General features: G+C 70.3%; 44 protein-coding genes, 1 tRNA gene, 2 pseudogenes and 1 riboswitch (2 of these 48 running past the window's edge). Of the genes and pseudogenes, 33 read left to right on the top strand and 14 right to left on the bottom strand.

Features of this window, described 5'->3' with window-relative positions:
* The 3 genes from ACIRR8_RS25075 to ACIRR8_RS25065 all read left to right on the top strand — a co-directional run.
* On the top strand, nucleotides 1-9569 hold the 3' portion of the coding sequence (locus ACIRR8_RS25075; RefSeq protein WP_404068814.1) for a LamG-like jellyroll fold domain-containing protein. Its footprint begins 994 nt before the window's first position; only the last 9569 of its 10563 coding nucleotides appear in the window; its start codon lies off the left edge, out of view; it ends in the stop codon at nucleotides 9567-9569.
* Between the two features lie 10 nt (nucleotides 9570-9579).
* On the top strand, nucleotides 9580-10212 hold the full coding sequence (locus ACIRR8_RS25070; protein WP_404068811.1) for a hypothetical protein: 633 nt from the start codon (nucleotides 9580-9582) through the stop codon (nucleotides 10210-10212).
* Between the two features lie 1199 nt (nucleotides 10213-11411).
* Nucleotides 11412-11636: a hypothetical protein gene (locus ACIRR8_RS25065; RefSeq protein ID WP_404068809.1), complete on the top strand. Its 225-nt coding sequence runs from the start codon at nucleotides 11412-11414 to the stop codon at nucleotides 11634-11636.
* Nucleotides 11637-12359: 723 nt separating this feature from the next.
* Here the strand turns inward: ACIRR8_RS25065 and ACIRR8_RS25060 are convergent.
* A complete protein-coding gene (locus ACIRR8_RS25060; protein WP_404068807.1) occupies nucleotides 12360-12578 on the bottom strand; it encodes a hypothetical protein in 219 nt (72 codons plus the stop codon).
* Nucleotides 12579-12746: 168 nt separating this feature from the next.
* Here ACIRR8_RS25060 and ACIRR8_RS25055 point away from each other — a divergent pair, with 168 nt between their 5' ends.
* Nucleotides 12747-13118: a hypothetical protein gene (locus tag ACIRR8_RS25055; protein WP_404068804.1), complete on the top strand. Its 372-nt coding sequence runs from the start codon at nucleotides 12747-12749 to the stop codon at nucleotides 13116-13118.
* Between the two features lie 8 nt (nucleotides 13119-13126).
* Here ACIRR8_RS25055 and ACIRR8_RS25050 read toward each other — a convergent pair.
* Nucleotides 13127-13225: pseudogene (locus ACIRR8_RS25050) on the bottom strand (IS5/IS1182 family transposase); the annotation flags it as partial.
* Between the two features lie 145 nt (nucleotides 13226-13370).
* Here ACIRR8_RS25050 and ACIRR8_RS25045 point away from each other — a divergent pair.
* The 14 genes from ACIRR8_RS25045 to ACIRR8_RS24980 all read left to right on the top strand — a co-directional run bounded on the left by ACIRR8_RS25045 (nucleotide 13371) and on the right by ACIRR8_RS24980 (nucleotide 29969).
* Nucleotides 13371-13799, top strand: a complete 429-nt coding sequence (locus tag ACIRR8_RS25045; protein ID WP_404068801.1) for a DUF4265 domain-containing protein — start codon at nucleotides 13371-13373, stop codon at nucleotides 13797-13799.
* Nucleotides 13800-14308: 509 nt separating this feature from the next.
* Entirely contained in the window at nucleotides 14309-14965 is a 657-nt protein-coding gene (locus ACIRR8_RS25040; protein WP_404068798.1) for a SurA N-terminal domain-containing protein, read from the top strand.
* A 48-nt stretch (nucleotides 14966-15013) separates the two neighbouring features.
* A complete protein-coding gene (locus ACIRR8_RS25035) occupies nucleotides 15014-15997 on the top strand; it encodes a nucleoside triphosphate pyrophosphohydrolase (protein WP_404068795.1) in 984 nt (327 codons plus the stop codon).
* 41 nt (nucleotides 15998-16038) lie between these two features.
* On the top strand, nucleotides 16039-17898 hold the full coding sequence (locus ACIRR8_RS25030; protein ID WP_404068792.1) for a tetratricopeptide repeat protein: 1860 nt from the start codon (nucleotides 16039-16041) through the stop codon (nucleotides 17896-17898).
* Nucleotides 17895-19199, top strand: coding sequence for a cytochrome P450 (locus ACIRR8_RS25025; RefSeq protein ID WP_404068789.1), 1305 nt, complete (start codon nucleotides 17895-17897; stop codon nucleotides 19197-19199). Before ACIRR8_RS25030 ends, ACIRR8_RS25025 begins: the two co-directional genes overlap by 4 nt.
* A 186-nt stretch (nucleotides 19200-19385) precedes the next feature.
* Nucleotides 19386-20450: a transglycosylase family protein gene (locus tag ACIRR8_RS25020; protein ID WP_404068787.1), complete on the top strand. Its 1065-nt coding sequence runs from the start codon at nucleotides 19386-19388 to the stop codon at nucleotides 20448-20450.
* Nucleotides 20451-20741: 291 nt separating this feature from the next.
* A riboswitch (cyclic di-AMP (ydaO/yuaA leader) is annotated at nucleotides 20742-20923 on the top strand.
* A 5-nt stretch (nucleotides 20924-20928) separates the two neighbouring features.
* Nucleotides 20929-21636 (top strand): transglycosylase family protein, encoded by a 708-nt coding sequence (locus tag ACIRR8_RS25015; RefSeq protein WP_404068785.1) that lies wholly within the window; start codon nucleotides 20929-20931, stop codon nucleotides 21634-21636.
* Nucleotides 21637-21971: 335 nt separating this feature from the next.
* The gene (eno, locus tag ACIRR8_RS25010; protein ID WP_356746380.1) at nucleotides 21972-23252 is read left to right on the top strand and encodes a phosphopyruvate hydratase; all 1281 of its coding nucleotides are present in this window, start codon (nucleotides 21972-21974) and stop codon (nucleotides 23250-23252) included.
* Between the two features lie 264 nt (nucleotides 23253-23516).
* On the top strand, nucleotides 23517-23987 hold the full coding sequence (locus tag ACIRR8_RS25005; protein ID WP_404069431.1) for a septum formation initiator family protein: 471 nt from the start codon (nucleotides 23517-23519) through the stop codon (nucleotides 23985-23987).
* Nucleotides 23988-24043: 56 nt separating this feature from the next.
* Nucleotides 24044-24613: a DUF501 domain-containing protein gene (locus ACIRR8_RS25000; protein ID WP_404068782.1), complete on the top strand. Its 570-nt coding sequence runs from the start codon at nucleotides 24044-24046 to the stop codon at nucleotides 24611-24613.
* On the top strand, nucleotides 24610-25551 hold the full coding sequence (locus tag ACIRR8_RS24995) for an exopolyphosphatase (protein ID WP_404068780.1): 942 nt from the start codon (nucleotides 24610-24612) through the stop codon (nucleotides 25549-25551). The genes ACIRR8_RS25000 and ACIRR8_RS24995 overlap by 4 nt, the downstream gene beginning before the upstream one ends.
* Nucleotides 25552-25573: 22 nt before the next feature.
* Complete coding sequence (locus ACIRR8_RS24990) at nucleotides 25574-26575, top strand: arsenic resistance protein (protein WP_404068777.1); 1002 nt, start codon at nucleotides 25574-25576, stop codon at nucleotides 26573-26575.
* A 387-nt stretch (nucleotides 26576-26962) separates the two neighbouring features.
* A complete protein-coding gene (locus ACIRR8_RS24985) occupies nucleotides 26963-28351 on the top strand; it encodes an NAD(P)/FAD-dependent oxidoreductase (protein WP_404068774.1) in 1389 nt (462 codons plus the stop codon).
* Nucleotides 28352-28646: 295 nt separating this feature from the next.
* Nucleotides 28647-29969 (top strand): class I SAM-dependent methyltransferase, encoded by a 1323-nt coding sequence (locus ACIRR8_RS24980; RefSeq protein ID WP_404068772.1) that lies wholly within the window; start codon nucleotides 28647-28649, stop codon nucleotides 29967-29969.
* Between the two features lie 161 nt (nucleotides 29970-30130).
* Here the strand turns inward: ACIRR8_RS24980 and ACIRR8_RS24975 are convergent, their stop codons facing one another.
* On the bottom strand, nucleotides 30131-32665 hold the full coding sequence (locus tag ACIRR8_RS24975; RefSeq protein ID WP_404068769.1) for an ABC transporter permease: 2535 nt from the start codon (nucleotides 32663-32665) through the stop codon (nucleotides 30131-30133).
* Between the two features lie 94 nt (nucleotides 32666-32759).
* Nucleotides 32760-33530: an ABC transporter ATP-binding protein gene (locus ACIRR8_RS24970; RefSeq protein WP_356746371.1), complete on the bottom strand. Its 771-nt coding sequence runs from the start codon at nucleotides 33528-33530 to the stop codon at nucleotides 32760-32762.
* Nucleotides 33531-34082: 552 nt separating this feature from the next.
* Between ACIRR8_RS24970 and ACIRR8_RS24965 the strand changes: the two genes are divergently transcribed.
* The 3 genes from ACIRR8_RS24965 to ACIRR8_RS24955 all read left to right on the top strand — a co-directional run bounded on the left by ACIRR8_RS24965 (nucleotide 34083) and on the right by ACIRR8_RS24955 (nucleotide 35785).
* Nucleotides 34083-34165 (top strand) — tRNA-Leu (locus tag ACIRR8_RS24965).
* A gap of 197 nt (nucleotides 34166-34362) precedes the next feature.
* Entirely contained in the window at nucleotides 34363-35247 is an 885-nt protein-coding gene (locus ACIRR8_RS24960) for a Bax inhibitor-1/YccA family protein (RefSeq protein ID WP_404068765.1), read from the top strand.
* Between the two features lie 220 nt (nucleotides 35248-35467).
* Complete coding sequence (locus ACIRR8_RS24955; RefSeq protein ID WP_404068762.1) at nucleotides 35468-35785, top strand: hypothetical protein; 318 nt, start codon at nucleotides 35468-35470, stop codon at nucleotides 35783-35785.
* Between the two features lie 17 nt (nucleotides 35786-35802).
* Here ACIRR8_RS24955 and ACIRR8_RS24950 read toward each other — a convergent pair whose 3' ends face one another.
* From ACIRR8_RS24950 to ACIRR8_RS24940, 3 genes are all read right to left on the bottom strand, one after another.
* Nucleotides 35803-36693: a hypothetical protein gene (locus ACIRR8_RS24950; protein WP_404068759.1), complete on the bottom strand. Its 891-nt coding sequence runs from the start codon at nucleotides 36691-36693 to the stop codon at nucleotides 35803-35805.
* A 379-nt stretch (nucleotides 36694-37072) separates the two neighbouring features.
* A complete protein-coding gene (locus ACIRR8_RS24945; RefSeq protein WP_404068756.1) occupies nucleotides 37073-38293 on the bottom strand; it encodes an acetyl-CoA C-acetyltransferase in 1221 nt (406 codons plus the stop codon).
* Between the two features lie 170 nt (nucleotides 38294-38463).
* Complete coding sequence (locus ACIRR8_RS24940) at nucleotides 38464-39468, bottom strand: SGNH/GDSL hydrolase family protein (RefSeq protein WP_404069429.1); 1005 nt, start codon at nucleotides 39466-39468, stop codon at nucleotides 38464-38466.
* Between the two features lie 232 nt (nucleotides 39469-39700).
* Here ACIRR8_RS24940 and ACIRR8_RS24935 point away from each other — a divergent pair, with 232 nt between their 5' ends.
* Complete coding sequence (locus ACIRR8_RS24935) at nucleotides 39701-41107, top strand: cystathionine beta-synthase (RefSeq protein ID WP_404068754.1); 1407 nt, start codon at nucleotides 39701-39703, stop codon at nucleotides 41105-41107.
* 416 nt (nucleotides 41108-41523) lie between these two features.
* Here ACIRR8_RS24935 and ACIRR8_RS24930 read toward each other — a convergent pair whose 3' ends face one another.
* Entirely contained in the window at nucleotides 41524-41970 is a 447-nt protein-coding gene (locus tag ACIRR8_RS24930) for a hypothetical protein (protein WP_404068751.1), read from the bottom strand.
* Between the two features lie 182 nt (nucleotides 41971-42152).
* On the opposite strand from ACIRR8_RS24930, the gene ACIRR8_RS24925 reads away from it, so the two are divergent.
* Both ACIRR8_RS24925 and ACIRR8_RS24920 read left to right on the top strand, forming a co-directional pair.
* On the top strand, nucleotides 42153-42998 hold the full coding sequence (locus tag ACIRR8_RS24925) for a MurR/RpiR family transcriptional regulator (protein ID WP_404068748.1): 846 nt from the start codon (nucleotides 42153-42155) through the stop codon (nucleotides 42996-42998).
* 163 nt (nucleotides 42999-43161) lie between these two features.
* Nucleotides 43162-43701, top strand: a complete 540-nt coding sequence (locus ACIRR8_RS24920; RefSeq protein WP_404069427.1) for a hypothetical protein — start codon at nucleotides 43162-43164, stop codon at nucleotides 43699-43701.
* Between the two features lie 18 nt (nucleotides 43702-43719).
* Here ACIRR8_RS24920 and ACIRR8_RS24915 read toward each other — a convergent pair whose 3' ends face one another.
* The 5 genes and pseudogenes from ACIRR8_RS24915 to ACIRR8_RS24895 form a co-directional block, all read right to left on the bottom strand.
* Nucleotides 43720-44094, bottom strand: a complete 375-nt coding sequence (locus tag ACIRR8_RS24915) for a hypothetical protein (RefSeq protein WP_404068745.1) — start codon at nucleotides 44092-44094, stop codon at nucleotides 43720-43722.
* A 103-nt stretch (nucleotides 44095-44197) separates the two neighbouring features.
* Entirely contained in the window at nucleotides 44198-44665 is a 468-nt protein-coding gene (locus tag ACIRR8_RS24910) for a roadblock/LC7 domain-containing protein (RefSeq protein ID WP_404068742.1), read from the bottom strand.
* 38 nt (nucleotides 44666-44703) lie between these two features.
* Nucleotides 44704-45516, bottom strand: a complete 813-nt coding sequence (locus ACIRR8_RS24905; RefSeq protein WP_404068739.1) for a winged helix-turn-helix domain-containing protein — start codon at nucleotides 45514-45516, stop codon at nucleotides 44704-44706.
* Nucleotides 45513-45926: a hypothetical protein gene (locus tag ACIRR8_RS24900; protein WP_404069425.1), complete on the bottom strand. Its 414-nt coding sequence runs from the start codon at nucleotides 45924-45926 to the stop codon at nucleotides 45513-45515. Before ACIRR8_RS24900 ends, ACIRR8_RS24905 begins: the two co-directional genes overlap by 4 nt.
* 171 nt (nucleotides 45927-46097) lie before the next feature.
* Nucleotides 46098-46856: pseudogene (locus ACIRR8_RS24895) on the bottom strand (amino acid permease); the annotation flags it as partial.
* A gap of 229 nt (nucleotides 46857-47085) precedes the next feature.
* Here ACIRR8_RS24895 and hutU point away from each other — a divergent pair.
* The 4 genes from hutU to hutI all read left to right on the top strand — a co-directional run bounded on the left by hutU (nucleotide 47086) and on the right by hutI (nucleotide 52758).
* The gene (gene hutU, locus ACIRR8_RS24890) at nucleotides 47086-48744 is read left to right on the top strand and encodes a urocanate hydratase (protein WP_404068736.1); all 1659 of its coding nucleotides are present in this window, start codon (nucleotides 47086-47088) and stop codon (nucleotides 48742-48744) included.
* 164 nt (nucleotides 48745-48908) lie between these two features.
* Entirely contained in the window at nucleotides 48909-50117 is a 1209-nt protein-coding gene (locus ACIRR8_RS24885) for an allantoate amidohydrolase (RefSeq protein WP_404069423.1), read from the top strand.
* Between the two features lie 95 nt (nucleotides 50118-50212).
* A complete protein-coding gene (locus ACIRR8_RS24880) occupies nucleotides 50213-51529 on the top strand; it encodes a formimidoylglutamate deiminase (RefSeq protein ID WP_404069422.1) in 1317 nt (438 codons plus the stop codon).
* Between the two features lie 56 nt (nucleotides 51530-51585).
* A complete protein-coding gene (hutI, locus tag ACIRR8_RS24875; RefSeq protein ID WP_404068733.1) occupies nucleotides 51586-52758 on the top strand; it encodes an imidazolonepropionase in 1173 nt (390 codons plus the stop codon).
* 95 nt (nucleotides 52759-52853) lie between these two features.
* Here hutI and ACIRR8_RS24870 read toward each other — a convergent pair whose 3' ends face one another.
* Entirely contained in the window at nucleotides 52854-53843 is a 990-nt protein-coding gene (locus ACIRR8_RS24870) for an RNA polymerase sigma factor SigF (RefSeq protein WP_404068730.1), read from the bottom strand.
* Nucleotides 53844-54138: 295 nt separating this feature from the next.
* Here ACIRR8_RS24870 and ACIRR8_RS24865 point away from each other — a divergent pair, with 295 nt between their 5' ends.
* From ACIRR8_RS24865 to ACIRR8_RS24845, 5 genes are all read left to right on the top strand, one after another.
* Nucleotides 54139-54507, top strand: a complete 369-nt coding sequence (locus ACIRR8_RS24865) for an STAS domain-containing protein (RefSeq protein WP_404068727.1) — start codon at nucleotides 54139-54141, stop codon at nucleotides 54505-54507.
* A 221-nt stretch (nucleotides 54508-54728) separates the two neighbouring features.
* The gene (locus ACIRR8_RS24860) at nucleotides 54729-55220 is read left to right on the top strand and encodes an ATP-binding protein (protein ID WP_404068724.1); all 492 of its coding nucleotides are present in this window, start codon (nucleotides 54729-54731) and stop codon (nucleotides 55218-55220) included.
* A gap of 179 nt (nucleotides 55221-55399) precedes the next feature.
* Complete coding sequence (locus tag ACIRR8_RS24855; protein ID WP_404068720.1) at nucleotides 55400-56119, top strand: peptidase; 720 nt, start codon at nucleotides 55400-55402, stop codon at nucleotides 56117-56119.
* Between the two features lie 32 nt (nucleotides 56120-56151).
* Nucleotides 56152-57045, top strand: coding sequence for a hypothetical protein (locus ACIRR8_RS24850; RefSeq protein WP_404068717.1), 894 nt, complete (start codon nucleotides 56152-56154; stop codon nucleotides 57043-57045).
* Nucleotides 57042-57671, top strand: the 5' portion of a protein-coding gene (locus tag ACIRR8_RS24845; RefSeq protein ID WP_404068714.1) for a hypothetical protein. The gene runs 417 nt beyond the window's last position; the window shows 630 of its 1047 coding nt (coding positions 1-630); its start codon is at nucleotides 57042-57044; the stop codon falls past the right edge of the window. The genes ACIRR8_RS24850 and ACIRR8_RS24845 overlap by 4 nt, the downstream gene beginning before the upstream one ends.

Below are 57671 nucleotides of genomic sequence, written 5' to 3'. Positions count from 1 at the left end.
CCGGCAACCACTCCTCCGAGGCCGAGATCAAGGTCGGGTCGTACGACTCCGGCACCAACCGGGCTCTCTCCTTCCTCCAGTTCTCCTCCCTGGGCACCACCCTCAAGGGGCAGCGGGTCACCGCCGCCACCCTCAACCTGCACGCCCTGTGGTCCTCGACCTGCACCGCGACGCCGTTCTCCGTGCACCCGATCGCCGCGTCCTGGACGCCTGCCGGGATCACCACGTACCCCGGCCCGGCCATCAGTCCGGCCATCGGCGGTGCCACCGTCGCCCCCGGCGCCTCCTGCTCCAACAACAGCGGCAGCAGCAGCGTCGGCGTGAAGATGCCGGTCAAGCTCTCCACCGACTGGTTCGACGCGGTCGCCACCGGCAGCCCCAACTACGGGCTCGCGGTCACCGCGCCGGTCAACGACGGTCTGCACTGGAAGAAGTTCCACTCCGACAACGCGACCACGGCCGGCTTCCGCCCGGCGCTCGACCTCACCTACACGGCCAACAAGAAGCCGCAGGTCAACGCCCAGTACCCGCCGACTAACCACCAGGCGCCCACGCTCCGCCCCGAACTCTTCGTCTACGCCAGCGACGCCGACAACTGGCCGATGGCCAAGCTCAGCTACGCCTTCGAGGTGTACGACGCCGACAGCGACAGCACCACCCCCGTCGCCACCTCCGGCGTGATCACCAAGGGCAGCTGGAAGGTCCCCGCGGGCAAGCTCAAGTGGAGCAAGGACTACGCCTGGTTCGTCAGCGTCTCCGACGGCTACGACTCGGTGATGTACTCGGCCAGCAGCTTCTCCACCACCGTCCCGCAGCCGCCGGTCACCTCGGGCCTCGCCCAGAACACCGACGGCCACGACTTCGACCCCAGCGACGGCAACTACACCACCAGCGACACCGACGCCGAGATCGAGGTCGTCGGACCCTCGCTGTCCGTCGAGCGCTCCTACAACAGCCGTGACCCCCGGAGCGACGGTGCCTTCGGCGCCGGCTGGTCCACCGCCATGGACATGAAAGCCGTCGAGGTCAAGGACGGCACCGGCGCGATCTCCAGCGTCATCATCACCTACCCCGGCGGTGAGCAGGTCGCCTTCGGCCGCAACAGCGACGGCACCTTCGTCCCGCCGATGGGCCGCTACGCCCGGCTCGCCGCGGCCACCAGCGGCGGCGGCTACACGCTGACCGACAAGGACTTCACCACCTACGCCTTCCAGCAGGCCACCGGCCAGGCCGGTTCCTTCGCGATCTCCGGCATCAAGGACTACGCGGGCCGCTCGGAGACCTTCACCTACGCCTCCGGCCGGCTGTCCAAGGTCACCAACGTGACGTCCGGCCGGTCCCTGACCTTCGCCTGGTCCACACCCGCCGGGGCCACCGCCCCGCACGTCTCCACCGTGACCACTGATCCGGCCACCCCCGGTGACGCGAACTCCGCCCAGAAGTGGACCTACGGGTACAACGGCGACCAGCTCACCAAGGTCTGCCCGCCCGCCGACGCCACCAAGTGCACCACCTACGGCTACACCACGGGCAACCACTACCGCACCACCGTCCTCGACAGCTCCCCGTACGCCTACTGGCGGCTCGGAGAAGCAGCCGGACAGACCGTCGCCAAGGACTCCGTCGACCTCAACCAGGGCAAGTACGACGGCCAGTTCCGCAATGTGACCCTGGGTGCCGTCGGCCCCCTGACGGGCTCCACGCAGAAGGCCGCCACCTTCAACGGCACCACGTCCTACGTGGAGATGCCCAGCGCCCCCGGCGCCACCCCCTCGTACGCGTCCGTCTCCCTCTGGTTCAAGACCACCAAGGCGGGCGGTGTCCTCTTCTACTACGGTGACAAGCCGCTGAGCGGCACCGACCCGGTCGGCACCACCACCAAGAACACTCCCGCGGTGTACGTCGGCATGGACGGAAAGCTGCGCGGCTGCCTGGCCATGTCCCCCGGTTGCATGAGCACCATCGCCTCCGGCGCCACCGTCACCGACGGCAAGTGGCACCAGGCGGTCCTCACCGGAGCGGGCAACACCCAGACCCTGTACCTCGACGGCGTCAGCCAGGGCAGCCTGGCCGGCACCATCAACGACTGGGAGCAGCCCTACATCTCGCTCGGCGCCGGCGTGAACACCGACGGCTGGCCCAGCATGAACCCGAACGACAAGCTCGGGCACTTCACCGGCCAGCTCGCCGAGGTCGCCATCTACTCCGACGCCCTCCAGCCGCAGGTCATCACCGCCCAGTACCAGGCCGCCACCCGGTCCGCCGGACTCCTCGACAAGATCACCTCGCCGGGCGGCAGGGTCCAGTCCTCCGTCACCTACGGCACCACCGACGACCTGGTCCTCGACGCCACCGACAGCGACGGCGGCACCTGGAAGCTCAACCCCGCCACCGTCACCGGCTCCTCCCAGGTCTACCGCTCCGCCGTGATGGGTTCCGCACCCACCGGATACTGGCGCCTGGGCGACACCCAGGCCGCACCGCAGGCCGCCAACGAGATCCACACCGGATTCGGCACCTACAACAGCGTCACCCAGGGCACCACCGGACCCTTCGGCGCCGGTGACTCCACAGCGGTCACGTTCAACGGCACCTCCTCCTACGCGGAGATCCCCTACGGCCCCTGGCACGGCAAGCAGGACCGCGCGGTCGAACTCTGGTTCAAGACCGCCAAGCCCGGTGTCCTGATGGCCGACCAGCAGCGCACCCCCGACGACCCGGCCGGCGTCGGCGGCAGCTATACCCCGACCCTGTACGTCGGCAGCGACGGAAAGCTGCGCGGCCACTGGTGGAGCGTCTCCGGTTCCGGCAGCGTGGACTTCGGCTCGAAGGCCGCGGTCAACGACAACAAGTGGCACCACGCGGTGCTCTCCGCGAGCGGCACCAAGCAGACCCTGTACGTCGACGGCGTCAAGCAGGCCGACTTCACCGGCGCCGCCAAGGACCAGTCCAACACCCGGACCTTCCTCGGCGCGGGCTTCGCCAAGAGCTGGTTCAACTCGCCCGGCGACATCAGCTACTTCACCGGCGCCATGGCCGACGTCTCGGTCTACTCCGCACCGCTGAGCGCCGACGACGTCGAGCGCCACTGGTCGGCGTACAAGGCGTCCTCCGGCATCGCCCCGGTCCGGACGGTCAAGCTGACCGACCCGACCGGCAAGACGCTGACCTACGTGTACGACGCGGAGATGGGCAACCGTCTGCTCGCCGCCGTCGACACCAACGGCAAGCGCACGACGTACGGATACGACACCGGCGGCTTCCTGCGCACGGTCACCGACGCCAACGGCAACCGCAGCATCACCGGCCACGACGTCCGCGGCAACGCGGTCTCCACGACCACCTGCCAGGACACGGCCAAGGACAAGTGCGCCACCGAGTACTACAGCTACTACCCGGACGCGACCACGGCCTTCCCGCCGATGGATCCGCGTAACGACCTGCCGCTCACCGAGCGCGACGGCCGCTCCTCCGGGCCCACCGACAACACCTACCTCACCAGCTACACCTACGACACCGGGGGCAACGTCACCTCGGTGACCAGCCCGCCGGTGCCGGGCTTCCCGCAGGGCCGTACCGCCACGACCACGTACACCACCGCCTCCACCCCGGCGGCCGACGGCGGCACCGCTCCCGCCGGCCTCGTCTCCGACGTGGTGACCCCGGGCGACAAGAGGACCTCGTACACCTACAACAAGAACGGCGATCTCGCCGAGACCACGGACGCCAACGGCGCCCGGCTGAAGCAGGTCTACGACGCCCTCGGCCGCCAGACGGCGAGCACGGAGATATCCGACGCCCACCCGGCCGGACTGACCACCCGCTACACCTACGACAAGAACGACCAGGTCGCCACCGAGACCAGCCCCGCCGTCACCAACCGGGTCACCGGCGCGGTCCACACCGCACGGACCACCACGGTCTACGACGCCGACGGCAACGTCCTGGAGCAGACCGTCGCCGACACCACCGGCGGTGACGCGCCGCGCACCACCAAGGTGACCTACGACGCGTACAACCGGATGGCCACCCGCACCGATCCGGGCGGTGCCACCACCGCCTTCGCGTACGACGTCTACGGGAACAAGACCCGCGAGACCGACGCCGAAGGCAACGTCAACACCTACACCTTCGACGCCGAGGGCCGCCCCCTCACCACCAACCTGCTCGACTACACGGGCGACCCCGCCAACCCGACCGCGCCCACCACCCTCGTCCAGGAGTCCCGCGCCTACGACCCGGCGGGCCGCCTCGCCTCGCTCACCGACGCGATGGGCTGGGTGACCGCCTACACCTACACCGACGACGGGCTCTCGGCCACCGTGGTCCGCAAGGACCCGCAGACCGGCGCCTCGTTCACGGAGCAGGCCAACACCTACGACGCGGTCGGCAACCTGACCAAGCAGGTCACCAACGACGGCCGGACCACCACCACGTTCACCGTGGACGCGGCCGACCGGGTCACCTCCAGCGTGCTGGACCCCGGCGGACTGGCGCACGCCACCACCGTCACCTACGACCCCGACGACAATGTCGTCACCGAGAGCGACTTCGACCCGGCGACGGGCCTGACCAGCACCTCCGACACCACCTACGACAACCTGGGCAACGTCACCGGCAACACCCTGCACGACGGCACCACCGCCCCGGTCGGCCGCTGGAAGCTGAACGAGACCGGGGGCACGGCCGCCAAGGACTCCTCCGGCGGAACCCGTGACGCGGTCTTCGGCAGCGGGGTCACCCGCTCCACCGAGCGCGGCGGCTCGGCCGTCTTCGACGGCACCGCCAACTCCTACGGCACGACGGCGGCACCGGTGGTCAACACCACCGGCAGCCTCACCGTCTCCGCCTGGGTCAAGCTGGACTCCACCGCGGCCAACCGGACCTTCGTGGCCCAGAACGGCAACAACGCGAGCGGCTTCCAGCTCTACTACTCCACCGCCCACGGCTGGACCTTCAACCGCCACGCCACCGACACCAACGGTCCGGTGATCGCCCGCGTCACCTCCGGCACCGCCGCGGTCAGCACCGGCACCTGGACCCACCTCGCCGGTGTCTACGACAAGGAGGCCGGCCAGCTTCGGCTGTACGTCAACGGCACCGCCGTCGGCACCCCGGCCGCCTTCAACGCCCCCTGGGACGCCAACGGGCCCCTCCAGATCGGGCGCCTCTGGTACAACGGCGGCTACCGGGAGCACCACCTGGGCGCGCTCTCCGACGTCCAGCTGTACAGCGAGGCGCTGACCGCCTCCCAGGTGTCCGCCGTGCGCGGCGGCACGCTGCCCGCCGCGGGCAGCGAGGTGCGCACCGCCACCTGGAAGCTCGACCAGCGCGGACTGCCGGTGTCCTCCACCGACCCCAACGGTGACACCACCGACTACGGGTACGACGAGGCCGGCCAGCAGACCACGGTCACCGAGCCGGCCGTCCGGTCCGAGCAGAACGGCGGCACCCCGGTCACCATCCGGCCGGTGTCGATGACCGGCTACAACACCTACGGCGAGGCGACGGAGTCCTCGGACCCGCGGGGCAACGTCGTGGTGACGGCGTACGACGCCGAGGGCCAGGAGTCCTCGACGAAGCTGCCCGACTACACCCCGCCCGGCGGGGGTGCGCCCATCGCCGCGACCGCGTGGAACGAGTACAACAGGCTCGGCCAGGTCACCGCCGAAGTGGACCCGCTGGGCAACCGCACCACCTACACCTACACCCAGCTCGGCGACCTCGCCTCGGTCACCGAACCGGGCGGCGACACCACCCGCTTCGCGTACACCCCCAACGGTGAACAGCTGTCGGCGACCGGGCCGGGCGGTGCCCGCGAGGAGACCACCTGGGACTACCTCGGGCGTCCGCTGACCAGCACCGACATCGTGCGCCAGCCCACCCAGCGGGCGGTCACGGCGATCAACGAGTACAACGCTCCGGGCGGCGAGCTGTCCCGGACCGTGAGCCCCACGGGGGTCAGCGAGTCGTACACGTACGACGCCCTGGGCGAGACCACCTCGGTCACCGACAGCGCCGGGAACGTCTCCCGCTTCACCTACGACATGGACGGCCGGTCCCTGACGTCCACCGGTCCGGACGGCACCAGCACCCGTAACACCTACGACGGCTTCGGCCAGCTGACCGCCACCAGCGACATGTCGGCGGACGGCGCGGTGATCCGCACCAGCCGCGCGAGCTACGACCGGGCGGGCAACCCCCGTACGGTCACCGACTACCGCGGCAACACCGTCACCCTCACGACCGATGCGACCGGCCAGATCTCCCAGGCCGTCCAGCCTGTCTCCGAGACCGAGTCGATCACCACAACCTTCGGCTACGACGCGGCGGGCAACCGCACGCGCTTCACCGACGGCCGCGGAAACCCCTTCATCACCACGTACAACAACTGGGGCCTGCCCGAGTCGGAGATCGAGCCCGCCACTCCGGCCCACCCGGACCCGGCGGACCGCACCTTCACGATGGTCTACGACGGCAACGGGCGGCCCAGCCAGTCCCGTTCGCCCGGCAACGTGGTCCTGCACAACACCTACGACAGCAAGGGACGGCTCACCAAGCAGACCGGCAGCGGCGCGGAGGCGGCGACCGCCGACCACACCTACACCTACGACTCCGAGGACCGGATCACCTCGGTCGCCGGCCTGGAGGAGGACCGCAACACCTTCACGTACGACGACCGCGGCCTCCTGCTGAGCGCCAAGGGGCCGTCCGGCGACTCCTCCTTCAGCTACGACGCCGACGGAGCGATCACCTCGCGCACCGACGCCTCCGGCACCTCCACCTACGGCTACGACACGGCCGGCCGGCTCAAGACCGCCAAGGACGCCTCGACCGGCACGTCCATGACGTACGGCTACGACGTCAACAGCAACGTGACGTCGGTGGACTACGGGCAGGGCAAGTCCCGGCGGTCCTTCTCCTACGACTCCCTGGAGCGCCTCACCTCCGACCGGCTGACCTCGCCGACCGGAAAGCTGCTGGCATCGGTCACCTACGGCTACGACGTCAACGGCAACGAGATCTCCAAGACCACCACGGGTGTGGCGGGAGCCTCGTCGAACACCTACACCTACGACCGGGCGAACCGGATCTCGTCCTGGAGCAACGGCTCGGCCACCGAGCAGTACGGCTACGACGCGTCCGGCAACCGCACCCGGGTCGCCGGCGACACCTACACCTACGACGCCCGTAACCGGCTCACCTCCGACGGCCACAACACCTACGGGTACACGGCCCGCGGCACGCTGAGCGTGCTCACCGACGAGGCGGGGCAGCAGACGTCGATCAAGGCGGATGCCTTCAACCGGATCATCGAGGAAGGCAACCGGAAGTACACGTACGACGGCCTGGACCGGGTGCTCACGGCCCGGGACGAGGACGGCTCACAGTCGGCCTTCGCCTACAGCGGCGCGGGCAACGACGTCGCCTCGGACGGGTACACCACCTACAGCCGCAACGCGGACGGCTCCGTGCTGGGCATGAAGTCGGCGCTGTCGTCGGTCCTGGTCCTGACCGACCTGCACGACGACGTGGTGGGGCAGTTCACGGAGTCCGGTGAGGCACTGACCGGCTCGACGACCTACTCGCCCTTCGGCAAGGTCCTGCAGTCGCAGACCATGGTCGGCCAGCTCGGCTACCAGTCGGGCTGGACGGACCCGGCGACCGCCAAGGTCAATATGGCCGCGCGCTGGTATTCACCGGAGACGGGCCAGTTCAACAGCCGGGACACGGTCTCGCTGAATCCGCTGCCCAATTCGGTGAGCGCCAACCGGTACGCGTACGCGGACCAGAACCCGCTGACCGCGACCGACCCGACCGGCCACTGGCCGAGCTTCGTCGACAAGGCCATCAAGAAGGTCACCAAGAAGGTCAAGAAGGTCGCGAAGACGGCCTGGAAGAAGACCAAGGCGGCGGTCAAGAAGGTCGCGAAGGTCGTCAAGAAGGCCGCGAAGGTCGTCAAGAAGGTCTACAAGAAGGTCGTCAAGAAGGCGAAGCGGGTGGTCCGCAAGGCCGTCCACTACGTCGCCGACAAGGTGTACAAGGCCAAGAAATACGTCAAACGTACGTACAAGGCCGTCAAGAAGGTCGCCCATAAGGTCACCAAAACCGTCAAGCGGAAGGTGAAGGCGGCGACCAAGGTCGTCAAACATGTCGCCAAGAAGGTGGTGAAAAAGGCGAAGAAGGTCGGCAGGGCCGTGAAGAAGGCGGCCAAGGCGACATCCAACTTCGTCAAACAGCACGCGGGGACGATCGTGTCGGTCGCGGTGGGTGTCGCGGTCTTCGCGGGCTGCACGGCCGCCACCGGCGGTGTGGGCGTCGTCGGGTGCGGCATGCTCGCGGGAGCCGCGGCGAACGCGGTCGGCTACGCGATGAGCGACGGCCCGAAGTCACTGGGCGGTTTCGCCGCCGCGGTCGGTGTGGGTGCCCTGACCGGCGCCCTGGGCGGCGCGGCGGGCGGTGCCGCGGTCGGCGCGGTCAGCCGTCTCCTGGCGGGTGTCGGTGGCCGCACGGCCACGGGCGCGGCGATGGGTGCCGCGGGTGGCGCGGCTGAGGGTGTCGTGGGTTACGGCATCTCCTGCGCGGCGCAGCGCAACTGCACGGCGAGCGGCGCAGCCACCTCGATGGCGGTGGGCGCGGCGACGGGCGGCGTCGGCGGCGCGGCGGCGAGCCGCTTCGGCCCGAAGGCGGACCCGCAGCCCCAGGCGAACTCCCAGCCGGCCTCGCCCCGCCCCGGCGGCGGCTGCCGGGTGAAGACCCCGCACAGCTTCACCGGTCTGACCGGTGTCCTGATGGCGAACGGCACGGTGAAGCCGATCTCCGAGGTGAAGGCCGGGGACATGGTCCTGACGGCGGAGCCGGGCAAGAAGGAGAAGGAGAAGCACAAGGTCAAGGAAGTGATCGTCACCAAGACGGACCGGGACTACGTCGATGTCGTCGTGAAGACGGACGCCGGCCCCAAGACGATCGAGACGACCAAGCACCACCAGTTCTACGAGATCATCCGCAACTCCTGGACCCAGGCGGGCGACCTCAAGCCCAGCCAGGAACTCCAGGACGGCAAGGGCGAGCCGGCCCGCATCCTCGACGTCACCGCGTACACGGCGGAGCGGACGACGTACGACCTGAGCGTCGAGGGGCTGCACACGTACCATGTGGTGGCGGGGGCTACGCCGGTCCTGGTCCACAACTGCAGCAACCTGACCGCCGATGACGCTCGATTCCCGGCTGCGCACGTTCTCGACGAGCATGTGAATGTGAGTGATCAGCGGCTCATTCAGATGGCTCAAACCTCGGGAGTTAAGTCTCGCTTCACCGATCTCCAGACCGCTCAGCAAGTCGTCGACTACGGTATTGCGTCAAATCAGGGCCGCATCGGAAATTGGCTTCGAGGCGGTGGTGTCGGGCCGCTGGAAATTAAGGGTAGATTTGGCGCCAATAATCCAATCGGGGTAAGGGCTGACGCGAGCGGATCCATTACCCCGACAAGTAACGCGTACACAATAATCCTTCAGCGTGCCGCTGGGCATTCGGGGGGATATTACGTGTCGACCGCATATCCGAGGTAGGTGTTTCTTCATGGGGACCAGATTTACCGAGGATGACTTCGGTATCACGCACCTAGCCTCTATGTTTCATCAAGACTGGAGGCTATCGGGAAGCGCGCGCGATGTGGTCATGGGCTATGTCGCCCAAACGTCACTGCCGTACGTGCTTGCGCTCGCCGAAGATGCACTCAGGCTGACAGCCAGCGATGACGCTGACACTGTTGCCACCCTTTGGGAATGCGCAACTGGCTCCTATCACCGCCTCTACGGTGATTCGGTCGCTGGATTGGACTGGTTCCGGGAAGTTGCAGGCATTTGCGAAGGGAGCCTCACTCAAGCCGGTGTACACGCAAACATCAAAGTTGGCCAAAGTGTGTACGATTCCCTCAAGGGCAGGGTTATCGCGGAAATCGACGAGCTTGAGCCTGCTCTGAGTGAGGCGATCGCAAATAGCCCAATGGCAGGCAACGCGGGGGCTGTCTCGGCGATGAAAGTGTGCGCTGCAGATATCTGTCCAGAAATCGCCTTCAGGGTGCTTCTGAGAGCCCTCATGGAGTATTCGTGCGAGATTGATCGCAATCTGTATGCGAGATTCGTGAAGCTGGGGCAAGAATTTTCCTACGGAGAATTCGTCGTATCGCGAATTTCGTTCCTGATGCGATAAAACTCTCCGGTTGGCGACCCTTGGCTCTGGATCCACGAGAGTCCCTGGACAGGAAGTATGCGGCAAGCCAAGAGGCCGCCATCGGCTGATTCTGATGGCGGCCTCTTGGTGTTTCGACGGCAACGCTGACGGCAACGTCAACGGACGATGGCTGCGGCGGGTGGGCCGTCGGGGGCTGTCGCTCTGGCCGTCAAAGGCCTTGCCGAGGGGTTCGATGGCTGGCGTTGTAGGCGGAGACGGACGCGGGCGTCGACGCCAACGTGGGCGTGGGCCGAGGAGTTCCTTGATTGCGACGAGGTCAACGGCCTTCCAGGAGCAGGGTCGCGGTCGAGCGGAGGTTATGGGAGCGGATGCGGCGGAGGCCCGGCCCGGTTGAGGAAACTGCTGAAGCGGCGGGTGAGGTTGGCAGGGGCGAGAAGCCTGCCGGTCGGGCGAGGCCGCTGTCCTGCCGGGCTGACGCAGTGGTCTCTCGCTCCTTGTCCTGCCGGGTGAGTTCGTACAGCGTGTGGAGCCGGTCGGCGCGGGCCATGTCGAGGAACTGACAGGCCTCTGCCGCAGTGGGCGGCCGGAAGCGCCTGGGCTGGTGCGTGGTGGTCTTGACATTGCGCGCGATGTCCCAGGGCAGCACGTCTTCGCGGGCCGCCTGTTCAAGGCGACCCACTGGCGTGGGGCGCGTGCAGCACGGCCGCCCACCCGGCTGCTCTCGGCTCCGCCCCGTTGGTTCGGCCAGCGAACAGGCCGCGCAGAAGCACCTGGCGGGCCACCGGAAGCGTGGGAAGCCGAGCGCACCGGCATGGTGAACCCATCACCAGTCCTACGAGATCATCCGCAACTCCTGGACCCAGGCGGGCGACCTCAAGCCCGGCCAGGAACTCCAGGACGGCAAGGGCGAGCCGGCCCGCATCCTCGACGTCACCGCGTACACGGCGGAGCGGACGACGTACGACCTGAGCGTCGAGGGGCTGCACACGTAATGTGGTGGCGGGGCTTCTGCCGGTACTGGTCCACAACATCGATCTGGATGCGCTCAATGCTTGTCCGACCTCAGCGAACACGCACACAGCGTCGGTGACTGTGCACGATAGTGGTGGAAGAGTTCTGCATGACTACGACATTCGAAGTGGTGCGCAGACGCCTGCGGAGCGGGCTATGGGCGTGGGGGAGAGACACCCAGCCACATCGAGAATCGGGCAGCCCGCATGACGGGTGGGGTTTCGAGTTACGGAACGAAGTTGGTCAAGGGTGACGAATTCTTCCTGGAGAAACCAGTGCCGGTGGACGGATATGTGGTCATCAATGGAACTCGATCGCCGTGTTCGAGCTGCATGGGTGCTATGAGGCGTGGCGCCCAAGACACTGGGTCCACATTCGTCTACATCTGGGAGCAGGCCGGACGACCAGCTTGGTGGAGTGTCTCAGGATAACGGGCCGCTAAATGCCGAATCAGAATGTAGGGGAGAGCAATGCCGCAAGATGAGCGTATGGATCTTGTCCAGATCTTCGCTCGGGTTGGAGGGATAAGCTACCGCTCCATGGATGCCAACAGGGCCTTTGAGGTATGGGTTCACCTGGCTCGATCGGCAGGGTGGGACGTCGTTGAGATTCCTGCCGACCGGAAGGCGGATGACCCGGAAGACCTAGGTGCCGTGATCGTGGAAGGCATTAAGTACCGGATTCACTACAGCCCCCGCGTGCGTCGGCTCCTGGCTGATGACTCAACCGAACACCTGTCTTATCGGGATGCTCTCGGATTTGCTGCATGGGCTGAACCGGACCTTTCCGCCCATTAGTTGGACGGGTCATTCGTGGCTTCAGTCAGATGCGTCATGATCCGACCCTTAGGTATTCATCCTAGGGATAGGGGCATCCGGATTCGGGGGCGGAACTTGGCAAGGCGAAAGCCCCTCGGGCCAACCCTAGGTGATTCGGCAGACGCCCATCGCCAGTGCCAGGGGCAAGCAGTAGGCCGCGTTCGATAGCAGGAGCCTCGCCGGAACCACGGTTTCGACGGGGCTCTTAGCCGCTCTGACAGCGGTGGTTGATGGCAACGCGCGTGGCTGTAAGTGCCTGGAGCGGTCGAAGATCCTCGTTGGCGAGCTCATCAGTAGGGGGTGATGGGTCTGGCTGTTCAGGCTTTCTCTACTTGATCAAGCGCGACGGGCTCGCCGGAGCGGGAAGACGGCTGCGTCGCCGGCGGCGGGAAGGTTGGCACACCGGGCGATCGGTGCCGTGTCGGTGAGCTTGGAGAGCGCCTCGCACAGCGCGGATTCGATTCCGAGGAGCACGGCCCTGAACTGGTTTTTCTCCTGTGGTCGGGCCTTGATGCCAGACTTCTTCGCCAGCCGCAGCACGCGCATGTCGGCCACCGAACTTTCACCAGTCTTGTCCGCCTCGACTCTCGGTGAAGGCCATGGAGCGCATCCAGCCCCTGGCGTTGATCGCCGACATGGTGTTCACCGGGGACCTGAGCCCATGGCAAACGTGCGGAAGCTGCTGGTCAGCAGCGTGTCGTAGGCATCTGATAGACCCTGGCCATGACGTTCTTGGTGGTGGTCGAGGGTGAGGCGGGCGGATGGTGCGTCGATCGGGGTGCGTTGACCGAGGTCATCCGTGCTCGGTGGACTGGAGTCGAGATCGATTCGTCGGCCCGTAGCGCAGTGCGCAGTCTCATCTGGGAGCTCAATACAGCGAACGGCCCGGGTGAGGCTTATCTGCACGAGGACGGTACCTGCCTGTACATGGACGTGTGGGAGGAGGACGCGATCTGGTTGGCGAGCGCTTTCCGCAGGCTGACACCCACGCACCTTGACCTGGTGTTCTGCGATGAGGGCTACACCTTTGACGTGCGCGTGCCAGCTGGGACCACCGAGGCCGAACTGGTGGCCCTGGTGAGTACTGCAGACTGAGCTCGGCCCGCAGCGGCGAGGCGGAGGGCCAGGGCGGCCTTCGCGGGGTCGGTGATACGGGTGATGCCGCACCGGAGCTTCCGCAGCAGCAGCCGCCACTGCTTCAAGGCCAGCCAGTCGACATGCAGATGACAGTGGCAGTATCCCGAAAGCCTTCCATGAGCAACAGTGGAGAGTTCCTTGCAGGTCACGATTGATGGAGTCACCTACATCAGCCATGAGGACCCGGCCTGGAGGCGCGAGGAGAACTGTATGGCCATGGTCGACCTGGCTCCGTTCGACCTTGTTGGAATGCGTGAGCAGTTGTGGCTTCGGAAAAACGAAGAGGATAGCGGGTACGAGGTTTGCTGCATCCCTTTTTATGCCTACGGCCTCGCGCTGGGTGACGTGGTAGCAAAAAGTGGGACTGGCATTGTCTACGGTGTGGTCAGCAAGTCAGGTCGTCGTGTCCTCCGTGTATTCTTTGCAGATCCTCGCCCTCCAGCGGACAGTCGGCCTGAGCTGCGTGGCGCTGTGCACTTTGTTGGGCTTCTGAGTGAATGGAACGGCGATCGTCATGTCGCTATCGATGTCCCGGACATTTCGCTGATGCAGTCGGTCTTTGATTCCGTCCAGAAAGAGATTAAGAACGGAACGGCTTTCTGGGAGTGGAGTGACGCTAAGGCCTTCAGCTCTACCTGAGTTGGATTTGCGCCCTGGTGTGGGTATGGCCCCCGGGGTGCATTGATCAGGAATGGCGGATTCTGTGTAATTTTTGTGGTTCGAGCAATTTTGTTTCTCGACCTACGTGCTGGGGGACTCATCCCGACGGGGCTGGTCGATCGACCTGGACCGGTTGCCGGGTTTGTAGCAGGTCAGCGCGGTGAAGGAGATCCGTCTGGGGGAACGGCCGAGGACCGGAACGAAACCTAGCGCTGGGTCGCCACCGTTGTCGTGGCCCGGCTCACTATGTACTGGCGTGCTCAGAGCGATGCCGACGGGCCGCACCCTCCGCTCCCCGTAGCCCTGCGCCGCCGCCTCAGCCGCCGGAGCGACCTCCGCGACGGCTGAGCCCGAGAGGCCGGTCGCCCCACATCCCCAACTCCTCCCGAATCGTTGGTCGAATCAGTGGCACCGATCACATCCACTGCCTACCATCGATCACCGCAAGGCTTGTGCACCGATGCACAAACTCTCCACGGGAGGCTCCTTTGCACCGCCGTCGTCGCACCGCGCTCGCCGTCTCCGCCGCCACGCTCCTCGCGGCCCCACTCCTGGCCGCCTGCGGCAACGAGGCCCACCCCGGTGCCGCCGCCGTCGTGGGCGGCGAGCGGATCGAGGTCTCGGCGGTCCAGGCCCAGGCGGCGGACGTCCGTGCCGCCCAGGAGAGTTCGCCCGAGGCGGCCCAGCTGGTCAACAAGTCGGGCCAGCTCAACCGCGCCAAGCTGCACGGGCTGATCTTCGGCCGGATCCTGGACCGGGCCGCCGAGGACGCCGGGGTCACCGTCACCCGCAAGGAGATCCAGGAGGCCCGGACCGCGAGCCGCGCGCAGGCGGGCGGCGAGGAGCAGCTGCAGGCGATGATGCTCCAGCAGCGCTGGGTCGCCCCGGACCAGATCGACGGCGACATGCGCCAGGAGGTGCTGCTGCCGAAGCTCGCCAAGGCGCTCGGCGCGGACCTCGGCACCCCCGAGGGGCAGCAGGTCGTCGGCGAGGCGCTGACCAAGGCGTCGAAGCAGCTGGACATCGACGTCAACCCGCGCTTCGGCGCCTGGGACGACCAGAAGATGCAGCTCGGCAACTACCAGGCCCCGTGGATCAGCCAGGTCACCGAGTTCGCCCCGCAGGAGCCGGAGGCGGGCGCCTGACCCGGGCGCCTGACCGCGAGGGCGGGCCGGGCGGTAGGTTCGGGCGGTGTGAACGCTGAAGCCCCCGACCACGCCGGCGCACCCGGCCGGATCGTCCTGCTCACCGCCAGCCACCGGGTCGCGCCCGGCCTGCTCTCCTGGCCGGCCTGGCAGACGCTGCACGCCGCCGACCAGGTGCTGTGCGGAGACCCGGACCACCCGCAGCTGCCCTACCTCCGCGAGGCCGGCGTCCGCGTCGAGCACGCGGCGCCCTCCGCCGACGAGCTGGTCGCCGCCTGCGCGGGCGGCCGTACGGTCGTGGTCCTGGTCGGCGGCGAGGGCGACGGCCGCCTGACCGACGGCCTGGCCCGGCTCGGCGGCTCCGGCCGGGTCGCCATGCCGGACCTGGAGCTGCTCCCCGGCTCGTACGATCTGCCCGGCGCCCGCCTCCTGGACCTGATCCAGGTCATGGACCGCATCCGCCGCGAGTGCCCGTGGACCTCGCAACGTACGCACCAGGGCCTCGCGAAGTACGCCATCGAGGAGGCGTACGAACTGGTCGAGGCGATCGAGGACGGCGACCGGGACGAGCTGCGCGAGGAGCTGGGAGACGTACTCCTCCAGGTCGTCTTCCACGCGCGCATCGCGCAGGAGGATCCCGAGGAGCCCTTCGACGTGGACGACGTGGCGGGCGGCCTCGTCGAGAAGCTGATCCACCGCCACCCGCACGTCTTCGGCGACGAGAGCGCCGAGACCCAGGAGGACGTCCACGCGCACTGGCTCCGCACGAAGGCGATCGAGAAGCAGCGCACGTCGGTCACCGAGGGCGTCCCCCTCGGCCAGCCCGGTCTGGCCCTCGCCGCGAAGCTCGGCAGCCGCGTCCGCACCGCCGGACTCACCGTCCCGCTACCCACCGGCGACACCATCGGCTACGAACTCCTCGCCCTGGCCGTGACCGCCGAGGCGAACGGCACCGACCCGGAGGCCGCCCTGCGCGCGGCGGCCCGGGTCTACCGGGATGCGATCGTGGCGGCGGAGGGCGGGGCGGGTTAGTACGGTGACCTGAGGGGCCGTACGAGAGGTGGGGGACGGGCGTGGACGCCGAGTTGGGAACGCTGGCTCTGACGGTGGCGCGGATCATCGAGAGCCCCGACCAGAGCGCCAACCGGCTCATGTCCGAGACACTGCGGGGCACCCGGAACGCCTTTCTGGAGGTGGAGTTCGACAACCTGTGGGGGATCCGCCTCCGTGGTGAGGACACGGGCACGCCGAGCGCCGTACACGAGTTCCTGGTCGAAGTGAAGCGCATGGCGCCTTCCGCGTACGAGGAGCTGCAAGCCATCGCCGAAGCCTTCACCGAGGACGAGCAGGCACGCGCGGTCGCTGGTGGCCGGACGCCCGCTCCCGTTCTGCCCGGTCCCGCCGCCCGCGCCACGGCCAACTCCGTCCAGGACGGCACCTTCCACGCCCCGGTCGTCCAGGCCGGCACCTTCTCCGGCGGCGTACACACCTATTACGCGCAGCCGCCGCACTCCACCCTGCCGCCGGTCGCCGACTGGCCGCACCTGGAGACGGCCGACCCGATCACCCTCGGCGTGCACCGCACCCGGCGGCTGTCCGGTGAACCGCCGCTGCCGCCGTACGTGGAGCGCGACTGCGACGCCGAGTTGGGCGACCGGGTCCGCGAGGCGGCCCGGGAGGGCGGTCTGGTGGTGGTGACCGGGGCACCGCTCTCGGGCAAGACCCGGACGGTGTGGGCCGCCCTGGCGGCGAACCTGCCCGGTACGACCCGGATCTTCGCGCCGGCGCCCGGGACGGACCTGCGCGGGCTTCCGGCGGTGGTACGTGGGTGGGGCGAGGCGGGCTGCGTCCTGTGGCTGGACGACCTGAACGGCCACCTCGGGGAGCACGGGCTGACCCCTGCGGTCCTCGCGGAGCTCGTACGGCTGCGCGTGCCGGTGCTGGCCACGATGGAGGACGAGGCGTACGACGCGCGCCGGTTCGGGACGGCGGACCGCGCCCGGGTGCTCGACGGGACGCGACCGGTCGAGCTGAACCGGGTCTGGAGCGACAGCGAGTGGGCGCGCCTCGAGGCGCTGGACGAGGAGCCCCGACTGCGGAGCGCCCGGCTCTGGCGCGGAGCGCACACCGTGCCCGAGTACCTGGCCGTCGGCTCCGACCTCGTCGAGGAGTGGCGGCGGGCGGCCCGGCCGACCCGCCACCCGCGCGGCCACCTGCTGGTGCGCGCCGCGGTCGACCTCTTCCGGTGCGGAGTCCCGCACGGGGCGGTCTCCGACGGTGTGCTCCGCGGCGCGCAGAAGCTGTATCCGGACGCGTACGCGGTGGCCGAGGCCGAGTCGTTCGACGACGGGCTCGCCTGGGCCGCCGAGCAGCGGTACGGGGTGAGCGGGCTGCTGGTTCCCGGGGAGAGGGAGGGCACCTGGGGCGTCTTCGGCGGGCTGCTCGCCGATGCGGTCGACCGGCCCGACGAGTGGCCGGTCCCGCTCGACCTGTGGATGTTCGCGCTCGAAACGGTGGGGACGGAGGGCGCGCGCTGGACGGTCCGGGCCAACGTCCACACACACCTGGTCGAGCGGGCCGGGGAGGACCCGATGGCCGCGGCGGTGCTCGGCGACGTCAACGTGGCCCTCGGTGATCTGGAGACCGCCGAGTTCTGGTGCCGCAAGGCGGCGGACGCCGGTCACATCGAGGCGGCGGCCGCCGCGGGAGAGCTGATGGTCGCGCGCGACGCGGCGGCCGAGGCGATCCCGTACCTGGAACAGGCCGCCGAGGCGGGCGTCGTACGGTCACAGTTCGCCCTGGGCATGCTGCTGATCGACCGTGCCAAGAGCTGGATGAACCGGGCGGCCGAGGCCGGCCACCCCTTGGCGGCGCGGGCGCTGCCCCGGCTGCATGCAGTGACGTACACCCCGCCCGATAGCGTCGAGGAGTGAACCACACCCCCGCCTGCCCCCACACGCCCAGCACGCCGGAAGACGCCCCCGAACTCTTCACCTGGGAGTTCGCCACCGACCCGTATCCCGCCTACGCCTGGCTCCGCGAGCACAGCCCCGTGCACCGGACCGCGCTGCCCAGCGGGGTCGAGGCGTGGCTGGTGACACGGTACGGGGACGCCAAGCAGGCGCTCGCCGACGCGCGGCTCTCCAAGGATCCGGCGAACCACGCCGGGTCCGCGGCCGCCAAGGGGAAGACGGGGATCCCGGGGGAGCGCAAGGCGGAGCTGATGACGCATCTGCTCAACATCGACCCGCCGGACCACACCCGGCTGCGCCGGCTCGTCTCCAAGGCGTTCACCCCACGCCGGATTGCGGAGTTCGCGCCCCGCGTGCAGGAGCTGACGGATCGGCTCATCGACGGCTTCGTCGAGAAGGGAGAGGCGGACCTCATCCACGACTTCGCCTTCCCGCTCCCCATCTACGCCATCTGCGACCTGCTCGGCGTCCCGCGCGAGGACCAGGACGACTTCCGGGACTGGGCGGGCATGATGATCCGCCACGGCGGCGGACCGCGCGGCGGGGTGGCCCGGTCGGTGAAGAAGATGCGCGGCTATCTCGCCGAACTCATCCACCGGAAGAGGGAGAACCCCGGCGACGACCTGATCTCCGGACTCATCCGGGCCAGCGACCACGGCGAGCACCTCACCGAGAACGAGGCCGCGGCGATGGCGTTCATCCTGCTCTTCGCCGGGTTCGAGACGACGGTGAACCTGATCGGGAACGGTACGTACGCCCTGCTCCGCCATCCCGGACAGCGCGCTCGGCTCGAAGAGTCGCTGGCTGCGGGGGAGAGTGCGCTGCTGGCCACCGGGATCGAGGAGTTGCTCCGGTTCGACGGGCCGGTCGAGCTCGCGACCTGGCGGTACGCCACCGAGGCGCTGACGCTCGGCGGGCAGGAGATCGCGGCCGGGGACCCGGTGCTGGTGGTGCTGGCGGCGGCGGACCGGGATCCGGAGCGGTTCGCGGATCCGGAGGCGCTCGACCTCTCACGCAGTGACAATCAGCATCTCGGTTACGGTCACGGCATCCACTACTGCCTGGGAGCACCGCTGGCCCGGCTGGAGGGCCAGGCCGCGGTGGCGACGCTGCTGAAACGCCTTCCTGGCCTGCGACTTGCGGTGGAACCTGACGATTTGCGTTGGCGCGGCGGGCTCATCATGCGCGGACTGCGCACGCTGCCGGTCGAGTTCGAGCCGGGACGGCGCCTTGAGGAAGGTGACACGCTGTCACCTCTGTGACTTTCACGTGATCTGCGCTGCATCGACTTGTGACATGCGTTCGAGTCCCGCTAGGTTCACGGTTCGACGCGTCGGCCGACCGTTCACCGTTGGCCCGTCCGTCACTTGCGTATCAGCTTCACGCACGCGCGTAACAGCTTCATGCTTCTCAGTTCCCGCTTGTCAGTCGCACGGAAGGCAAACTCCATGGGCTCCGCGAACGGCAGACACCGCCGTCCTCGTCAGGCACCCGCCATCGTCGTCGCCGCGGGTGTGACCGGATCGGCCATCGCCATTCCGCTCCTCGGCGCGGCGGGCGCACACGCGGCCGACGCCACCACCTGGGACCGGGTCGCGGAGTGCGAGAGCGGCGGCATGTGGAGTGCCGACCTCGGCAACGGCTACTACGGCGGCCTGCAGTTCTCGCAGGAGACCTGGTCGGCGTACGGCGGCACCGCCTTCGCGGAGCGGGCCGACCTGGCCAGCCGTTCGCAGCAGATCGCGATCGCCGAGAAGGTCCTGGACGACAAGGGCCCGCAGGCGTGGCCGAGCTGCGCGGTGATCTCGGGCCTCGCGGTGGACGGCGGCCTGCCCGGTGTCGACCCCGGCACGGTCCCCTCCGCCGACCCCGTCAGCCCCACCACTCCCACTCCGGACCCGACGACCGCACCGGCGGACGAAGCGGATGAAAAGGGTGGAGCGGAGGATTCCGGCAAGACGGACTCCACCGGCACGACGGGTAAAACCGGCAAGGGGGAGAAGAGGGATGGAGGCGCCACATCCGACCCTGCGGCGAAGCCCTCCACGTCCCCCGCCGCAGGAAAGACCGGAACCCCCGGCTCTCCTGACGCCTCGCAGCCCGCCACCTCCGCCCCCGACGCCTCGAAGGGCGCCGATCGCACGGGCGGCAAGCACCGAGGCGCGCCGGCCCCCGAGGAGGCCGACGCGGTGGGGCAGGAGGACGGCCCGCGCGAGTCAGGCCGGCACGCCTCGCGGGGTGAGGGTGACGCGCGGGACGGCGGCGCGGTCGCCGGCGGCGGCTACACCGTGCAGCCCGGCGACAACCTCTGGGCCATCGCCGACGCGCAGGAACTCCCGCAGGGCTGGACCGGTCTGTACGAGGCCAACAAGGACCTCCTCGGCTCCGACCCGGACCTGATCCTGCCCGGACAGAGCCTGGACCTGGGGCTGGAGCAGGCCGGTCAGCAGGACGGTGAGCAGGAGGGCCAGGCGGGCGCTCCGGAGGGCTCCGAGGCGCCTGCCGCCAACTGATCGAATTCGGGAAAACGCCCCAAAAACGCGGGTAGTTCAGAGGCCTATGTCCACTTATGCGTAAGTGAGACATGGGTCTCTTTGCTGCAACTGGCGCGTTGCGTCCGCCTCCTCGGCGTAGATCGCCTCCGACCTGCGGAAACACTCCGTCAGGGCAGGCAAGTAAGCGCTGATTGAGGCGGTATGTCCATCTTTGAATGTCGGGGTTGCCTGTGTTTACGGTCGGAACCGCTCGCACCGCGGGCCCCGTCGACCGTCACGCCGAATCCTGCCGTCGGTCGAAGGGAACAGACGCGTAAAGCGCCGTAGGCAGGAGCGGGGGACCCAGGTAGGCCGCCGGGTCCGGACGGCCTCGTCGAAGACGGGGACGTACGGGAACGGCTTGGGGTGAAGTCGCGCGCAAGGTCGCGCGACCGGGCAACTCATCAGCCCGAACCCGACAGCTCACCTCGTAGGCGTCGGTGAGGAGATCCGTTCCATGCTGCTGAACAGCAAGGGCAAGCACCGCCGCCCCTCGAAGGCCGTCCGTCTCGCCACCCTCGCGGGTGTCACCGGTGCCGCCGTGGCCGTCCCGCTGATGGGTGCGACCAACGCTTCCGCCGCCTCCGTCGAGACCTGGGACGCCGTCGCCCAGTGCGAGTCCGGCGGCAACTGGTCCATCAACACCGGTAACGGCTACTACGGCGGACTGCAGTTCTCGCAGTCCAGCTGGGCCGCCGCCGGCGGTACGCAGTACGCCTCGCGCGCCGACCTGGCCTCCAAGGACCAGCAGATCGCCACCGCCGAGAAGCTCCTCGACATGCAGGGCCCGGGCGCCTGGGCCTGCGCCGGCGCGGGCGGCCTCACCAACGACGGTGTGGACCCGGGCGTGAACGCCGGCTCCGGCCAGTCCGCGAGCAAGCCCGAGCAGGCACAGCCCGAGCGCAAGGCCGAGCAGCCCACCACGCGCAGCGAGCAGCGCGAGGCTCCGAAGGCCGAGAGCTCCAAGAAGACCGTCACCACGCCGACCGGCGAGAAGGTCCAGAAGGGCGACGGCGAGTACAAGGTCAAGACCGGCGACACCCTGAGCAAGATCGCCGAAAAGGAAGGCGTCAAGGGCGGCTGGAGCAAGCTCTTCAAGCTCAACGACGACATCGTCAAGGAAGCGGACCTGATCTTCCCGGGTCAGCAGCTCCACCTGAAGTAACAGCCGTCTCTCCTCCCCGGAGGGAGGGGGTCCGGCGGCACCCTCCCTCGCTCGGCTCCCCGGCCCGGCGCGCTCTCCCCCCGTGCGCGCCGGGCCGGGATTCTTCCGCGTGAAGGGCGCCGGCGGGCGAGGGGATTCGTTCACCTCTTGTCGCCAGCACTTGTTACCAGCCAGTAGATTTCTGGAGTTTTGTCCCGTGATGCTGGCCCTTGGGTCCTTTTTCGTCCCAGGAGACGGGCGGTCGGCCGACTGACGCGGCCGGGCCGGTTAGGCTCGTGTCGCAAGGCCACAGTGACCCTGCACAACCAGCGTCATATCCCAGAAGGAGATGCCTCGTGCCGTCCATCGACGTCGTCGTAGCCAGGGAAATCCTCGACTCCCGGGGCAACCCCACGGTCGAGGTCGAGGTCGGCCTCGACGACGGCAGCACCGGCCGTGCTGCTGTTCCGTCCGGCGCCTCCACCGGCGCCTTCGAGGCCATCGAGCTTCGCGACGGCGACCCCAACCGCTACCTGGGCAAGGGCGTCGAGAAGGCCGTCCTCGCCGTCATCGAGCAGATCGGCCCGGAGCTCGTCGGGTACGACGCCACCGAGCAGCGCCTCATCGACCAGGCGATGTTCGACCTGGACGCCACCGAGAACAAGGCCTCGCTCGGCGCGAACGCCATCCTCGGTGTCTCGCTCGCCGTCGCGCACGCCGCCTCCGAGGCGTCCGACCTGCCGCTCTTCCGCTACCTCGGCGGCCCGAACGCGCACCTGCTGCCCGTTCCGATGATGAACATCCTGAACGGCGGCTCGCACGCCGACTCCAACGTGGACATCCAGGAGTTCATGATCGCGCCGATCGGCGCGGAGTCGTTCTCCGAGGCCCTGCGCTGGGGCGCGGAGATCTACCACACGCTGAAGAAGGTCCTCAAGACCAAGGGCCTGTCCACCGGCCTCGGCGACGAGGGCGGCTTCGCCCCGAACCTGGAGTCCAACCGCGCCGCCCTGGACCTCATCGTCGAGGCCATCAAGGAGGCCGGTTACGTCCCGGGCCGCGACATCGCGCTCGCGCTCGACGTCGCCGCGTCCGAGTTCTACAAGGACGGCGTCTACGAGTTCGAGGGCAAGTCCCGCTCGGCCGCCGAGATGACCGAGTACTACGAGGAGCTCGTCTCCGCGTACCCGCTGGTCTCCATCGAGGACCCGCTGTACGAGGACGACTGGGCCGGCTGGAAGGTCATCACCGACCGCATCGGCGCCAAGGTGCAGATCGTCGGCGACGACCTCTTCGTCACCAACCCCGAGCGCCTGGCCCGCGGCATCGAGGAGGGCTCCGCCAACGCCCTGCTCGTCAAGGTCAACCAGATCGGTTCGCTGACCGAGACCCTGGACGCCGTCGAGCTGGCCCAGCGCAACGGCTTCAAGTGCATGATGTCGCACCGCTCCGGCGAGACCGAGGACGTCACCATCGCCGACCTCGCCGTCGCCGTGAACTGCGGCCAGATCAAGACCGGCGCCCCGGCCCGCTCGGACCGCGTCGCCAAGTACAACCAGCTGCTGCGCATCGAGGAGATCCTCGACGACGCCGCGGTGTACGCCGGCCGCTCCGCCTTCCCGCGCTTCAAGGGCTGACCCGCAGCCCTTGGGCGGTAGCCTCCGTCCGTCCCCGCACTCGGTCCCGTACCGTGTGCGGGGACGGACGTGCGTCAGAGCTTGTCGTCAAACTGCCGCCCGCCGGGCGGCGTCTGGCACGCACGCTCGCGGCGTTGCCGAAAGGGCCGAGTAGCTCAGCTACGAGACCGTCTCGGCGCCTTGCGATCGCACGCACCAGTCGCCGCCCGGCCGCCCTTCGGGCGACGACGGCAGTTCGACGACAAGCTCTGGGAGGCGGGAGACATGGCCGGGAAGGACCGCGACCGGTTCTCCACCGCGACCAGGCTGCGGTTGCTCGGCGAGCAGACCGCGGCCCGCGTGTACCGCTCCCAGAACCGCCGCCAGGCCCGCCGCTCCCGGCTCACCGGCCGGGCCGCGTTCCTGGCGCTGGTGGTCTGCTCCCTGATCGTCGCGCTCGCCTATCCGATGCGCCAGTACGTCTCCCAGCGCGACGAGATCGCCGAGCAGGAGCGGCTCTCGCAGGAGGCGAAGGCGCGCACCGAGGAGCTGCGGGACGAGAAGGCGCGGCTCCAGGACGACGCGTACATCATGCGGCTGGCCCGCCAGCACCTCCACTACGTCCTCCCCGGCGAGACCGGCTACACCGTGGCCGACCCCGACGCGGCGGAGGACCGGCGCGGAGAACCGGGCGCGAACCACCGCCCCTGGCACTCGAACGTCTGGGACGGCATCGACAGCGCCGACCGCGACTGACCCCCCTCGCACCACCTCTTTCCTTCTACGAGCTTCCGAGCAGAACCAAGGCAGGCATGGAAACGCCCCCTCCGCAGACCGAGTCCACCAAGCCCACCGACGCGGACATCGCCGCGTTCGAGCAGCAGCTCGGCCGCCCGCCGCGCGGCCTGCGCGCCATCGCGCACCGCTGCCCGTGCGGCAACCCGGACGTGGTGGAGACCCAGCCCCGTCTGGAGGACGGCACGCCGTTCCCGACGACGTACTACCTGACCTGCCCCCGGGCGGCCTCGGCGATCGGCACGCTGGAGGCGAACGGGGTCATGAAGGAGATGACGGCCCGTCTGGAGACCGACCCGGAGCTGGCCGCCGCCTACCGGGCCGCGCACGAGGACTACATCACCCGCCGCGACGCCATCGAGGTGCTGGAGGGCTTCCCGAGCGCCGGCGGCATGCCGGACCGGGTGAAGTGCCTGCACGTCCTGGTCGGCCACTCGCTGGCCGCCGGGCCCGGGGTCAACCCGCTGGGCGACGAGGCCATCGCGATGCTGCCGGAGTGGTGGGCCAAGGGCGCGTGCGTCACGCCGTGTGCCGAGAACTCCGTGAGCTCCGACAGCTCCGACGGCTCCCAAGGACAGGGCGCATGACCCGGGTCGCCGCCGTCGACTGCGGTACGAACTCCATCCGGCTCCTCGTCGCCGACGTGGACCCCGCCACCGGCTCGCTCACGCAGCTGGACCGGCGGATGACGATCGTCCGCCTGGGCCAGGGCGTCGACAGGACCGGCCGGCTCGCTCCGGAGGCGCTGGAGCGCACCTTCGCGGCCTGCCGTGAGTACGCCGCCGTGATCGAGGAGTTGGGCGCCGAACGCGTCCGCTTCGTCGCCACCTCCGCCTCCCGCGACGCCGAGAACAGCGCCGACTTCGTGGCCGGCGTCCGGGACATCCTGGGCGTCGAGCCCGAGGTGATCACCGGCGACCAGGAGGCGCAGCTCTCCTTCGACGGCGCCACCAAGGAGCTGACCGGCAGCGACCGCCTGGCGAAGCCGTACCTGGTCGTCGACATCGGCGGCGGCTCCACCGAGTTCGTGCTCGGCTCGGACGGCGTCGACGCGGCCCGCTCGGTCGACATCGGCTGCGTACGGATGACCGAGCGTCACCTGACCGTGGACGGCGCCGTGGTGGACCCGCCCACCCACGAGCGCGTCGCCGCGATCCGTACGGACATCGAGGCCGCCCTGGACGTGGCCGCCGGGACCGTGGCGCTCACCGAGGCGGCGACGCTGGTCGGACTGGCGGGCACGGTCACCACGATCGCCGGAATCGCGCTGGAGCTGGCGGAGTACGACTCCGAGGCCATCCACCACTCCCGGGTCTCCCGGGGCCAGGTCCGCGCGATCACCGAACACCTCCTCCGGTCCACCCACGAGGAACGCGCCGCGATCCCCGTGATGCACCCGGGCCGCGTCGACGTGATCGCCGCGGGCGCCCTGGTCCTGCTCGCCGTGATGGAGCGGACGGGCGCGCACGAGGTCGTCGTCAGCGAGCACGACATCCTGGACGGGATCGCCTGGAGCGCCGCGTAACAGTCCGCTGGGGGCGCACGACATGACCGACACCGGCACGCCGCGCGGGGCCGTCGAGCGGATGGAACACCATCAGGTGGCCGTCTATCTCGCCGCGATGGCCCTCGGCGCCCTCCTCGGGCTCGCGGTGCCCGCCGCCGGGCCGGGGCTCGAACATCTGATCAACCCCGTCCTCGGCGCGCTGCTGTTCGTGACCTTCCTTCAGGTCCCGGCGGCCGAGCTGCTGCGCTCGCTGCGTGACGGGCGGTTCCTGACCGCCGCGCTGGTGGTGAACTTCCTCGCCGTACCGCTCGTCGTCGCCGCGATGTTCACGTTCCTGCCGGCCGACCGGGCGGTGCGGCTCGGGGTGCTCCTCGTGCTGCTCTGTCCCTGCGTCGACTACGTGATCGTCTTCAGCGGGCTCGCCGGAGGGTCGGCGCGCCGGCTGCTCGCCGTGACCCCGGTCCTGCTGGTCGCGCAGATGGTGCTGCTGCCGGTGTTCCTGTACGGGTTCCTCGGCTCCGGGCTCGCCGACATCGTGGAGGCCGGACCGTTCCTGGAGGCGTTCGCCTACCTCATCGTCATCCCGCTCGCGCTGGCCTGGGGGCTGCAGGCGTGGGCGGGGCGGCGGGAGAGCGGGCGGAGGGTGTCGGACGCGGCCACCATGACGATGGTGCCGCTGATGGCCGCGACGCTGCTGGTCGTCGTCGCCTCGCAGGTGCCGAAGGTGGGCGGGAACCTGGCCGATGTCGCCGCCGTCGTCCCGTTCTACGCCGCGTTCCTGGTGGTGATGGCGTTCGCCGGGAAGGCGGTGGCCCGGCTCCTTCGGCTGGACGCGCCCGGCGGGCGGGCGGTGGTCTTCAGCGGAGCGACCCGTAACTCTCTGGTCGTGCTGCCGCTCGCGCTCTCCCTCCCCGACCCGTACGCGATCGCCGCCGTCGTCGTGGTCACGCAGACCCTCGTCGAGGTCGTCGGCATGGTGGTCTACGTCCGCGCCGTGCCGCGCCTGCTGCCCGCTCAGCCGGAGCGTCACCTGCACCTTTGAGCCTCCGTGAGGCCCTGGTCGGCCGCTCGGGGGACCCTTCCCGGGACACGCCGCCACGAAGTTCGTGAACTTCTTCACAAGGAATTCGGCCCTCTTGGGCGCAATGAGGAGCCGCAAGGGCCGTCCGGTCCGTCCGCAGGGTCCTGCGGCCGTCGTACAGGGGTGTTCCAAGGGCGTTGCGTACGTATGAAAAGGGCGGCCGTCGCGGCGCTCCCGGAGGGCCAAGGGCCAGCTCACAGGCGGTCAGGAACGTTTCCCGGGGCGTTGCGGTTCCCTTGCGGTGTCATGACCTGGGTCACGTGGGCGGCGAAGTGTAGCAGAGGGTGGGTGAATCCTTGTGAAGGGGCTCACGAGCACCCCCCTGAGGGGAGGTGGATACTCGATGGCATGAGCACCACGGAGCGTCCCAGGATCCTCGTTGTAGGCGGTGGGTACGTAGGCCTGTACGCAGCTCGTCGCATTCTGAAGAAGATGCGATACGGAGAGGCGACCGTCACGGTCGTCGACCCGCGGTCGTACATGACGTACCAGCCCTTCCTCCCCGAAGCTGCCGCAGGCAGCATCTCGCCTCGGCATGTCGTCGTCCCGCTGCGACGCGTGCTGCCCAAGGCTGAGGTTCTCACCGGTCGTGTCACGACCATCGACCAGGACCGCAAGGTCGCCACGGTCGCGCCGCTCGTCGGCGAGGCCTACGAGCTGCCCTTCGACTACCTGGTCATCGCGATGGGCGCGGTCTCCCGTACCTTCCCGATCCCCGGCCTCGCCGAGCAGGGCATCGGCATGAAGGGCATCGAGGAGGCCATCGGCCTGCGCAACCACGTCCTGGAGCAGCTGGACAAGGCTGACTCCACGACCGACGAGGACGTCCGCCGCAAGGCGCTGACGTTCGTCTTCGTGGGCGGCGGCTTCGCCGGCGCGGAGACCATCGGCGAGGTCGAGGACATGGCCCGCGACGCGGCGAAGTACTACACCAACGTGAAGCGCGAGGACATGCGCTTCATCCTGGTCGACGCCGCCGACAAGATCCTTCCCGAGGTCGGCCCGAAGCTGGGCTCCTACGGCAGGGAGCACCTGGAGAGCCGCGGCGTGGAGGTCTACCTCTCCACCTCCATGGACTCCTGCGTCGACGGCCACGTGGTGCTCAAGAACGGCCTGGAGGTCGACTCCAGCACCATCGTGTGGACCGCCGGTGTGAAGCCGAACCAGGCGCTCGCCCGCTTCGGCCTGCCGCTCGGTCCCCGTGGTCACGTGGACACCTCCGAGAAGCTCCAGGTGCAGGGCACCGACTACATCTGGGCCGCCGGCGACAACGCCCAGGTGCCGGACATGATCGGCCGCCGCGCCGGCAACCCGAACGCCTGGTGCCCGCCCAACGCCCAGCACGCGCTGCGTCAGGCCAAGGTCCTCGGCGACAACGTGATCTCCGGCATGCGGGGCTTCCCGCAGAAGGAGTACAGCCACGCCAACAAGGGTGCGGTCGCCGGTCTCGGCCTGCACAAGGGCGTCGCGATGATCGTCATGGGCAAGGTGAAGATCAAGCTCAAGGGCCGTCTCGCCTGGTACATGCACCGTGGCTACCACGGTATGGCGATGCCGACCTGGAACCGTAAGATCCGGATCTTCGCCGACTGGACCCTCGCGGTCTTCCTCAAGCGCGAGGTCGTCTCGCTCGGCGCCATGGAGACGCCGCGCGAGGAGTTCTACGAGGCCGCCAAGCCGGCCCCGGCTCCGGCCGTCGCGGCCAAGCCGGAGGGCGAGAAGGCCAAGGCCTCCTGACCCTCCGGTGACCCGCTCCGCGAGGAGCGTCCCGCAGTCCCGCAGTACGCCCGAAGGGGCCGTCCGCCATCCGTGGTGCGGACGGCCCCTTCGGCGTGTCCGCGGCAGGGCGCGCGGCCTCGCGGAGGGCTTTTGCCCTTTCGTTGCCGGGTAGCGGGATGACGGAGCGTGGAGGAAGAGTTGACACAGACGTACCTCGTCATGGCGCCGATCCCTGCCACGGCGGGACTATGGGCACGTCGTTAGCGTCGGGCTTGTTGTGTTTGTCGGGAACACCACCACGGAGGTGTGCGCCATGGCACGCGCCGCATCGCGGCTGACCGCTCTTGCCGAAGAGTTGCTCTCGGAACCCCTACCGGTCCGCATCCGGGCCTGGGACGGCAGCGAATCGGGTCCGCCCGGCGCCCCCGTCCTCGTGATCCGCCACCGCCGCGCCCTGCGCAGACTCCTGTGGAAGCCCGGCGAACTGGGCCTGGCCCGCGCCTGGGTGGCCGGGGAGATCGATGTCGAAGGCGATCTGTACGAGGTGCTCGACCGGATCGCCGGGCTGGTGTGGGACCGGGGCGCCGACGCCAAGGACGCCGTCCACCCGCTCCGCGACCCCGCCGTACGCGCCTTCGGCCGCGGCCTCCTCCGGCTGGCCGGCCCCTGGCCGCCGCCCGCCCCGCCCGCCGAGGAGGTCCTCCGCCGCACCGGTCCGCTGCACACCAAGCGGCGCGACAAGGAGGCCATCAGCCACCACTACGACGTGGGCAACGACTTCTACAGCCTGGTCCTCGGCCCCTCCATGGTCTACTCCTGCGCCTACTGGGAGGACGGCGGCACCCTGGAGGACGCCCAGCGCGACAAACTCGACCTGGTCTGCCGCAAGCTCGCCCTGAAGGAGGGCGACCGCCTCCTGGACGTCGGCTGCGGCTGGGGCTCCATGGCCATCCACGCCGCCCGCGAGTACGGAGCCCGGGTCACCGGCATCACCCTCTCGCAGGAACAGGCCACCCACGCCCGCAAGCGCATCGCCGAGGCGGGCCTGACCGACCGGATCGAGATCCGCGTCCAGGACTACCGGGACGTCGGCGACGGGCCGTACGACGCGATCTCCTCGATCGGGATGGCCGAACACGTCGGCTCGGTCCGCTACCGGGAGTACGCCGATGACCTCTTCGCCCTCCTCAAGCCCGGCGGCCGCCTGCTGAACCACCAGATCGCCCGCCGCCCGGAGCGGGACGAGGACGCCTACCGCATCGACGCCTTCATCGACTCCTACGTCTTCCCGGACGGCGAACTCGCCCCGCTCGGCCGCACCCTGACGACCCTGGAGGAGGCCGGCTTCGAAGCCCGGGACGTCCAGGCGCTGCGCGAGCACTACGCGCTGACCCTGCGGCAGTGGGTGGCCAACCTGGAGCGTCACTGGGAGCAGGCGGTACGCGCCACCTCGCCGGGCCGGGCCAGGGTCTGGCGGCTCTACATGGCCGCCTCCGCGCTCTCCTTCGAGCACAACAAGATCGGTGTCAACCAGATCCTCGCCGTGCGCCCGCTGGACGGAGGCTCCTCCCGGCTGCCGCTGCGCACCCGCGCCTGGACGGAGGCTGCGGAGGGGGCGGGGGAGGCGGGCGGCTGACCCGTACGCGTCCCTCTGCCGTACGCGGCTGACCCGTACGCGTACCCCTTTAGTACGGCGTACGCCGGTGGTACGGGCGAGGGGCCGGTGCACCGCTTCCTCAGCGGTGCACCGGCCCCTCGTCGTCCCTTGCCGTCCCGTCCCGGTCCCCGGGACCCCGGCTACTCGGTCTTGATCGCCGTCAGCATGTTGAGCTTCGCGGCGCTGCGGGCGGGCCACAGCGAGGCGAGGACGCCCACCAGGCCGGCCAGGGCCAGGAAGACCGCGAGGCGGTCCCACGGGATGACCAGGGCGTAGCCCGGGATGTCGGCGGCCAGGGTCTGGCCGATCGCCCAGCCGAGGAAGACACCGAGGCCGACTCCGATCACCGCGCCGAAGACCGAGATGACGACGGCCTCCAGACGGATCATCCGCTTGACCCGGCCGCGGTCCAGGCCGATCGCCCGCAGCATGCCGATCTCCTGCTGACGTTCGAACACCGACATGGCCAGGGTGTTGACGACCCCGAGGACGGCGATCAGCAGGGCCATGGCGAGCAGCCCGTACATGATGTTCAGCGCGGTGTTGATGAAGCCGCCGAACATGTCACGGATGTCCTGCCGGTCCATGACGCTCATCGCCGGGTTGTCGCCGAGCGCGTTCACGATGGACTGCTCGTTGGCCTGGCTGGCGCCGCCGTCCGCCTTGATCCAGATCTCGCGGATCTCGGGGCGGGAGGAGGCGCTGTGCCGGTCGGCGAGCTCCTTCGGCATGACGAAGGGCGAGAGGAACTCGTTCTCCTTGTAGAGCGCCCCGATCGTGACCTTGCCCTTCTTCTCGTCGTCGAACGTCACGGGGAGGGTGTCGCCGGTCTTCCAGCCGTTCGACTTCGCCGTCTTGGAGCCGACGGCGACCTGGCCGTCCTTCAGCGTGGCGAGCGAACCGGAGACGGTGTCCAGCGAGAAGACCTTCTCCACGTCGCCCGGGGTGACGCCGGAGGCGGAGTGGTACTCCCCGTCCACCTGGAGGGACGTCGCCTGCTGCGGCGAGAGCGCGGAGACACCGTCCGCCTTCGACAGGGCGGTGAGGGCCGATTGGTCGAGGGAGTCGCCGCTGGCCATCGAGACCATGTAGTCGGCCTTGATGTTGTCCGTGGTCATCTTGTCGATGGCCTGGCCGAGGGTGACGCCGAGCACCGAGATGCCGGTGACCAGGGTCAGCCCGATCGCCAGGGCGGAGGCGGTGGCTCCGGTACGCCGCGGGTTGCGGACCGCGTTCTGCGAGGCCAGCTTCCCGGAGACGCCGAACAGCTTGGTGATCGCCGGCCGCACCAGCGCGATGACCGGGCGGGAGAGCAGCGGGATCAGGATGATGACGCCGATCAGCGCGAGGAACGCGCCGACCGCGACCAGGTAGCGGCCGTTCGTGCCGCCGGTGGCCGCGCCCCCGACGATGCCGACGGCACCCACCAGGGCAATGAAGCCGCCGATCGAGTTCCGTACGACCAGGGACTTGGTGGAGGCGGTGGCGTGCACGCTGCTCATCGCGGCGACCGGGGCGATCTTCGCGGCCCGGCGGGCGGGCAGCCAGGCGGCCAGGATGGTGATCACGACGCCGACGGCGAAGGCGGAGAGGATCGCGGTCGGCGAGACGATCAGCGGTCCGGCCGGGATCTTGCCGCCGAGCAGGCCCATCGCGGAGCGCAGCCCGGTGGCGAGGCCGAGGCCCAGGGCGAAGCCGATGACGGAGGCGAGCGCGCCGACGACGGCGGCCTCGATCAGGACCGAGCGCTTGACCTGGCGGCGTGTGGCACCGATGGCCCGCATCAGGGCCAGCTCACGGGTGCGCTGGGCGACCAGCATGGTGAAGGTGTTGGCGATGAGGAAGATGCCGACGAAGAGGGCGATGCCGGCGAAGGCCAGCAGCATGGTGTTGAGGCTTGTGAGACCGGACTCGATCTGCTCGGCCTGCTCGTCCGCCAGGGCCTTGCCGGTCTGCGCGGTGGCTTCCTCCGGCAGCAGGGGCGTGATGGCGTCCAGCAGCTTCTGGTCGGAGGCGCCCGAGGCGGCGGCCACGGTGGCGTTCTGGAAGACGCCGGGCTTCAGGTAGAGCTGCTGGGCGGTCGCGGTGTCGAACAGCACCAGGCTGCCGCCCGCGTTGACCGCGCCGTCCTCGGTGGTGAAGACACCGGAGAGCGTGTACTCCTTCACCGGGCCGTTGGTGGCGACCCGCACCGGGTCACCGACGCGGTACTTGCCCTTGGACGCGGTGTCCTTGTCGAGCGCGATCTGCCCGTTCTCCACCGGGCCGGTGCCCTGGGTGAAGTCGTACGCGGGGTCCTTGCCGTCCTTGCCGGGGGCGAAGTTGGCACCGGTGTTGGACCAGCCGTTGCCGATCAGCTTGCCGTCGGGGTCGGCGACCCCGGCGAAGCCGTCGACCCGGCCGGTGACGGAGGCCACGCCGTCCAGGGCGCGGATCTTCTCCAGGGTGGCCTCGTCGAGGCCGGGGGTCTTCTCGTCGCGGCCGCCGGCGTACGTCTCCACGGCGACGGCGACGTCGTCGTAGCTCTTGGCGGACTGGTTGCGGAAGGCGTTGCCGAGGGTGTCGGTGAAGACCAGGGTGCCGGAGACGAACGCTACGCCGAGCATGACGGCGAGCACGGTCATCAGCAGCCTGGCCTTGTGCGCGAGCACATTGCGCAGGGCGGTACGGAACATGTCTGTGTGTCCTGGGATGGGTTCCGGAAGGGGGACGGGGACGCGCGGGGTGCGGCGGCCGGGGTGCGGCAGGCGTACGGGGCCGCCGCGGGCGTCAGCTCGTGCGGCCCTTCGCGTCGAACGCCTTCATCCGGTCGAGGACGCCGTCGGCGGTCGGGTGCATCATCTGGTCGACGACCGCACCGTCCGCCAGGAAGATCACCCGGTCCGCGTAGGAGGCGGCCACCGGGTCGTGGGTCACCATCACCACGGTCTGGCCCAGCTCGCGCACCGAGTTGCGCAGGAAGCCCAGGACCTCGGCGCCGGAGCGGGAGTCCAGGTTTCCGGTCGGCTCGTCACCGAAGATGATGTCGGGCTGCGAGGCCAGCGCGCGGGCCACGGCGACCCGCTGCTGCTGGCCGCCGGAGAGCTCGGTGGGCCGGTGCTTCAGCCGCTCCGAGAGCCCCACCATGTCGATGACCTTCTGGAGCCAGGCGGCGTCGGGCTTGCGGCCCGCGATGTCCATCGGCAGCGTGATGTTCTCCAGCGCCGTGAGCGTCGGCAGCAGGTTGAAGGCCTGGAAGATGAAGCCGATCTTGTCCCGGCGCAACTGCGTGAGCTGCTTGTCCTTCAGCGTGGACAGCTCGGTCTCGCCGATGCGCACCGAACCGCTGCTGAAGCTGTCGAGACCGGCGACGCAGTGCATCAGCGTCGACTTGCCCGAGCCAGAGGGGCCCATGATCGCGGTGAACTCGCCCTGCGGGAAGTCCACGGTCACCCGGTCCAGGGCGACGACCTGCGTCTCACCCTCGCCGTAGACCTTCGACAGCTCCGTGGCGCGGGCGGCCACCGCGGTGGCGCGGTGAACGGTGGGGGTGGTGGTCACAGGGACTCTCCAGGATCGGTGATGCGGATGCATGCGGTGGTGACGTGGCCCGCGCTGACGGCGGTACCTCGGGACTACTCCATCGTCACGTCCCGATCGCCCGACGTCGTCACTCCCTGAGCCCGTTCCCGTGGCCCTCTTGAGTCGCATCAGAGGGGTGGGGCCGTCCTCCTCGGGTATGACATCGACCCTGACGCCTCATCCGACGGACACCTCCGTGACTCAGCGTGACCGACGCTTCCCGGCCCGCGGAGACGCCTTCGCGACCAGGGCCGGAGCCTCCCCGGGCACCCCGGATCCCGAGGGTGGCGCACCCCCTGGCGAAGCATGGCGCGCACCTGGCGCGTTGAGCCGTACGGGTGCGGCGACTTTCCGTCATTCCCGCAGGGCGTCCGGTCGGCCGGGATCGGGTGCGGGCGCGTGGTGAGGCCGCGCGAAAATGCTGACGGTCCCTCAAGCGGTCAATAAAATAGGACAACATCGCGCCACTGTTCCGCTGATCGGGGGACGCCCCCGGATAGGGTCAGTTGCCAACGCGGAGCCGCGTGGCACGCCCGGATGGTGGAACGTAGACACGGCGAGCTTAAACCTCGCTGCCCCTCGGGGGCGTGCCGGTTCGAGTCCGGCTCCGGGCACTACGCAGCGTACGGAGCGTGACCTGGACGGCCCTGTCCGTAGCCTCGGGCCGACGTCCCCCGTCCCCTGCCCGCGCGGGGCCTCATCCATCCGTGCCGGTACCGGTGATAAAGATCCTCCTCTGGCACTGGGTGCTTCCTTTGCCTACCCATTACTCTTGTCGCAAGGCCGCGCAGTGTGGCCATGGAGGAGTGAGATGAGGAGCAGCAACCCGGTCTTCTCGCGACGGGGGTTCAGCCGCGACAACGGCCACGCGGGCTTCAACGCGGCGCCGCAGGCCGGGGCCGCCACGACGGGCGCCAACCCGTTCGCGCAGGGCACCGCCGCAAACCCGTACGCCACCAACCCGTACGCCCAGCAGGGCACCCAGCCCGGCGCCCCGGCGCCCGCGCGCACCGACGCGATGACCATCGACGACGTGGTGACGCGTACGGCGATGACGCTCGGACTGGTCGTCGTGGCCGCCGCCATCGCCTGGTGGGTCATGCCGGTCGACCAGGCGAACCTGGGCAGTGCCTACGGCGTCGCCATCGGTGCCGCGATCATCGGCTTCGTGCTGTCGCTGGTGAACTCGTTCAAGCGCCGGCCCTCGCCGCCGCTGATCCTGCTGTACGCCGCGTTCGAAGGTGTCTTCCTCGGCATCGTCAGCAACATCGTCAGTGTCTACGTCGCCCCCGGCGCCGCGATGCAGGCGGTGCTCGGCACGATGGCGGTCTTCGCCGGTGTGCTGATCGCCTACCGCACCGGTCTGATCCGGGTCACGCGCCGTTTCTACGGCTTCGTGATGGCCGCCGCCATCGGCTTCATGCTGCTGATGATGGTCAACCTGCTGTTCGCCGTCTTCGGCGGCGGTGACGGCCTCGGCTTCCGCAGCGGTGCGCTCGGCATCATCTTCGGCATCGTGGCCATCGTGATCGGCGCGTGCATCCTCGCCCTCAACTTCAAGCAGGTCGAGGACGGCATCGCGTACGGCGCTCCGCGCGAGGAGGCATGGCTGGCCGCCTTCGGCCTCACCGTGACCCTGGTGTGGATCTACATCGAGATGCTGCGCCTGGTCGCCATCCTCCAGGGTGACGACTGACCGGAACGCACCGGTCGTCACCGGCGAGCACATCGGAAGGGCCCGCAGGCATCAAGCCTGCGGGCCCTTCCGCTTGCGCCGGTGGGGGAGAGGCATGTGTTGGCAGCGGGTGTGGGAGGGGCGCGTGCCGGCACCGGGTGCCCGGGAGGCGCGTGCTGGCACCGGTGCGTGAGGGGCGCGTGCTGGCACCGCTGGGCAAGAGGCGCGTAGGGTCGGGCGCGTGCTCGATACGACGCCTTTGATCCAGGTCGTGGACCGATTCGCCGACCGGCTGCGCTCCGCCCCGCAGAGCCGCCTCCAGCGCGGCGCGGCCGCCGATGGGCTGGCCGCCGCGCGCGAGCTCGCCGTACGGGCGCAGCGCTTCGAGAGCCCCGGGGCCGAGCCGCGGGTGCTGCCGGACGCGGGGGTGTTCGCCGTGGGCGACCAGCTGGCCGTCGCCGGGCGGGATCTGGCCGTGGCACTGGTGACGGCCCCGTCCGGTGAGCTGGACGAGGCCGTGCGGTACGTCGAGGGAGCGGCGGCGCGGGCTTTCGCGTAGCCGGAGGCGGCGGCGGGTCAGAACGAGGCGATGACGCGGTCCGCCAGGATGTAGACGTTGTCCTCGCCGCAGGAGAAGGTCAGCGCGTAGGCGCCGGAGACGCCCGAGCCGCCCAGCAGCACCGGCTGCCGGCCCGCCCGCAGCGCGTCCGCGAGCCGCTCGGCCGTCTCACGGTGGCCCGGGGTCATGCAGAGCGTGGTGCCGTCGGCGAAGACGTACACATCGAGCGTGCCCAGCGGTCCCGGCCGCACATCGGTGAGCTCGGTGGCCAGGTCGGCCAGCTCCTCCAGACGGCTCACCGTGCGCTCGTGGTCGGTGACCACCGGCGTCTGCACGGGGACGAAGTCCGGGTGCGAGGGGTGGCGGCGGCGGGCGGCGGCCAGCTCGGGCGAGTCCTCGGGGTGGTCCGTGATCTCCGGCAGGTCCGTGAACTCACCGGCGAACTCGCCCGCGAACTCACCGGCCTCGTGCTCCGCGAGCGTCCGCTCGCTCAGCTCCGCCAGCTCCTCCATCGCCTCGGCCGATTCGAGGTCCAGCGACTCCAGACCGGCGAAGTCGGCCTGGCGCGGCAGGTAGAAGGGGGCGTCCTCACCCAGCACCGGCATCCCGCCCAGCAGCGACGGGGCGTCGGCCGCGTCACGGGCCTCCTGAGCGGCCCAGAAGGCGCGCGCCTCGGCCAGCTCGCGCTCGCGCTCCTCGGCCAGCGCCTCGGCCACGGCCGCGCGTATCTCCTCTGCGGGGGTGGCGGTACTACGGCTCTGCGGTGGCACCGACACATCGGGAGCGCGGCCCTCGGCCAGCTCCGTGCGCAGGCCGACGACCTGCTTGCGCAGCCCGTGAGCGGCATGCAGCGCGGCGGCGCCGACGGCCGTGGCAGCGGCGGTGGTCAGCAACAGGGCAAATGACATGGCGCTCACTGACAACTCCCGGTTTCAATCGACACCCCCGACTTCCTACATCAGCTTGGCCTGTACCCGTACCGCCTGTCAGTGCATTACGTCACGAAATGGACAGGTCTTTCGGTCCTAGGTTTACCGCCATATCTGCTGTGACCTGCGAAAATGACTCTCCCCCGGGATGCAGATCACATCCTGGGGGAGATTCGGTCACGGTCGGGGCTCGGTGGGATTCGGACACCCCATGGTGAGGGAAGGCCTGCGCCGCGTAAGGAAAACCCCTGGTGGGGCCTGGCTCAGCCGCTCGCTCTGGTGGTCGCGCTGGGCTTCACCTCCGCTGCGGGCAGGTGCCGCCCTCGTCCCTCGCGCGACCCCTACCCTCCGCTGCGGCTCAGCTCAGCCGCTCGATCACCATCGCCATGCCCTGGCCGCCGCCCACGCACATCGTCTCCAGGCCCCACTGCTTGTCGTGGAACTGGAGGCTGTTGATCAGCGTGCCGGTGATCCGGGCGCCGGTCATGCCGAAGGGGTGGCCGACCGCGATCGCGCCGCCGTTGACGTTGACCTTCTCCAGCGGCAGGCCGAGGTCCCGGTAGGAGGGGATGACCTGGGCGGCGAACGCCTCGTTCAGCTCGGCGAGGTCGATGTCGCCGATGGTGAGGCCGGCCCGCTTCAGCGCCTGCTTGCTGGCCTCGACCGGGCCGTACCCCATGATCTCGGGGGAGAGACCGGAGACGCCGGTGGAGACGATCCGGGCCAGCGGGGTCAGGCCCAGCTCGCGCGCCTTGGTGTCGGACATGATCACCAGGGCGGCGGCGCCGTCGTTGAGCGGGCAGCAGTTGCCCGCGGTGACCAGGCCGTCGGGGCGGAAGACCGGCTTCAGCCCCTGCACGCCCTCCAGCGTGACGCCGGCGCGCGGGCCGTCGTCCTTGGAGACGACCGTGCCGTCGGGCGTGGTGACCGGGGTGATCTCCCGCTCCCAGAAGCCGTTCTTCAGGGCTTCCTCGGCGAGGTTCTGCGACCGTACGCCGAACTCGTCCATGTCCTGGCGGGTGACACCCTTGAGCCGGGCCAGGTTCTCCGCCGTCTGCCCCATCGAGATGTACGCGTCCGGGACGATGCCGTCCTCACGCGGGTCGTGCCAGCCGGCGCCGGACTCCTCGGCGCGCGCGGCCGTGCGGGCCTCGGCCTCGGCGAAGAGCGGGTTGTGCGTGTCCGGGAGGCTGTCGGAGTTGCCCTTGGTGAAGCGGGACACCATCTCGACGCCCGCCGAGATGAAGACGTCGCCCTCGCCCGCCTTGATCGCGTGCAGCGCCATCCGGCTGGTCTGCAGCGAGGAGGAGCAGTAGCGGGTGACCGTACAGCCCGGAAGGTGGTCCATCCCCATCTGTACGGCGATGATGCGGCCCAGGTTGTTGCCCTGCTCGCCGCCGGGCAGACCGCAGCCCAGCATCAGGTCGTCGATGTCCTTCGGGTCCAGCTCGGGAACCTTGGCCAGCGCGGTCTGGATGATCGTGGCGGTCAGGTCGTCCGCGCGCAGGTCCTTGAGGGACCCCTTGAAGGCGCGGCCGATCGGCGAACGGGCGGCAGAGACGATCACGGCTTCGGGCATCACGCGGCTCCATGAGGGCTGGAAAGCTGGGTGGGCAGGGGGAACTCCCTTGGAAGCTACCCGGGCGTATGGCCCGGGTCACCCGGCAGGCCGTGTGATGAGGGACTCTTTTCTAAGCGCTTGCTCAGCCCTCTGCGGCCTGCCGGGGCCTCCTGCGCGTCCGGGCCGTTCTACGTGGATCCGTGCGCCGCGTCCGGGTGCGGCGCCGCCGGTTCCGTGTTCGTGGAGGCGGGCAGGCGCCGCCGCCTGCGGTGCTTGAGGAGCGCCCAGGGCGCGCGCGCTCCCGTGACCTCCGTACCGGCCTCGCGGGCCGCCTGGGAGGCCGCCTTGGCCACCGGGAGGATGTCCTCGCGGCGCGAACCGTCCAGCCGGTCCGACTCCGGCCACAGGCCCAGCACCGCGCAGAGCGTCGGCAGCACCGCCATCGCCGCCGTCGCGTACCCCTCGGCGGACGGGTGGTAGTTGTCCGGGCCGAACAGCTCGCGCGGGTTCGCCGCGAACTCCGGGCCCAGCAGGTCGCCCAGCGACACCGTCCGCCCGCCCTGCTCCACCGAGCCGATCGTCTGCGCCGCCGCCAACTGCCGGCTCACCCGGCGGGCCAGCCACCGCAGCGGCTGGTACACCGGCTCGATCGTGCCCAGATCCGGGCAGGTCCCCACCACCACCTCCGCCCCCGCCGTCCGCAGCCTGCGCACCGCCGTCGTCAGACAGCGCACCGACTGGGTGGCGGGCATCCGGTGGGTGACGTCGTTCGCCCCGATCATGATCACGCAGACGTCCGGCGTACGGGCCGGGTCCGCGAGCAGCAGCGAGACCTGCCGCTCCAGATCGTCCGACCTGGCCCCCGGCAACGCCACGTTCCGCAGGTCCACCGGCCGCTCCGCCACCGCCGCGAGCCCCGAGGCGAGCAGCGCCCCCGGCGTCTGCCCGGCCCGCCGCACTCCTTGGCCCGCCGCCGTCGAATCCCCGAGCATCCCGAGCCGCAACGGATCGTTCGGGCCGGCGAATGCCACCCCGTACCGCCCGTCCGCGCTCGGCGGAACCGGCGCCGTACCGCCGCCCACCTGCCTCTTCGCGAGCTGGACCTCCGCCAGGAACACGCCGACGGCCGCCGCACCGATCAGTCCGATGCTGCCGCCGCCGTAAGCCGCGCCCGCCGCGATCCGCCGTGCCACCCTTGCTCTCGACACAGTCCGGTCCACCTCCTTCTCGCCGTACCGCCCTACATGTACCTACCTGCCCCGCGGAGTGCGCCGCCCAATCGCACCCCGTGTCCACGGGCCCGTACGCTCCGTGTCCGACCTCGCTTTCCGGGCTCCCTCTCCTGAGGCGGAGCCCGTACGTACGCATCGTCCGGCCCGTACGCATACTCTGGGCCGGACCATCTCGGAGATCCCGGAGTACACGGTGCAATTCCACGATTCGATGATCAGTCTTGTCGGCAACACCCCGCTGGTGAGGCTGCGCAACGTCACGGCAGGTATCCAGGCGACCGTCCTGGCCAAGGTCGAGTACTTCAACCCCGGCGGGTCGGTGAAGGACCGCATCGCGCTGCGCATGATCGAGGCGGCAGAGCAGAGCGGCGAGCTGAAGCCCGGCGGCACGATCGTCGAGCCGACCAGTGGCAACACCGGCGTCGGGCTCGCCATCGTCGCCCAGCAGAAGGGCTACAAGTGCATCTTCGTCTGCCCGGACAAGGTGTCCACGGACAAGATCAACGTGCTGCGCGCGTACGGCGCCGAGGTCGTCGTCTGCCCCACCGCCGTTGACCCCGAGCACCCGGACTCGTACTACAACGTCTCCGACCGGCTGGTCACCGAGACGCCGGGAGCCTGGAAGCCCGACCAGTACTCCAACCCGAACAACCCGCGCTCGCACTACGAGACCACCGGTCCCGAGCTGTGGGAACAGACGGAGGGGAAGATCACCCACTTCGTCACGGGCGTCGGAACCGGCGGCACGATCAGCGGCACCGGGCGCTATCTCAAGGAGATCAGCGACGGCGCGGTCCAGGTCATCGGCGCGGACCCGGAGGGCTCGGTCTACTCCGGCGGCTCCGGACGGCCGTATCTGGTCGAGGGCGTCGGCGAGGACTTCTGGCCGAGCGCCTACGACCGCAACGTCACCGACGAGATCGTCGCGGTGTCCGACAAGGACTCCTTCCAGATGACCCGCCGGCTCGCCAAGGAGGAGGGCCTGCTCGTCGGCGGCTCCTGCGGCATGGCGGTCGTCGGGGCCCTGGAGGTCGCCAAGCGGCTCGGCCCGGACGACGTCGTCGTGGTGCTGCTGCCCGACAGCGGCCGCGGCTACCTCAGCAAGATCTTCAACGACGAGTGGATGGCCGACTACGGCTTCCTGGAGGACTCCGGCACCTCCGCCAACGTCGGCGCGGTCCTGGACTTCAAGGAGGGCCCGATGCCCTCCCTCGTCCACATGCACCCGGACGAGACGGTCGGTCAGGCGATCGACGTGCTGCGTGAGTACGGCGTCTCCCAGATGCCGATCGTGAAGCCGGGCGCCGGGCACCCCGACGTGATGGCCGCCGAGGTCATCGGCTCCGTCGTGGAGCGGCAGCTGCTGGACGCGCTGTTCACCCAGCGCGCCTCGCTCACCGACCCGCTGGAGAAGCACATGTCGGCCCCGCTGCCGCAGGTCGGCTCCGGCGAGCCGGTCGAGGACCTGATGGCCGCGCTCAGCGGTGCCGATGGTGCGGACGCGGCGATCGTGCTGGTCGAGGGCAAGCCGAAGGGCGTCGTGAGCAGGCAGGACGTGCTGGCCTTCCTCGCGAAGGAAGCCGGCTCCGCGAAGGCCTGACCTGGCGGGGCCGGGGCTCCGTGAAGGCCTGACCTGGCGGGAAGGGGCTTCGTGAAGGCCTGACAGCCCGGGGCCGGGGCTTCGCGAAAACGGTACGAGCGCGTCACGTCCACGCAGCACCCGCTTAACACGGCTCCGGCACATTGGTGGGTGTCGGCAGGGAAACCCGCCGGCACCCAGAACGGCGACACCGGACTACGGAGCGGCTCCCGGACCTCCACCGTCGCCCGGACGCGGGCATCCGGCCCTGACCCGGACCGCGTCCTTCGCGGGGACCGCCGTCGTCCCGCCCCCCGGGCCACCGGGGGTGCGGCGGCCCCGCGACATACTTCGCCTCGCGGCCGGACCCTCGGTGGGTCCGGCCGCGAGGCCGTTCCCACTGGCCGGATACGGCTGTCAGCCGCCGGAAACCGCCCTCAGCCGCCCTCCCACTCCGACGCCCGGTCAGTGCGCCGCGCCCGCTGCCGGAACAGGCCCCCGCTGCGCGCCGCGTGGACCGCGTTCACCCCGACGATGCCCATCCATGCCACCACCAGTCCTTCGATGCCCGCGTTGGCGGCCCCGATCGCCGAGAGCGGGACGGCCAGCACCAGTGAGACGACCCCGAACCCGAACCGCTCCGCGAAGCCGGGCGCTGTCCCGGCGGCGGACGGCGTCCGCAGGGACCGGGGATCCCGGGCGGCCGTCACCTGCTGCTCGGCCAGGTGGCGCCGGACGCGGCGGTCCAAGGTGGTGTCGAGGCGCTGCTCGACCTTCTCCAGGAACGAGTCGATGAGCGCGGACTCGTACTCCGGCCCCAGCTCACCGCGTGCCTGGAGGGTGGCGGCGAGCTCCCTCTTGAGCTCGTGGTCCCGTGCTTCCATACCCGTTACGTTACGAGCGGCGGTGGGCCGGAACACGGGTGCTAACCCCCGTATTTCCCGGCCGGGAGGCCCTCCGTCCACCCGCTGCATATGGACATGCAGGAGCCTTCCTGGCTGAATGGATCTGTCGGCGCCGGAGCTCGCGCCGACCCGGGGCACGATGGATCCAGCAAGGGGACAGCATGAGTGGGAGCAGCCCCGCCGCGCGGTTGCAGCAGCTCTTCGAGGGGCACCGGCTCACGCCCACCCAGCGGCGCATCGCGCACTGCATGGTCCGCCGGGCGGCCGACGCGCCGTTCCTCTCCAGCGTCGAGCTGGCCGAGCTCGCCGGGGTCAGCCAGCCCTCCGTCACCCGGTTCGCCGTCGCCCTCGGCTTCGACGGCTACCCGGCGCTCCGCCGCCACCTCCGCGAGGTCGCGCCCGCCGACGCGGAGCAGGAGGACGCGGGGGAGACGTACAACGAGTACCAGCAGGCCGTCCGCGCCGAGATCGAGAACCTCCAGCACCTCTCCGAGATGCTCGCCGACCCCGGACCCGTGGAGCGGGCGGGCCGGCTGCTGGCCGGGTCGCGGCCGCTGCCCGTGCTCGGCCTGCGCGCGGCCTCCTCGCAGGCGCGCGGCTTCGGCTACTTCGCCGCCAAGGTGCACCCCGACGTCCGGGTGCTCGACGAAGGCGGCTCCATGCTCCTGGACCGCATCGACTCCGCCCGCCGGGCCGGCGCCACCGCCCTGATGTGCTTCGCGCTGCCGCGCCACCCCAAGGAGTGCGTCGAGGCGCTGGCGTACGCCGGAACGCAGGGTCTCACCGTGGTGACCGTCGCCGACTCCGCCTTCGCGCCCGTCGCCAAGCACAGCGATCTGCTCCTCCCGGCGGCCATCGGCTCCGGCCTCTCCTTCGACACCGTCTGCGCGCCGATGCTGCTGGGGCGGGTGCTCCTGGAGGCGATGTGCGACGAACTGCCCGACGCCCAGGCGCGGCTGGAGGAGTTCGACGTACGGGCGGCGGCGCGGGGCCTGTTCGTGGAGTGAGGCCCCCGGCCAGGCTCCCGCGCCCACCGATTTCGCCGATTCTCACGCACCCCTCATCTGCGGCCGCTAATCTCCGCGCGCGGAACGACCGGCGGGGACCGGCGGACGTGGAGCGAGCGAGAGGGATACGGACGTGGGGCGCGGAGGGCAGTCGCTGGCGAGAGTGGCCGTGATCGTACGGGCCGGAGCGGCACCGCTCTGGTGGGCCGGGGTGGTGGCCGCCGTCGCTGGAGCGTTCGTACCGGGGCTGACCGGGCGTCGCATCGGGCTGCTGACGGGGGCGGCGCTCTTCATCGTCGTCGCGGCCGCCGTGCTGCCGGCGCGCGGCGGGCGGTACGCGGAGCTGGCCCGGGGCGCCTCGCGGGCCGGGCGCGGGGACTTCCTCCAGGACCGGGCCGTGACCGTACGGGTGTGGCGGCGCGGGCACCGGTGGTGGCTGCTCGGGGCGTTCGTGGTGGCGGTGGCGTCCTCGTTCGCGCTGCCGGGCGCCGGCGGACTGGTCCTCGCGGGCGTGGGCGCCGGTCTCTGGGCGAAGGCCGTACGCATCGGACAGCGGGAGCGCCGGGACGATGTCCTGTACTGGGTGCGCACCGACTGGGCTGGGCGCGGCAGCCCGGTCGCTGAGCGGGTGCAGGGCCACCGGACGACGGGGCCGCAGGCGGGGGACGCCGCGCCGGGCGGGGCGCGGCGTCGCCGCCGGTAAGGTCCGACCTTCGAGGGCTCAGACCTCCAGCTCTGCCTCGATCCTCTTCAGCTGGTGGCGGGCCATCGCCAGGTTGGCACGGCTCGCGTCCAGCACCAGGTAGAGGAAGAGGCCGTTGCTGCCACGGGTCTTGAGCAGCCGGATCAGGTGGTACTGGCTGCCCAGTGTGATGAGGATGTCCTCGATCTCCTCCTTGATGCCCAGGTGCTCCATGGTGCGGAGCTTGGCGCGGATCACGTCGGTGTTGCCCGCGGCGGCGACCTCCAGGTTGAAGTCCTTGCCGCCGCCGAGCGTGCCCAGGGCCATTCCGCTCGTGTAGTCGACGAGGGCGACACCCGTGGTGCCCTCGATCGAGCTCATCGCTTCCTTCAGTGACGCTTCGGTGTTCGCCATGGAGGCTCGTTTCCTTTCCGTGGCCGGTCGCGCTGACCGGGTCCGTTTGCGCGTGAGTGGCATGGGTGGGGTGTGTGGTTGTCGTGCGTGGGAGGAGGAGCGGTTACGTGGGGCGTTGCGGGAGCGTGCGGTTGGGGAGGCCGCGCGCCGGAGCGGTGCGGGGCATGGGGGGCGTGCGCTCGGCGCGTTCCAGTGCGGTGTCGACGAGTTCGCCGATCCGGGCGCCCGCGCGGCGGCCTTCCAGATGGAGCCGGCCGACGTTGATGCGGTCCTCGGCCAGCAAGGTCAGGACGGCGGAGGAGCCGGCGGCGTAGGTGGCGATGTAGCCGCTCTCGCCGCGGACCAGGAGCTCCCGGAAGCCGCCGCGGCCGGTGGCCTCCGTCATCCGGATCGAGACGCCGAGCGCGGCGGCGGTGAGGGCGGCGACGCCCTCGGCCTCGATGCCCGGTGTGTCGTGGGCCAGGACCAGGCCGTCGGTGGAGGCGGCCAGTGCCCCGGAGAGCAGGGGGACCCGGGCCCGTAGCCGCTGGAGCTCGTCGAGGACACCGCGCGTCTCGGCCTCGGGAACCATCAGCTGTCTCCTCCCGGCACGCTGTCTGAGCGCGCGTATCACAGGGCCTCCAATGCGTCTCGGAGCCGGCGCAGCAGGGCGATATCGGGGTCGGCGGTCACCTCGGGGAGCGTGATCCGGCCGGGTGCGGAGGCGGCTGCGGGCAGCGGCTGCGCGCGGACCGCCTCCACCAGGCCGGCCGCGGCGAGCCGCCGCAGGTCGACCAGGATGTGGAACGCCGAACGGCCCAGCGCCTGCGCGATGTCGGAGGCCGTACGGACCCCGTCGGCCAGCTCCAGCACCGCGCGCTGCCGGGCGGGTACGGGGCTGTCGCCCGGGTGCGCCGACGACCGGATCACGGGTGCGCTGTCGCAGGCGGCGTCGGGCCAGATCCGGTCCAGCAGCTCCCGTCTGCGCAGCGTCTCGCGCTGAACGGCGGCCACCGGGACCGGCCGCACCGGCCCGATCCAGTGGGACACCCCGTAACGGAAGCGGGCGGGTGTGCCGGTCGGGGCGAGGGCGAAGAACGCGGCGTCGTACAACGCGCCCAGGTGGCACAACTCCAGCGCGCCGCCCGGCACATGGCCGCTGTCCACGAGGTAGCGGCCGACCCGCTGCCCGGCCCCGGCCTGCGCCACCGCGTCCCACCAGCCCTCGTGGCGCAGCGTGCCGCCGGTGGTGAGCAGGACGTCGATGCCGGGGGTGGCGGGGCTCTCGGCGTGCACCACCTGGCCGTCGGCGAGGTAGAGCGTGCCGCGGTCGCGCATCAGGGCGCCGGTGGCCCGCTCGGCGGCGAGGCGCTGGAGCATCGGTGAGAGGACCGGGAGCCGGTCCGTCTCCGGGGCGCCGGGGTCGGCGGCTATCGCGCTCATGCCAGCACCAGCCGCTGGGCCAGCTCGCCCAGCCGTAACCGGGCCATCGCGAGGTTGCCCTCGGAGCGGCTCAGCCAGAGATGGAGGAAGACGCTGCTGTCGAAAGCCGTCTCGACGAAGCGGAGCATGTGGTAACCGTCTTGTGTGGTGACGATGACGTCCTCGACAGCGGGGCTCGGCGCTTCCCCGGAGCCTTCGGTTCCGCCCCCTGAGGCCAGGTGGGCGAAGGCGGGCTGTTCGGCGGTCATGCGGGCGACCTCCGCGGTCTCTGCCGCCGTCGCCTCGTGGTCGCCGTTGGGGGACTCGCCGATGGTGCCGAGCGCGAGGCCGCTCGTCCAGTCGACCACCGAGGCGCCACGGGCGCCGGGCAGCCTCATGACTTCGAGCAGGCACTCGTCGATTCCGGGCACGCGGATTCCCCTCCCGACGCGGCGTACGGCTGTGACCCTGAGGCTACGCAACGTGCTCACGGCTGGTGGAGGTTCTGGCATTTTCCTTTGGTACATGCGCCCCGGGGTGTAAAGGAGCGGCTGAAATGTGGTGGCCGGGAAAGGGGTGGCGCCCTGTTGGCCGTCCGCCTTGCCGGACTTCTCGTGGGCCGTCCTCACCGCCTTGTCCACCGCCCAGAGTCCGATCCCGATCAGCAGCAGGATCCCGGCCCGTACATGGACGTCGGAGCCCCGGTCGGCGAGCGGGCCGGCCAGGGCCGGTGAGGTGATCGCGCCGAGGACCGGCAGAGCCGTCGGCGTACGGAAGTGGCGGTGTTCCACGCGGTCCTTGCGCGGCACCAGTACGGCGATGTTGACCACGCCGAAGACGCAGAGCAGCAGGAACGAGGTGGTGTCGCCGAGCCCTTCGATCTCGCCGGCGGAGACCGGGCCGATCGCCAGGAGCGAGACGAAGACGATGCCGGCCCACGGCGTGCGCCGGCCCGCCGGCACCTTGCCCATGCCGGGCGGGAGGATGCGTTCGTCGGCCATGCTGTAGCAGAGCCGCGAGGCCGTCATCAGATTGATCAGCGCCGAGTTCGTGACCGCGAACAGGGCGATCGGCGCGAAGAGTTTCGGCGGAAAATCGACGCCGCCCGCCTTCGGATACTTGCCGACGAGCTCCACGTACGAGGCCGCCGTCAGCAGCGCCCCGACGAACCCGATCGCGAACGGCAGCCAGAGCGCGCCGCCCACCTTGCCCGCCACGTCGCCGGTGGTGGCGTAGATGCCGGTGCCGAGGATGTCGCCGATGACGAAGAGGATCAGCAGCTTGGGGCCGAGCGCCCGCTTGAGTGGCGGTGACGCGTCAGGGGCCGAGGGTGTGCCGGGCGCGGCTGGTGTGCCGGGCATGCTTATCGGTGCCTCAGGTGCCTCAGGTGCCTCAGGTGCCTCAGGTGCCTCAGGTGCCTCAGGTGCCTCAGGTGCCTCCGGTGCCTCCGGTGCCTCAGGTGCCTCCGGTGCCCTCGGGCCGGGGATGGAACACCTCTTCCCGGAGGCGGCGCGAGCCGCACCTGTTGACTACGACTATTCAGCGCCTCAGGATGTGAATAGATATTCACCGTCGCGAGGAGGCACCGCCATGTCAGGACCCCGCCCCGTACGAGCGCCGCGCGGCAGCGCCCTCAGCACCCTGGGATGGCAGCAGGAAGCCGCCCTGCGCATGCTCCAGAACAACCTGGACCCCGAGGTCGCCGAGCACCCCGACAAGCTCGTCGTCTACGGCGGCACGGGCAAGGCGGCCCGCGACTGGCGCTCGTTCGACGCGATGGTCCGGACCCTTCAGACGCTCAAGCAGGACGAGACGATGCTCGTCCAGTCCGGGCGGCCGGTCGGCGTCATGCAGACCCACGAGTGGGCGCCGCGCGTGCTGATCGCCAACTCCAACCTGGTCGGCGACTGGGCCAACTGGGAGGAGTTCCGCCGCTTGGAGGCGCTCGGCCTCACCATGTACGGCCAGATGACCGCCGGATCCTGGATCTACATCGGCACCCAGGGCATCCTCCAGGGCACCTACGAGACCTTCGCCGCCGTCGCCGCCAAGAAGTTCGGCGGAACCCTGGCCGGGACGATCACCCTGACCGCCGGGCTCGGCGGCATGGGCGGCGCCCAGCCGCTCGCCGTCACCATGAACGACGGCGTCGCGATCTGTATCGACGTCGACCCGCGCGCCATCGACCGCCGCATCGAGCACCGCTACCTGGACGTCAGGGCCGACAGCCTGGAGCACGCCCTCCAGCTCGCCGTCGAGGCCCGCGACGCCCGCCGTCCGCTCTCCATCGGCCTCCTCGGCAACGCGGCCGAGCTGCTGCCCCGGATGCTTGCCGAAGGCGCGCCGATCGACATCGTCACCGACCAGACCAGCGCCCACGACCCGCTGGCCTACCTCCCGCTCGGCGTCGACTTCGACGACATGGCGACGCTCGCCGCCGAGAAGCCCGCCGACTTCACCCAGCGCGCCCGCGAGTCGATGGCCCGCCACGTCGAGGCCATGGTCGGTTTCATGGACGCCGGTGCCGAGGTCTTCGACTACGGCAACTCCATCCGCGGCGAGGCCCAGCTCGCCGGGTACGACCGCGCCTTCGACTTCCCCGGCTTCGTCCCCGCCTACATCCGGCCCCTCTTCTGCGAGGGCAAGGGCCCCTTCCGCTGGGCCGCCCTGTCCGGCGAGGCCTCCGACATCCACAAGACCGACCGGGCGATGCTGGAGCTCTTCCCGGAGAACGAGTCCCTGCACCGCTGGATCAAGATGGCCGGCGAACGCGTCCACTTCCAGGGCCTGCCCGCCCGTATCTGCTGGCTCGGCTACGGCGAGCGCGACAAGGCCGGCGAGCGCTTCAACGACATGGTCGCGAGCGGCGAACTGGCCGCCCCGCTGGCCATCGGCCGCGACCACCTGGACTGCGGCTCGGTCGCCTCCCCGTACCGCGAGACCGAGGCCATGCTCGACGGCTCCGACGCCATCGCCGACTGGCCGCTCCTCAACGCCATGGTCAACGTCGCCTCCGGTGCCTCCTGGGTCTCCCTCCACCACGGCGGCGGTGTCGGCATGGGCCGCTCCATCCACGCGGGCCAGGTCACCGTCGCCGACGGCACGAAGCTGGCGGGCGAGAAGATCCGCCGCGTCCTGACCAACGACCCCGGCATGGGCGTGATCCGCCACGTCGACGCGGGCTACGACATCGCGGAGTCGGTCGCCGAGGACAAGGGCGTCCGCGTCCCGATGACGGAGGACAAATGACGCCCACGGGCACCACGCCGAACGGCACGACGGAGAGCACCCCCGGCGCGACGGAGAGCACCCCCGGCGCGACGGAGAGCACCCCCGTCGCGACGGGGAACACGCCCGGCACGACGGGGAGCGCGTCCGGCGCCCCGTGGCGTACAGGTGGCTCCTTCCTCTCCATGTGGCGCGAGCTGGCTCCCGTCGGACGCCATCCCGACAGCGGTGGCTACCGGCGTTACGCCTGGTCGGCGGCGGACCTCGACTGCCGGGCCTGGTTCCGTACGCAGGCCGAGGCGCGCGGGCTCACCTACGAGGCCGACCGCAACGGCAACCAGTGGGCCTGGCTCGGCGACCCCCTGGCCGGCGACGCCGTCGTCACCGGCTCCCACCTGGACTCCGTCCCGGACGGCGGCGCCTTCGACGGGCCGCTCGGTGTGGTCTCCTCCTTCGCCGCGCTCGACGAACTCCGCTCCCGGGGCGTGGCGTTCACCCGGCCCCTCGCCGTCACCAACTTCGGTGACGAGGAGGGCGCCCGCTTCGGTCTCGCCTGTGTCGGGTCCCGGCTCGCCGCCGGACAGCTCACCGTCGCCGACGCCCACCGCCTCCGGGACGCGGACGGGATCTCCCTGCCCGCCGCCATGGAGAGCGCCGGATACGACCCCGAGGTCATCGGCCCCGACCCCGAACGGCTCGCCCGGATCGGCGCGTTCGTCGAACTCCACGTCGAGCAGGGCCGCGCCCTCGACCTGACCGGCGACCCCGTCGGCATCGCCTCCGCCATCTGGCCGCACGGCCGCTGGCGGTTCGACTTCCGGGGCGAGGCCAACCACGCGGGCACCACCCGCCTGGCCGATCGCCGCGACCCGATGCTCACGTACGCCGAGACCGTCCTCGCCGCCCGTCGCGAGGCCGGACTCACCGGCGCCCTCGCCACCTTCGGCAAGATCGCGGTCGAGCCCAACGGCGTCAACGCCATCCCCTCCCTCGTCCGTGGCTGGCTCGACTCCCGCGCCGCCGACCAGGCCACCCTGGACGCCGTCGTCACCGGCATCGAGCGCGCCGCCCGGGAGTACGCGGACCGGGCGGGGATCGGCCTCGACGTCGTGCGCGAGTCGTTCACGCCCGTCGTCGAGTTCGAGCACGCCCTGCGCGACGAGCTCGCCAAGATCCTGGAGGGGGCCGGCGACACGGGGCGCCCGGTCCCCGTCCTCGGCACCGGCGCGGGCCACGATGCGGGTATTTTGTCCGCTTCGGTGCCCACCGCCATGCTCTTCGTGCGGAACCCCACCGGCATCTCGCACTCTCCGGCCGAGCACGCCGCCGAGGACGACTGCACGGCCGGTGTGCGGGCACTCGCCGACGTACTGGAAGGTCTCGCGTGCAGCTGACGAACCGGACCGCAAAGACGGCAGGGACTGCGGTGACACCACGGACCGCGGAGGCGGCACGGGCGGCGGGCGGGCCCGTCACCGCGACGTACTGGATGGACCACGCCTGGCTCGGAACGCACGTGGAGCCCGATGTCCTGGTCGAGGTCGCCGGCGGCCGGATCGCCGGGGTCAGGACCGGGGTCGAGGCACCGCCGCCCGGCGCCACCGCGCTGCGCGGCCTGACCCTCCCCGGCCTCGCCAACGTCCACTCCCACGCCTTCCACCGGGCCCTGCGCGCCACGGTCCAGGTGGGCACCGGGACCTTCTGGACCTGGCGCGAGCTGATGTACCAGGTGGCCTCGCGGCTCACCCCGGACAGCTACTTCGACCTGGCCCGGGCCACGTACGCGGAGATGGCCCTGGCCGGCATCACTGCCGTCGGCGAGTTCCACTATCTGCATCACGCGCCCGGCGGCACGCCGTACGCCAACCCCAACGCCATGGGCGAGGCGCTGATCGCGGCGGCGGCCGAGGCGGGCATCAGGATCACGCTGCTGGACACCGCCTACCTCGCCGCCGGCTTCGGCGAGCCGCCCAACCGGCACCAGCTGCGCTTCTCCGACACCACCGCCGACGCCTGGGCCGAGCGCGCCTCCCTCCTGAAGGGCGACGACCACGCCCTGATCGGCGCGGCCATCCACTCCGTCCGCGCGGTCCCGGCGGACCAGCTGGCCACCGTCGCCGCCTGGGCCGAGGAGCGGAACGCCCCGCTCCACGTCCACCTCTCCGAGCAGACGGCGGAGAACGACGCCTGCCGAGCCGCCCACGGCCGCACCCCCACCCGGCTCCTGGCCGACCACGGCGTCCTCGGCCCGCGCACCACCGGCATCCACAACACGCATCTGACGGAGGAGGACATCGCGCTGCTCGGCTCCTCCACCGCCGGCACCTGCATGTGCCCGACGACAGAGCGCGACCTCGCCGACGGCATCGGCCCCGCCGTCGCCCTCCGGAAGGCCGGCTCCCCGCTCTCGCTCGGCAGCGACAGCCACGCCGTCATCGACCTCTTCGAAGAGGCGCGGGCGATGGAGCTGAACGAGCGCCTGCGCACCCACATCCGGGGCCACTGGACGGCCGCCGTCCTGCTCAGGGCCGCCTCCGCCGACGGACACGCCGCACTCGGCCGCCCCGACGCGGGCGTCCTGGAACCGGGCGCTCCGGCCGACCTGACGACAGTCGCGCTGGACTCCGTCAGAACGGCAGGGCCGGTGCCCCGACTGGCAGCCGAGACCGCCGTATTCGCCGCCTCCGCCGCTGATGTGCGGCACACGGTCGTGGCGGGGCGCCACATCGTCCGCGACGGCCGTCACACGTTGATCGAGGACGTGCCCGGAGCGCTCGCGGCGGCCGTGGCAGCCCTGCACCACTGACCCCATCCCCAACAGCGGACCCGGAGCTCCCGGAGCGCAAGGAGAACACTCTCCAGATGACGACCACCGCCGTCACCCACATCGCCAGCCTGGTCACCAATGACCCCTCCATCGGTAACGGGACCCCCCTGGGCCTGATCCAGGACGCGGCCGTCGTCATCGAAGGCGACCGCATCGTCTGGACCGGTGAATCAAGCAAAGCACCCGCCACTGACAACGTCCTCGACGCGGCCGGCCGGGCCATGATCCCGGGCTTCGTCGACTCCCACTCGCACCTGGTCTTCGCGGGCGACCGCACCCAGGAGTTCAACGCCCGGATGTCCGGGCAGCCCTACACCGCCGGCGGCATCCGCACCACGGTCGCCGCCACCCGCGAGGCCTCCGACGAGCAGCTCTCCGCCAACGTCGCCCACTACCTCGCCGAGGCCCTGCGCCAGGGCACCACCACCCTGGAGACCAAGTCCGGCTACGGCCTCACCGTCGAGGACGAGGCCCGCGCCCTGCGCATCGCCTCCCGCCACACCGACGAGGTCACCTACCTCGGCGCCCACGTCGTCTCCCCGGACTACGCCGACGACCCGGCCGGCTACGTCGACCTGGTCACCGGCCCCATGCTGGACGCCTGCGCCCCGCACGCCCGCTGGATCGACGTCTTCTGCGAGCGCGGCGCCTTCGACGGCGACCAGGCCCGCGCCATCCTCACGGCGGGCCGCGCCAAGGGGCTCCACCCCCGCATCCACGCCAACCAGCTGACGTACGGCCCCGGCGTCCAGCTCGCCGTGGAGCTCGACGCCGCGTCCGCAGACCACTGCACCCACCTCACCGACGCGGACGTGGACGCGCTCGGCCAGGGCGACACGGTCGCCACGCTGCTCCCGGGCGCCGAGTTCTCCACCCGGGCCACCTGGCCGGACGCCCGCCGCCTGCTGGACGCCGGGGCCACGGTCGCGCTCTCCACGGACTGCAACCCGGGCTCGTCGTTCACCTCGTCCATGCCGTTCTGCATCGCCCTGGCCGTACGCGACATGGGGATGACGCCCGACGAGGCGGTCTGGTCCGCCACCGCGGGCGGCGCCGCGGCCCTCCGCCGCACCGACATCGGCCGCATCACGCCCGGCGCCCGTGCCGACCTGGTCCTCCTGGACGCCCCGAGCCACGTCCACCTCGCCTACCGGCCGGGTGTCCCGCTGGTCAGCGCGGTGTGGCGGGGCGGGGAGCGGGTGGAGTAGGCGGAGCAGGCGGTACGCGCGGAAGGGCCCGCCCCCGGTACATCGTCGCGAGACGTACGTACCGGGGGCGGGCCCTTCCGCGAGCGCGCGGGCCGCTACTCCTCCAGGGTCAGCCCCTTGCGGAGCTTGACCAGCGTCCGCGAGAGCAGCCGGGACACGTGCATCTGCGAGATGCCCAGCTCCTCCCCGATCTCCGACTGCGTCATGTTGCTGACGAAGCGGAGCGAGAGGATCATGCGGTCCCGCGAGGGAAGCGCGGCGATGAGCGGCTTCAGGGACTCGACGTACTCGATGCCTTCGAGCCCGTGGTCCTCGTAGCCGATGCGGTCCGCGAGGGCGCCTTCGCCGTCGTCCTCCTCCGGCTTGGCGTCCAGCGAGCTCGCGGTGTACGCGTTGCTCGCGGACATGCCCTCGACGACCTCGTCCGGCGTGATGCCGAGGCGCTCGGAGAGCTCCGCCACGGTGGGCGCGCGGTCCAGCTGCTGGGAGAGCTCGTCGCCCGCCTTGGCCAGGTCGAGCCGGAGCTCCTGGAGCCGGCGCGGGACGCGCACGGACCAGCTGGTGTCGCGGAAGAACCGCTTGATCTCACCGACGATGGTCGGCATCGCGAACGTCGGGAACTCGACACCGCGGCTCACCTCGAACCGGTCGATCGCCTTGATCAGGCCGATGGTGCCGACCTGGACGATGTCCTCCATCGGCTCACTGCGCGAGCGGAACCGGGAGGCGGCGAACTTGACGAGCGCGAGGTTGAGCTCGACGAGGGTGTTGCGGACGTACGCGTACTCGTGCGTGCCCTCTTCGAGGGATTCGAGGCGCTCGAAGAGCGTCTTCGACAGGGCCCTGGCGTCCAGGGCTCCTATGTCGGCGTAGTGCGGGATCTCGGGCAGTCCTTCGAGCCCCGTGAAAGGTCCCGTGAAAGGCCCCGTGAAGCCCTCAAGTCCCTCGCCGGAAGATGATTCGGGGGTGGTGCCGGCGCGCGGGCCGGGAACGGCGCTCGCGGCGGGGGAGTCGGAATTGGTCGGTCCCTGAGGACATGCCGACGACGCGTTGGGGGTACGCGCTTCGTCGAGCCGGGGTGACATGGTTCTCCTCCATCGTTCTCGGCATATGGCTGCCGATGCCCATACGTGTTTCCTGCGGTGAAGCGGCGCCTCCAAAGCCGGTCGTCCGGTCATGTTTCGGGTGTCCCTCTACCCTTACCCGGTTCCGGCCAGCAGTTACAAGCTCCAATTGGCCGCATATGTCCGGTTTGTTGAGGTCTTCGACTACCGCGTGGCGAACGAAACGCGTACTGTTTCACGCACGTCGGCGACAGCTCTGCATGTAGCCGCACAGGCAGTGACGCGCATGGTGACGGACGGCGAAGAGGTACTGGGCATGGACCGCGGGACGGTCGGCAGTGCGAACCGGGGTCGGCTTCAGGTCGAGGCCCGGACGGAGGGGCGCAGCGAGGTCGTGACTCCGGTGGGTGAGCTCGACCACCACACCGCCGATCTGCTGCGGGAGCCGCTGGAGAGCGCGATCGATCAAGGGCGGTCGCGCCTGGTGGTCGACTGCTCACGTCTGGACTTCTGCGACTCCACCGGGCTGAACGTGCTGCTCGGTGCGCGCCTCAAGGCGGAAGCGGTCGGAGGAGGGGTCCATCTGGCCGGAATGCTGCCGGTCGTGGCGAGAGTCTTCGAGATCACCGGGGCCGAGGCGGTCTTCACCGTCCACGCCACGCTCGAAGAGGCTCTGCGGACCTAGAGCGGACCTGGATCGGGTACGGCGCACTCCACGTCGTCCCTGATGACGGCCGTGTTGCGCGATCGGCAGCCCGAAGGGGGTGTCGTAGCGGTGCGGCCGGGCAGGAGACACCCCGTCGGCATCCCGCAAAGATCCGACACACTCGGTAACTGATCATTTCTGTTCCATGGCGGCATGGCGACATGGCGAACGACATGGCGAATCGGTGAGGTGAAGCGCTGATGAGCACCACCCGGCAGCATCCGCCGGGCGACCTCGGCCGCGAGCCGGAGGGAGCGGGTCCGGACTCGCCCGCCCCGGCCGAGCGGCAGTGGCGCACGCTCTCACTCGGGCAGGCCAGCGGAATCGTTCCGATGGCCCGTGACTTCGCCCGGCAGGCCCTGCACGACTGGGGATGGCTCCCGGCGTCCAGCGCGGACCGCCGGGCCGCGGCCGAGGACGTGCTGCTGGTCGTCTCCGAGCTCGTGACCAACGCCTGCCTCCACGCGGACGGCCCCGAGGAGCTCCGGATCGGCTGTACGCCCAAGGCGCTGCGCGTCGAGGTCGTCGACCGGGGGGCCGGTCAGCCCGCCCCCCGTACGCCGCACCGCGCCGGCCGTCCCGGCGGTCACGGCATGTTCATCGTGCAGCGGCTCTGCCTGGACTGGGGCGTGCAGCGTACGCCGGAGTCGCCGGGCAAGACCGTCTGGGCGGAGCTCGCCGCGCCCGCGTAACAGGCCAGAGGTATCCCGTACACCGAAGAGCGCGCCGGATCCGGCGCGCTCTTCGTCTTCCCTCCGTCAGGCCCCGGGCGTACCTTGAGCGCCCAATCTGATGTGTCGTCAGTAACGTGCGTCCGTAAGGATCTTGCGGCCGTCGCGGGTGGCGGCGTCCGGCATGAGGGGAACACGAGGTGGCGAACCAGAAGCGGACAGCTCTCGCGCTGACGGCCGCGCTCACGGTCGCGACGGCGGGCTCGGTGGTGCTGATGGCCGCGCCCGCCGCCCACGCCGAGGTCGTGGACGTCAACTACCAGTGCGAGACGCCCATCGGGCCCAAAGAGGCCGTCTCGCCCATCGACATCAAGAGCGTCAAGGAGGGCAGCGGCTACAAGCTCACCATGTCCTTCCAGAAGGGCGTCTCCTCCAGCCCGGTCGAGCTGGGCAAGGGGGCGATGAACCCGAGCGCCGTGATCGAGATCGGCGGCGCGGAGACGGGCAGGGTCCAGGTCTCGGGACCGGCGAACACGGCGGCGATTCCGGCCAACACCCCTATCAAGATCAGTGACTTGTCGGGTACGTACACCCCGAAGAAGAGCGGCAAGGTCACCTTCACCGCCGGGGTGCTCACCATCAAGGCGCTCGGTACGACGACGACCTGCACGCCGAAGAACAGCCCGGGCCCCTCGCTGCAACTGGACGTCCAGGGCGCCGGAGGCTCCACGGGCGGTTCGACGGGTGGCTCCCCGGCTGGCGGTGCCTCCGGTGGGGGCTCCTCCGGCGGCGGCGAACTGCCGAAGACCGGCCCGCTCGACTCGGCGGCGGCGCTCGGCACCCTCGGCGGAACGGTCCTGCTGACCGGAGCGGCCGGAGTGCTCTGGCTGACCCGGCGAGGACAGCGCCCCACGGGCTGAACGCCGGAACCGTCGGCGCGAGGGAGCCGCCCATGCCGTACGTACGTCTGCTCGCCGCCTTGGTGCTGGTGCTGCTCGCCGCTCCTCCGGCGGCGGCCGGGGACGGCTCAGGCTGGACGGTCCGGCCCGCGGGCGGCGGGAGCGGCGGGCGGCCGTACGCCTATCTGGAGGGCACCCCGGAGGCGGTGCTCCAGGACCGGATCTCGGTGACCAACCCGGCTCGCGCCCCGCTGACCGTACGGCTGCGCGGCGACGGCCGGGCCGGGCCCTGGCTCCGGTTCGCGGCAAAGACGGTCACCGTGCCGGCCCGGACCCGCGCCGACGTGCCGTTCACGCTCGCGGTGCCGGTCAACGCGACGCCGGGCGACCTCACGGGAGAGATCGTGGCGGCGGGCGGGGGCGAGGAGAAGCGCGTACCGGTACGGGTACGGGTCGGCGGCCCCACGCTGGCGGCGCTCACCGTGGAGAACGTCGAGGTGGCGGGCCGGACCGTCCGGTACGCCCTGGTCAACCGGGGCAACGTACCTCTGCGGCCGCGGCTGGCCGTGCGCGCGGACGGGGTGTTCGGTGAGCTGCTGGACCGGCCGGCCCGGCCGCTCGGCCTGGAGCTGGCCCCCGGCCGCCGGGTGGAGCTCACCGAACCCTGGTCCGATCCACCGCAGTTGGACTCCGTCACCGTACGGCTGCGGGTCGCCGCGGAGGGCGGGGCGCGGGACGAGGCGGTGGCCTCGGCGGCGTACGTCCCGGTGGCGCCGGTCGCCGGTGGCGGGCTGCTGGTGCTCGGCGCGCTGGCGGTGCTCGGAACCGGCGCGTACCGGCGGCGGCCTACGCGCGGCGGACCGCGACAAGCCGGGGTGGACGACGGTGGCGGCCTGCGACCGGCCGAAGAGGCACGGCCCTTGACGAAGGCGGGAGCGGAATCGTGAAGCGACACCCGGGCAGCGGAAGCCGCGTACCGACAACTCTCCTGCTTCTCCTGGCCGTTCTCCTCGGCCTCGCGGCTCCGACCGTGCAGGCGGCAGAAGACGGCGACCCTTCCGTGACGCTCTCCAAGAAGGAGGCGGGCAAAGGGGGTGAGATCACCGTCAAGGGCGGCGGCTGGCGCTCCGAAGCGTTGCTGATGCTCCTGATCTGCGGCCGGTCCTCGCCGGAGCGGGGCGTGATCGGCGGTACCAACTCCTGTGCCAACGCCGAAGGTCGGGCCGTCACCACCGACCGGAAGGGCGCCTTCACCAAGAGGCTCCTGGTGGCCGAGCCGCCCGTGCCCTGCCCGTGCGTGGTGCACGTCGCCACGGTGACGGGCGAACAGGCCGTGGCCGACGTGGTGTTCACCGTAGCGGGCCATCCCACGGCCCCGCTGCCGCCGCCGGCCGACGACGGCAGACTCGCGGTGCTGGCCACCACCCGGCTGGAGGGCGAGAGTTCGCTGCTCACCTGGTTCGGCGCGCCGCCCGCACGGCAGTTGGTCTTCACCGTCGGGAACCTGGGCACCGCGCCCGTGAAGGACCCCGTCTTCGAGATCGGCACCGCGCACGGCGTCTACGCCCCGCAG

It is taken from the genome of Streptomyces sp. NPDC101178 (assembly GCF_044767965.1).
Lineage (GTDB): Bacteria > Actinomycetota > Actinomycetes > Streptomycetales > Streptomycetaceae > Streptomyces.
This window is presented reverse-complemented; position numbering and strand designations above follow the sequence as displayed.

Excerpts from the sequence above, each read along its gene's own strand:
- ACIRR8_RS25070 (WP_404068811.1), top strand. The coding sequence starts at position 9,580 with ATGGGGACCAGATTTACCGAGGATGACTTCGGTATCACGCACCTAGCC.
- ACIRR8_RS25065 (WP_404068809.1), top strand. The coding sequence starts at position 11,412 with ATGACGGGTGGGGTTTCGAGTTACGGAACGAAGTTGGTCAAGGGTGAC.
- ACIRR8_RS25055 (WP_404068804.1), top strand. The coding sequence starts at position 12,747 with ATGACGTTCTTGGTGGTGGTCGAGGGTGAGGCGGGCGGATGGTGCGTC.
- ACIRR8_RS25045 (WP_404068801.1), top strand. The coding sequence starts at position 13,371 with ATGGCCATGGTCGACCTGGCTCCGTTCGACCTTGTTGGAATGCGTGAG.
- ACIRR8_RS25020 (WP_404068787.1), top strand. The coding sequence starts at position 19,386 with ATGGGCTCCGCGAACGGCAGACACCGCCGTCCTCGTCAGGCACCCGCC.
- ACIRR8_RS25015 (WP_404068785.1), top strand. The coding sequence starts at position 20,929 with ATGCTGCTGAACAGCAAGGGCAAGCACCGCCGCCCCTCGAAGGCCGTC.
- ACIRR8_RS25005 (WP_404069431.1), top strand. The coding sequence starts at position 23,517 with ATGGCCGGGAAGGACCGCGACCGGTTCTCCACCGCGACCAGGCTGCGG.
- ACIRR8_RS25000 (WP_404068782.1), top strand. The coding sequence starts at position 24,044 with ATGGAAACGCCCCCTCCGCAGACCGAGTCCACCAAGCCCACCGACGCG.
- ACIRR8_RS24995 (WP_404068780.1), top strand. The coding sequence starts at position 24,610 with ATGACCCGGGTCGCCGCCGTCGACTGCGGTACGAACTCCATCCGGCTC.
- ACIRR8_RS24990 (WP_404068777.1), top strand. The coding sequence starts at position 25,574 with ATGACCGACACCGGCACGCCGCGCGGGGCCGTCGAGCGGATGGAACAC.
- ACIRR8_RS24985 (WP_404068774.1), top strand. The coding sequence starts at position 26,963 with ATGAGCACCACGGAGCGTCCCAGGATCCTCGTTGTAGGCGGTGGGTAC.
- ACIRR8_RS24980 (WP_404068772.1), top strand. The coding sequence starts at position 28,647 with ATGGCACGCGCCGCATCGCGGCTGACCGCTCTTGCCGAAGAGTTGCTC.
- ACIRR8_RS24975 (WP_404068769.1), bottom strand. The coding sequence starts at position 32,665 with ATGTTCCGTACCGCCCTGCGCAATGTGCTCGCGCACAAGGCCAGGCTG.
- ACIRR8_RS24960 (WP_404068765.1), top strand. The coding sequence starts at position 34,363 with ATGAGGAGCAGCAACCCGGTCTTCTCGCGACGGGGGTTCAGCCGCGAC.
- ACIRR8_RS24950 (WP_404068759.1), bottom strand. The coding sequence starts at position 36,693 with ATGTCATTTGCCCTGTTGCTGACCACCGCCGCTGCCACGGCCGTCGGC.
- ACIRR8_RS24945 (WP_404068756.1), bottom strand. The coding sequence starts at position 38,293 with ATGCCCGAAGCCGTGATCGTCTCTGCCGCCCGTTCGCCGATCGGCCGC.
- ACIRR8_RS24930 (WP_404068751.1), bottom strand. The coding sequence starts at position 41,970 with ATGGAAGCACGGGACCACGAGCTCAAGAGGGAGCTCGCCGCCACCCTC.
- ACIRR8_RS24925 (WP_404068748.1), top strand. The coding sequence starts at position 42,153 with ATGAGTGGGAGCAGCCCCGCCGCGCGGTTGCAGCAGCTCTTCGAGGGG.
- ACIRR8_RS24915 (WP_404068745.1), bottom strand. The coding sequence starts at position 44,094 with ATGGCGAACACCGAAGCGTCACTGAAGGAAGCGATGAGCTCGATCGAG.
- ACIRR8_RS24910 (WP_404068742.1), bottom strand. The coding sequence starts at position 44,665 with ATGGTTCCCGAGGCCGAGACGCGCGGTGTCCTCGACGAGCTCCAGCGG.
- ACIRR8_RS24905 (WP_404068739.1), bottom strand. The coding sequence starts at position 45,516 with ATGAGCGCGATAGCCGCCGACCCCGGCGCCCCGGAGACGGACCGGCTC.
- hutU (WP_404068736.1), top strand. The coding sequence starts at position 47,086 with ATGTCAGGACCCCGCCCCGTACGAGCGCCGCGCGGCAGCGCCCTCAGC.
- ACIRR8_RS24885 (WP_404069423.1), top strand. The coding sequence starts at position 48,909 with ATGTGGCGCGAGCTGGCTCCCGTCGGACGCCATCCCGACAGCGGTGGC.
- ACIRR8_RS24880 (WP_404069422.1), top strand. The coding sequence starts at position 50,213 with ATGGACCACGCCTGGCTCGGAACGCACGTGGAGCCCGATGTCCTGGTC.
- hutI (WP_404068733.1), top strand. The coding sequence starts at position 51,586 with ATGACGACCACCGCCGTCACCCACATCGCCAGCCTGGTCACCAATGAC.
- ACIRR8_RS24870 (WP_404068730.1), bottom strand. The coding sequence starts at position 53,843 with ATGTCACCCCGGCTCGACGAAGCGCGTACCCCCAACGCGTCGTCGGCA.
- ACIRR8_RS24865 (WP_404068727.1), top strand. The coding sequence starts at position 54,139 with ATGGACCGCGGGACGGTCGGCAGTGCGAACCGGGGTCGGCTTCAGGTC.
- ACIRR8_RS24860 (WP_404068724.1), top strand. The coding sequence starts at position 54,729 with ATGAGCACCACCCGGCAGCATCCGCCGGGCGACCTCGGCCGCGAGCCG.
- ACIRR8_RS24850 (WP_404068717.1), top strand. The coding sequence starts at position 56,152 with ATGCCGTACGTACGTCTGCTCGCCGCCTTGGTGCTGGTGCTGCTCGCC.